At 71.2% G+C, this 55,971-nt stretch carries 50 protein-coding genes and 3 pseudogenes (2 of these 53 cut by a window edge); 29 read left to right on the top strand and 24 right to left on the bottom strand.

Annotated features, from left to right (window positions below):
* The 4 genes in view from AC3ETA_RS16110 to AC3ETA_RS16095 are tightly spaced (at most 6 nt apart) and all read right to left on the bottom strand, a layout consistent with a single transcriptional unit that may run on beyond the window.
* Positions 1–23 carry the 5' end (the start) of an AMP-binding protein gene (locus tag AC3ETA_RS16110; RefSeq protein WP_432193564.1) on the bottom strand. It extends 2,026 nt beyond the left edge of the window, so only the first 23 of its 2,049 coding nucleotides appear in the window; it begins with the start codon at positions 21–23; the stop codon falls past the left edge of the window.
* Positions 20–1,195, bottom strand: a complete 1,176-nt coding sequence (locus AC3ETA_RS16105; protein ID WP_432193563.1) for a thiolase family protein — start codon at positions 1,193–1,195, stop codon at positions 20–22. Before AC3ETA_RS16105 ends, AC3ETA_RS16110 begins: the two co-directional genes overlap by 4 nt.
* Positions 1,196–1,201: 6 nt before the next feature.
* Positions 1,202–2,614, bottom strand: a complete 1,413-nt coding sequence (locus tag AC3ETA_RS16100) for an MFS transporter (protein ID WP_432193562.1) — start codon at positions 2,612–2,614, stop codon at positions 1,202–1,204.
* Positions 2,611–3,813, bottom strand: a complete 1,203-nt coding sequence (locus AC3ETA_RS16095; protein WP_432193561.1) for an alpha/beta hydrolase family protein — start codon at positions 3,811–3,813, stop codon at positions 2,611–2,613. Before AC3ETA_RS16095 ends, AC3ETA_RS16100 begins: the two co-directional genes overlap by 4 nt.
* A gap of 108 nt (positions 3,814–3,921) precedes the next feature.
* Here AC3ETA_RS16095 and AC3ETA_RS16090 point away from each other — a divergent pair, with 108 nt between their 5' ends.
* On the top strand, positions 3,922–4,539 hold the full coding sequence (locus AC3ETA_RS16090; RefSeq protein ID WP_432193560.1) for a TetR/AcrR family transcriptional regulator: 618 nt from the start codon (positions 3,922–3,924) through the stop codon (positions 4,537–4,539).
* Between the two features lie 36 nt (positions 4,540–4,575).
* Here AC3ETA_RS16090 and AC3ETA_RS16085 read toward each other — a convergent pair whose 3' ends face one another.
* Positions 4,576–4,848 (bottom strand): DUF2690 domain-containing protein, encoded by a 273-nt coding sequence (locus AC3ETA_RS16085; RefSeq protein WP_432193559.1) that lies wholly within the window; start codon positions 4,846–4,848, stop codon positions 4,576–4,578.
* Positions 4,849–5,065: 217 nt separating this feature from the next.
* Between AC3ETA_RS16085 and AC3ETA_RS16080 the strand changes: the two are divergent.
* Positions 5,066–5,875, top strand: a pseudogene (locus AC3ETA_RS16080) (N-acetylmuramoyl-L-alanine amidase); the annotation flags it as partial.
* Here the strand turns inward: AC3ETA_RS16080 and AC3ETA_RS16075 are convergent.
* The gene (locus AC3ETA_RS16075) at positions 5,874–6,296 is read right to left on the bottom strand and encodes a secondary thiamine-phosphate synthase enzyme YjbQ (protein WP_432193558.1); all 423 of its coding nucleotides are present in this window, start codon (positions 6,294–6,296) and stop codon (positions 5,874–5,876) included. The pseudogene AC3ETA_RS16080 and the gene AC3ETA_RS16075 overlap by 2 nt on opposite strands.
* Before the next feature lie 123 nt (positions 6,297–6,419).
* Here AC3ETA_RS16075 and AC3ETA_RS16070 point away from each other — a divergent pair, with 123 nt between their 5' ends.
* Both AC3ETA_RS16070 and AC3ETA_RS16065 read left to right on the top strand, forming a co-directional pair.
* A complete protein-coding gene (locus AC3ETA_RS16070; RefSeq protein WP_349817350.1) occupies positions 6,420–6,503 on the top strand; it encodes a putative leader peptide in 84 nt (27 codons plus the stop codon).
* 253 nt (positions 6,504–6,756) lie between these two features.
* Positions 6,757–7,851, top strand: a complete 1,095-nt coding sequence (locus AC3ETA_RS16065; protein WP_432193557.1) for an NAD(P)-binding domain-containing protein — start codon at positions 6,757–6,759, stop codon at positions 7,849–7,851.
* A 35-nt stretch (positions 7,852–7,886) separates the two neighbouring features.
* Here the strand turns inward: AC3ETA_RS16065 and mltG are convergent, their stop codons facing one another.
* Both mltG and AC3ETA_RS16055 read right to left on the bottom strand, forming a co-directional pair.
* Positions 7,887–8,741: an endolytic transglycosylase MltG gene (mltG, locus tag AC3ETA_RS16060; protein ID WP_432193556.1), complete on the bottom strand. Its 855-nt coding sequence runs from the start codon at positions 8,739–8,741 to the stop codon at positions 7,887–7,889.
* 43 nt (positions 8,742–8,784) lie between these two features.
* A complete protein-coding gene (locus AC3ETA_RS16055) occupies positions 8,785–10,587 on the bottom strand; it encodes an ABC transporter ATP-binding protein (protein ID WP_432193555.1) in 1,803 nt (600 codons plus the stop codon).
* A gap of 112 nt (positions 10,588–10,699) precedes the next feature.
* On the opposite strand from AC3ETA_RS16055, the gene AC3ETA_RS16050 reads away from it, so the two are divergent.
* Positions 10,700–11,149: a MarR family winged helix-turn-helix transcriptional regulator gene (locus AC3ETA_RS16050; protein ID WP_432193554.1), complete on the top strand. Its 450-nt coding sequence runs from the start codon at positions 10,700–10,702 to the stop codon at positions 11,147–11,149.
* A gap of 98 nt (positions 11,150–11,247) precedes the next feature.
* Here AC3ETA_RS16050 and AC3ETA_RS16045 read toward each other — a convergent pair whose 3' ends face one another.
* From AC3ETA_RS16045 to AC3ETA_RS16035, 3 genes and pseudogenes are all read right to left on the bottom strand, one after another.
* The gene (locus AC3ETA_RS16045; protein WP_432193553.1) at positions 11,248–12,615 is read right to left on the bottom strand and encodes a cation:dicarboxylate symporter family transporter; all 1,368 of its coding nucleotides are present in this window, start codon (positions 12,613–12,615) and stop codon (positions 11,248–11,250) included.
* Between the two features lie 175 nt (positions 12,616–12,790).
* Positions 12,791–13,351 (bottom strand): annotated as a pseudogene (locus AC3ETA_RS16040) (peptide-N4-asparagine amidase); the annotation flags it as partial.
* Position 13,352: 1 nt separating this feature from the next.
* Positions 13,353–14,108 carry a hypothetical protein gene (locus tag AC3ETA_RS16035; protein ID WP_432193552.1) on the bottom strand — a complete coding sequence of 252 codons (756 nt, stop codon included), beginning with the start codon at positions 14,106–14,108 and terminating at the stop codon, positions 13,353–13,355.
* 189 nt (positions 14,109–14,297) lie between these two features.
* On the opposite strand from AC3ETA_RS16035, the gene AC3ETA_RS16030 reads away from it, so the two are divergent.
* The 4 genes from AC3ETA_RS16030 to AC3ETA_RS16015 all read left to right on the top strand — a co-directional run bounded on the left by AC3ETA_RS16030 (position 14,298) and on the right by AC3ETA_RS16015 (position 19,420).
* Entirely contained in the window at positions 14,298–16,148 is a 1,851-nt protein-coding gene (locus AC3ETA_RS16030) for an ABC transporter ATP-binding protein (protein WP_432193551.1), read from the top strand.
* Positions 16,145–17,932, top strand: coding sequence for an ABC transporter ATP-binding protein (locus AC3ETA_RS16025; protein WP_432193550.1), 1,788 nt, complete (start codon positions 16,145–16,147; stop codon positions 17,930–17,932). Before AC3ETA_RS16030 ends, AC3ETA_RS16025 begins: the two co-directional genes overlap by 4 nt.
* Positions 17,933–18,544: 612 nt before the next feature.
* Positions 18,545–19,015, top strand: a complete 471-nt coding sequence (locus AC3ETA_RS16020) for a DUF5709 domain-containing protein (RefSeq protein WP_359052533.1) — start codon at positions 18,545–18,547, stop codon at positions 19,013–19,015.
* Positions 19,016–19,159: 144 nt separating this feature from the next.
* Positions 19,160–19,420 carry a type B 50S ribosomal protein L31 gene (locus AC3ETA_RS16015; RefSeq protein ID WP_030962614.1) on the top strand — a complete coding sequence of 87 codons (261 nt, stop codon included), beginning with the start codon at positions 19,160–19,162 and terminating at the stop codon, positions 19,418–19,420.
* A 101-nt stretch (positions 19,421–19,521) separates the two neighbouring features.
* Here AC3ETA_RS16015 and AC3ETA_RS16010 read toward each other — a convergent pair whose 3' ends face one another.
* Entirely contained in the window at positions 19,522–20,316 is a 795-nt protein-coding gene (locus AC3ETA_RS16010; RefSeq protein WP_432193549.1) for a metal-dependent hydrolase, read from the bottom strand.
* Positions 20,317–20,461: 145 nt separating this feature from the next.
* Between AC3ETA_RS16010 and AC3ETA_RS16005 the strand changes: the two genes are divergently transcribed.
* Both AC3ETA_RS16005 and AC3ETA_RS16000 read left to right on the top strand, forming a co-directional pair.
* Positions 20,462–22,975, top strand: coding sequence for a DEAD/DEAH box helicase (locus tag AC3ETA_RS16005; RefSeq protein ID WP_432193548.1), 2,514 nt, complete (start codon positions 20,462–20,464; stop codon positions 22,973–22,975).
* Between the two features lie 19 nt (positions 22,976–22,994).
* Entirely contained in the window at positions 22,995–23,864 is an 870-nt protein-coding gene (locus tag AC3ETA_RS16000) for an acyl-CoA thioesterase (RefSeq protein WP_432193547.1), read from the top strand.
* On the opposite strand, the gene AC3ETA_RS15995 is transcribed toward AC3ETA_RS16000, so the two are convergent.
* Both AC3ETA_RS15995 and AC3ETA_RS15990 read right to left on the bottom strand, forming a co-directional pair.
* The gene (locus AC3ETA_RS15995; protein ID WP_432193546.1) at positions 23,851–24,774 is read right to left on the bottom strand and encodes a DUF6397 family protein; all 924 of its coding nucleotides are present in this window, start codon (positions 24,772–24,774) and stop codon (positions 23,851–23,853) included. The two genes, AC3ETA_RS16000 and AC3ETA_RS15995, sit on opposite strands and share 14 nt — an antisense overlap.
* A 126-nt stretch (positions 24,775–24,900) precedes the next feature.
* Positions 24,901–25,314 (bottom strand): roadblock/LC7 domain-containing protein, encoded by a 414-nt coding sequence (locus AC3ETA_RS15990; RefSeq protein ID WP_432193545.1) that lies wholly within the window; start codon positions 25,312–25,314, stop codon positions 24,901–24,903.
* A gap of 96 nt (positions 25,315–25,410) precedes the next feature.
* Here AC3ETA_RS15990 and AC3ETA_RS15985 point away from each other — a divergent pair, with 96 nt between their 5' ends.
* The gene (locus tag AC3ETA_RS15985) at positions 25,411–25,839 is read left to right on the top strand and encodes a PPOX class F420-dependent oxidoreductase (RefSeq protein WP_432193544.1); all 429 of its coding nucleotides are present in this window, start codon (positions 25,411–25,413) and stop codon (positions 25,837–25,839) included.
* 49 nt (positions 25,840–25,888) lie between these two features.
* Here the strand turns inward: AC3ETA_RS15985 and AC3ETA_RS15980 are convergent, their stop codons facing one another.
* The 5 genes from AC3ETA_RS15980 to AC3ETA_RS15960 all read right to left on the bottom strand — a co-directional run bounded on the left by AC3ETA_RS15980 (position 25,889) and on the right by AC3ETA_RS15960 (position 31,020).
* On the bottom strand, positions 25,889–26,512 hold the full coding sequence (locus tag AC3ETA_RS15980; RefSeq protein WP_107911923.1) for a GTP-binding protein: 624 nt from the start codon (positions 26,510–26,512) through the stop codon (positions 25,889–25,891).
* Positions 26,513–26,742: 230 nt separating this feature from the next.
* Positions 26,743–27,141: a DUF742 domain-containing protein gene (locus AC3ETA_RS15975; RefSeq protein ID WP_432193543.1), complete on the bottom strand. Its 399-nt coding sequence runs from the start codon at positions 27,139–27,141 to the stop codon at positions 26,743–26,745.
* 23 nt (positions 27,142–27,164) lie between these two features.
* Positions 27,165–27,602 carry a roadblock/LC7 domain-containing protein gene (locus AC3ETA_RS15970; RefSeq protein WP_432193542.1) on the bottom strand — a complete coding sequence of 146 codons (438 nt, stop codon included), beginning with the start codon at positions 27,600–27,602 and terminating at the stop codon, positions 27,165–27,167.
* Complete coding sequence (locus tag AC3ETA_RS15965) at positions 27,599–30,181, bottom strand: sensor histidine kinase (protein WP_432193541.1); 2,583 nt, start codon at positions 30,179–30,181, stop codon at positions 27,599–27,601. The genes AC3ETA_RS15970 and AC3ETA_RS15965 overlap by 4 nt, the downstream gene beginning before the upstream one ends.
* Before the next feature lie 65 nt (positions 30,182–30,246).
* The gene (locus AC3ETA_RS15960) at positions 30,247–31,020 is read right to left on the bottom strand and encodes an MHYT domain-containing protein (protein ID WP_432193540.1); all 774 of its coding nucleotides are present in this window, start codon (positions 31,018–31,020) and stop codon (positions 30,247–30,249) included.
* A gap of 152 nt (positions 31,021–31,172) precedes the next feature.
* Here AC3ETA_RS15960 and AC3ETA_RS15955 point away from each other — a divergent pair, with 152 nt between their 5' ends.
* On the top strand, positions 31,173–31,772 hold the full coding sequence (locus AC3ETA_RS15955; protein WP_432193539.1) for a class I SAM-dependent methyltransferase: 600 nt from the start codon (positions 31,173–31,175) through the stop codon (positions 31,770–31,772).
* A gap of 49 nt (positions 31,773–31,821) precedes the next feature.
* Here AC3ETA_RS15955 and AC3ETA_RS15950 read toward each other — a convergent pair.
* A pseudogene (locus AC3ETA_RS15950) lies at positions 31,822–32,084 on the bottom strand (alpha/beta fold hydrolase); the annotation flags it as partial.
* A 266-nt stretch (positions 32,085–32,350) separates the two neighbouring features.
* Between AC3ETA_RS15950 and AC3ETA_RS15945 the strand changes: the two are divergent.
* The 3 genes from AC3ETA_RS15945 to AC3ETA_RS15935 all read left to right on the top strand — a co-directional run bounded on the left by AC3ETA_RS15945 (position 32,351) and on the right by AC3ETA_RS15935 (position 35,373).
* Entirely contained in the window at positions 32,351–32,647 is a 297-nt protein-coding gene (locus tag AC3ETA_RS15945; protein WP_432193538.1) for a hypothetical protein, read from the top strand.
* Positions 32,648–32,784: 137 nt separating this feature from the next.
* Positions 32,785–33,774 carry a hypothetical protein gene (locus AC3ETA_RS15940; RefSeq protein ID WP_432193537.1) on the top strand — a complete coding sequence of 330 codons (990 nt, stop codon included), beginning with the start codon at positions 32,785–32,787 and terminating at the stop codon, positions 33,772–33,774.
* Between the two features lie 204 nt (positions 33,775–33,978).
* Entirely contained in the window at positions 33,979–35,373 is a 1,395-nt protein-coding gene (locus tag AC3ETA_RS15935; protein WP_432193536.1) for a tannase/feruloyl esterase family alpha/beta hydrolase, read from the top strand.
* Between the two features lie 3 nt (positions 35,374–35,376).
* On the opposite strand, the gene AC3ETA_RS15930 is transcribed toward AC3ETA_RS15935, so the two are convergent.
* Positions 35,377–35,559, bottom strand: a complete 183-nt coding sequence (locus tag AC3ETA_RS15930; protein ID WP_030047209.1) for a hypothetical protein — start codon at positions 35,557–35,559, stop codon at positions 35,377–35,379.
* Positions 35,560–35,905: 346 nt separating this feature from the next.
* Here AC3ETA_RS15930 and AC3ETA_RS15925 point away from each other — a divergent pair, with 346 nt between their 5' ends.
* The 3 genes from AC3ETA_RS15925 (at position 35,906) to AC3ETA_RS15915 (ending at position 41,630) form a co-directional block, all read left to right on the top strand.
* Positions 35,906–38,767, top strand: coding sequence for a DEAD/DEAH box helicase (locus AC3ETA_RS15925; RefSeq protein WP_432193535.1), 2,862 nt, complete (start codon positions 35,906–35,908; stop codon positions 38,765–38,767).
* Positions 38,764–40,056 (top strand): SWIM zinc finger family protein, encoded by a 1,293-nt coding sequence (locus AC3ETA_RS15920; protein WP_432193534.1) that lies wholly within the window; start codon positions 38,764–38,766, stop codon positions 40,054–40,056. Before AC3ETA_RS15925 ends, AC3ETA_RS15920 begins: the two co-directional genes overlap by 4 nt.
* A 221-nt stretch (positions 40,057–40,277) precedes the next feature.
* Positions 40,278–41,630: an esterase-like activity of phytase family protein gene (locus AC3ETA_RS15915; protein WP_432193533.1), complete on the top strand. Its 1,353-nt coding sequence runs from the start codon at positions 40,278–40,280 to the stop codon at positions 41,628–41,630.
* A 119-nt stretch (positions 41,631–41,749) separates the two neighbouring features.
* On the opposite strand, the gene AC3ETA_RS15910 is transcribed toward AC3ETA_RS15915, so the two are convergent.
* Complete coding sequence (locus tag AC3ETA_RS15910) at positions 41,750–42,022, bottom strand: hypothetical protein (RefSeq protein WP_432193532.1); 273 nt, start codon at positions 42,020–42,022, stop codon at positions 41,750–41,752.
* Between the two features lie 493 nt (positions 42,023–42,515).
* Positions 42,516–43,682 carry a xylose isomerase gene (gene xylA / locus AC3ETA_RS15905; protein WP_432193531.1) on the bottom strand — a complete coding sequence of 389 codons (1,167 nt, stop codon included), beginning with the start codon at positions 43,680–43,682 and terminating at the stop codon, positions 42,516–42,518.
* Positions 43,683–43,851: 169 nt separating this feature from the next.
* Between xylA and xylB the strand changes: the two genes are divergently transcribed.
* The 7 genes from xylB (at position 43,852) to adh (ending at position 52,287) form a co-directional block, all read left to right on the top strand.
* Positions 43,852–45,297, top strand: coding sequence for a xylulokinase (gene xylB / locus AC3ETA_RS15900; protein WP_432193530.1), 1,446 nt, complete (start codon positions 43,852–43,854; stop codon positions 45,295–45,297).
* Between the two features lie 14 nt (positions 45,298–45,311).
* Positions 45,312–46,526 carry an ROK family protein gene (locus tag AC3ETA_RS15895; RefSeq protein WP_432193529.1) on the top strand — a complete coding sequence of 405 codons (1,215 nt, stop codon included), beginning with the start codon at positions 45,312–45,314 and terminating at the stop codon, positions 46,524–46,526.
* Positions 46,527–47,318: 792 nt separating this feature from the next.
* Positions 47,319–47,450, top strand: coding sequence for a hypothetical protein (locus tag AC3ETA_RS15890; RefSeq protein ID WP_432193528.1), 132 nt, complete (start codon positions 47,319–47,321; stop codon positions 47,448–47,450).
* Entirely contained in the window at positions 47,447–48,457 is a 1,011-nt protein-coding gene (locus AC3ETA_RS15885; protein WP_432193527.1) for an acetamidase/formamidase family protein, read from the top strand. The genes AC3ETA_RS15890 and AC3ETA_RS15885 overlap by 4 nt, the downstream gene beginning before the upstream one ends.
* A 39-nt stretch (positions 48,458–48,496) precedes the next feature.
* Entirely contained in the window at positions 48,497–49,096 is a 600-nt protein-coding gene (locus AC3ETA_RS15880) for an N-acetylmuramoyl-L-alanine amidase (protein WP_432193526.1), read from the top strand.
* Between the two features lie 279 nt (positions 49,097–49,375).
* Complete coding sequence (locus AC3ETA_RS15875) at positions 49,376–50,707, top strand: GAF domain-containing protein (protein ID WP_432193525.1); 1,332 nt, start codon at positions 49,376–49,378, stop codon at positions 50,705–50,707.
* A 56-nt stretch (positions 50,708–50,763) separates the two neighbouring features.
* The gene (gene adh / locus AC3ETA_RS15870) at positions 50,764–52,287 is read left to right on the top strand and encodes an aldehyde dehydrogenase (protein WP_432193524.1); all 1,524 of its coding nucleotides are present in this window, start codon (positions 50,764–50,766) and stop codon (positions 52,285–52,287) included.
* A 544-nt stretch (positions 52,288–52,831) separates the two neighbouring features.
* Here the strand turns inward: adh and AC3ETA_RS15865 are convergent.
* Positions 52,832–52,954, bottom strand: a complete 123-nt coding sequence (locus AC3ETA_RS15865; RefSeq protein ID WP_432193523.1) for a hypothetical protein — start codon at positions 52,952–52,954, stop codon at positions 52,832–52,834.
* A gap of 897 nt (positions 52,955–53,851) precedes the next feature.
* Here AC3ETA_RS15865 and AC3ETA_RS15860 point away from each other — a divergent pair.
* From AC3ETA_RS15860 to AC3ETA_RS15850, 3 genes are all read left to right on the top strand, one after another.
* Complete coding sequence (locus tag AC3ETA_RS15860; RefSeq protein WP_432193522.1) at positions 53,852–54,178, top strand: polyprenyl synthetase family protein; 327 nt, start codon at positions 53,852–53,854, stop codon at positions 54,176–54,178.
* Positions 54,154–54,552, top strand: a complete 399-nt coding sequence (locus tag AC3ETA_RS15855; protein ID WP_432193521.1) for a hypothetical protein — start codon at positions 54,154–54,156, stop codon at positions 54,550–54,552. Before AC3ETA_RS15860 ends, AC3ETA_RS15855 begins: the two co-directional genes overlap by 25 nt.
* Before the next feature lie 433 nt (positions 54,553–54,985).
* On the top strand, positions 54,986–55,971 hold the 5' portion of the coding sequence (locus AC3ETA_RS15850; RefSeq protein WP_432193520.1) for an alpha/beta hydrolase. Its footprint extends 223 nt past the window's final position; the window shows 986 of its 1,209 coding nt (coding positions 1–986); the start codon lies at positions 54,986–54,988; the stop codon falls past the right edge of the window.

The raw sequence follows: 55,971 nt of genomic DNA, 5'->3' as shown, positions 1-55,971 counted from the left end.
GGATGCCAGACGTACTCGCTCATCGGGTGCCGTCCGGGTTCTCGATCAGTGCGGCGATTCCTTGGCCGCCGCCGATGCACAGGGCGATCACGGCCAACCGGCCGCCCGTGCGGCGCAGTTCGTGAGCCGCCTTGAGCAACAGGACGGTTCCCGTGGCGCCGATGGGATGGCCGAGTGCGATCGCCCCGCCGTTCGGATTGACGCGGTCCGGATCGAGCTTGAGTCCGTCCATGACGGCCAGGACCTGGGCGGCGAACGCCTCGTTGAGTTCGATCACGTCGATCGCTTCCAGGGTGAGGCCGTTGCGATGCAGTAGGCCGCGGATCGCCTCGGCCGGGGCGACGCCCATGATCTCCGGCTCCAGCGCGGTGACGACCGCGTCGCGCAGCCGGCACAGCGGTGCGGCGCCGGGGGTGAGATCGGCCGAGCGCATCAGCAGCACGGCGGCAGCGCCGTCGTTGATGCCGGCGGAGTTCCCGGCGGTGATCGTGCCGTTCTGCGCGAACACGGGAGCCAGGCCGGCGAGCTTGTCCACCGTCGTGCCGGGCCGGGGATGTTCGTCCCGCTCCACGACGCCGCCCTGGGTGGCCACGGGCACGATCTGCTCGTCGAAACGTCCCTCGCGGACGGCGACGGCGGCCCGGCGCTGACTCTCGGCGGCCCACCCGTCCTGGCGCTGCCGCGAGATGTCGTACCGGTCCGCCACCACCTCGCCCGTCATGCCCATCGGGTAACGCCCGAAGGGGTCGGTGACCAGGGAGACGGTGCCGTCCACGGTCGGCTCTCCGGGAACCTCGTCGGGGGCCCGTTCGCTGTAGTCGAGCAGCGGCTGACGGGTCATCGACTCGTTGCCGCCCGCCACGACGACGTCCGCCTCGCCGACGGTGAGGCTCTGCGCGGCCGACCAGACGGCCTGCAGTCCGGACCCGCACAGCCTGTTGACGTTGTACGCGGGGGTCGTCACGGGTAGCCCCGCGGCCAGGGACGCACGCCGAGCGTTGAACGCGTCGGGGCCCACCTGGCCCACGCAGCCCAGGACGACCTCGCTCACGGCGCCGAGGTCCAGCCCACCGCCGACGACCGCCTCGCGGATCACGAGGGCGCCCAGCCGGTGCGCGGGAGTCGAGCTCAGTGCGCCCTTGTATCGGCCGATCGGGGTACGCGCCCCGTGGACGACGGCGATGTCTACGGGCATCGGGGGTCACTCCTTCGCTGTGGGCTCCGCGTCCGCACTGGACTCGGCGGACACGCTGGAGGCGGCGGACGCGCTGGACGTCGCCGGGTGTGCGGCGAGCAGGGTGAGGGCGTCCCGGTCGGGTCGGATCAGGAGCGCCGAGACCACGGCACCGGCGATCAGCAGACAGGCGGCCAGGTCGAAGGCCCGACCGTAGCCGGCGGCCTCGGTGGGCGCCGCGTCGATGATCCGCCCGGTCACATAGGGGGCGAGCAGGCTCGAGAGCGCGGCGAGGGCGTACGACAGGCCCAGGGCGGCGCTGCGCCGGCCGACCGGGCAGATGTCCGCGATCGCCGCGTTGGTCAGGGGGGTCTGTCCGTTGCCCGCGGAGAACGCCAGGACCAGCAACGGCAGCAGGAGGACGGCGGGACCGGCCCGAGTCGCGAATAACAGACAGATGCCGGCGAGAAGCGGCAGCAGCGCGCCGACCAGTCCCTGCGCGACCCGGGCGGTCACCCCTCTCCGCAGCAGCCGGTGCGCGACGGCACCCGCGGTGAGGACCAGGACGGCCATGGACAGGGCCGGCAGACCGACGATCCCGCTGATCTCCGCGTCACTGAAGCCCACCTGGTCCTCCAGGAAGAGCGGCAGCCAGGCGAACCCCAGGGAGAGCGTCCACATGACCGCGAAGGTGGAGAAGGTCGCCCCGAGCCAGGTGCCCGTTGTGACGATGCGCCGGAAGGGGACCGTGGGACGCGCCCCGTCGGCGGAGACCGCCGGGACGTCCCCTGCCGCCGGTTCGTCGTCTGCCGGTCCGGGGCCCAGGTGTGCGGCGTACGGCCCGCCACCGCCGACCCGCAGCCAGACCAGGGTCCACACCACCCCGGCGGCCCCGAGCAGGCCGAACGCGGCCCGCCAGCCGAGGGTGTTGGTGACCAGGACGACCAGCGGGGCGGCCAGGACGGTGCCCCCCGCGCCGCCCGCGACCACGACGGCCGAGGGCAGCGCGCGCCGCTTCTCCGGAAACCAGGTGAACGCCGTGTAGTTGGCCAGCGGGAAGCCCGGCCCCTCACCCGCACCGAGCACGACCCGGGTGGCGACGAGGGCTCCGAATCCTGTGGCGGGGAGGAGGATCGGCAGTTGCGCCGCCGCCCAGACGAGGGCGAGCACGGCGAGCAGGGGCCGGGGGCGGATGCGGTCGCCCAGGAAGCCGACCGAGACGGCCGAGAGGCTGAACAGGAGGTAGAAGCTGCTGGCGATGGTGCCGAACTCGGTGGCGGAGAGCCCGAGGTCGTCCTTGATGGGGCCCGCGGTCAGGCCGAGGACGGCCTTGTCAGCGGCGTTGACGACGATGAAGAGCGCCAGCAGGACCAGGACGGTGCGGGCCCGGCGGCGGGTGCCGTCCGCCGTGGCCGACCGGGTGTCCGCCCCAACGGTCATGCGCGGGCCAGACGTTCGTCGAGCCAGTCGAAGACCCGCTGGTGAAAGCGGAGTGCCGCGCCCTCCTGACAGTGTTCGCCGGCCCCTTCGGCGACGGTGAACAGCATCAGCTCCTTCGCGCAGCGCAGCGCCTCGTACACCCGCCGGGCCTCGCCGTGAAAGGGCAGGTCGTTCTCCGCGTCGAGGACGAGCGTGGGGCAGGTGATGTGCGCGGCCGCGGTGTCGAGGTTGTACGGAGCGCAGGCGCGCAGCGCCTCGGGGGGCGTCTTGGCCCCGAAGACCCACATGCCGTGCCGCAGGAACCAGCGCGCCTGGGTGCTCTGGGCCATGGTGACGGCCAGCGCGGGCCCGGCCACGTCGTCCCGGCCGTCCGTCACCCACTCGCCGAGGTAGGGCGGAAGGCCGCGAAGGGGGACCTCGTAGAAGTCGTAGACCCCGTTGTGCAGGACGCACGCGGCGAAGCGGTTCTCGAAGGCCGTGGCGCGGGCGGCCAGCAGTCCGCCGAAGCTGGTGCCGAACAGCACAAGCCTCTCAGGGTCCACCTCCGGGCGGGTCAGGGCGTGGTCCACCACGGGCGTGACCACGTGTTCCCAGTCCGGCCGGAAGACCAGTCCCTGCTCCCGGCGGACGGACTGCTGGCCGGGGCCTTCGAAGGCGAGGACGTGGTAGCCGCGGCGCAGTGCCCCGCCGGCCGCCATGAAGTACAGCTCCTCCAGGGTGGAGTCGTATCCGCCGTGGTGGATGACGGTGGGCCGGCTGCGGCCCGTGTCGTCCACGAGGAACAGGTATCCCGGGAGGGTGGTGTCCTCGTAGGGGATCCGCAGGGGCACGACCGGGGTGTCGAACAGCTGTGCCGCCTGCGCGAACGTCTGCCGTGAGCACCGGGCGAGGCGGGCCGACTCGAGGTCGGAGTCCCGGTCCTCGACGCGGAAGAAGTCGGCGGTGCGGTAGTAGTTCGAGGCCCGCAGGAGGGACTCGCGGGCGCTGACCCGGTGGCCGGCGGCGAGTGCCTCGGCACCGACACGGTGGAGGCGTTCGGCGACGGCGGTCCACCCCCGGCACCAGGCCTCCTCGTCGCCGTCGGGGATGTTGCGGGAGGCGGCCAGGACCTCGCCGAGATCGGCGCCCGCGTAAGCGGCGTGCCCGGCCGTGCGCAGCGCCTGGAACGAGAACGCCGCGTCGTCGAAGAGGAACTTCATCGGGACCCCTTTCGAGATGGAACGGAACAGAGCCGTTCCGTCTCGCGCCGGAACGTACACCCGGCCCGGACGGAACGCAACCGTTCCGTTCGGTGTTAATCTCCCGCAGTGGAATCGACCAGCCGTGACGACGTCGACCGCAGGCCCACGGGCTCCGCGGTCCTGCGGGAGTCCGTGACCGAGACGATCAGGCGGGCGGTGTTCGAGGAGCTCGCCCAGACCGGGTTCGCGCGGATGTCGATGGAGGCCGTCACCCGCCGGGCCCGCGTCGGCAAGGCGGCCCTCTACCGCCGCTGGCCCTCCAAGGAGGCGATGGTCGTGGAGCTGGTCTCCGAGGCCGCCGCCGAACACCTCCCCGCGACGGCTGGCTCCGGGTCACTGCGCGACGACGTCGAACGGTTCGTCCGGGACACCATGGCCGACCTCCACCATCCACTCGTCGGCCGGATCGTCCCCGACCTGGTTGCCGAGTCGGCCCGCAACCCCTCGCTCAGCGCCGCGCTCCACGAGGCGGTCCTCGCCCCCCGGCGCGCCGCGGTGGCGACGGTGCTGCACCAAGCGATCGACCGCGGAGAGCTGCCGGCCGACATCGACATGGGCCTGGCCGTCGACCTGTTCGGCGCCCCGTTGTACTTCAGAATGCTCGCGGTCGGCGGACCCACCGACGACGCCTACGTCGCCCGCCTCACCCGCGCCGTCCTCTCGGCGCTCGCCGCCAGCCGCTGAGCAAGGCGGCCCTGAGGCGCGACGCACTCGCGCGCGTCACCGAATGCGGGCATGAGGCAGGCGTGCAGCGCCGAGAGCTGTCGCGCCGGGACCATCCGCGTGAAGAGGTGCCCCTGGCGTCGAACTTGTCAGCGACGGCGGCCCGTTGGGGCGGCTTCCGGGTGCGGTGATCTCGACGCGATAGCCGACCCGGGTCTGCCAGATCCGCGTCCAGGCCGCATCGCATCGCGCGCCGAACCTGATCTCGAGCCCGGCTCCCGCGCGGGTGCGCCAGTCGGCCAGCGTGCGCGCGTCCCGCCCGCAGGCCATGCCTCCAGGACAGCCATCCTGGAGATCTAGCTGGCCCCGATGAAGGTCGGTTCCGGGCTGTCGGGCCGTGCGAAGGGCGGCCGCCTCGCGCACAGCATCCCGGCCGCGACGAGGCGGCGCCGGCCGCCGAGGCCCTTGCGGCGGAGGCCATCGACGCGCCCAACCCCCGGTCCCAGACCACGGCAGAGGCCGAAGCCGCAGTGGAAGGAGACAAGTGATGACCAAGCCACTGAGCGCGTCCCGGCTGGTGGAGATCCTCCGCGCGGAGGGTGTCACGGTCCACGAGGTACGCAACTGGCGTACGCACAACCGTAATGCGAAAGGCCCCTGGGGCCCGATGAACGGCGTGATGATCCACCACACCGTGGCTTCGGGCACCGACTCGTCCGTGGTCCTGTGCTACGACGGCTACGCACCCCCGCCCGGCCCCCTGTGCCACGGCGTGATCGACAAGAAGGGGCACGTCCACATGGTCGGCAAAGGCCGCGCCAGCCACGCGGGGCTCGGCGACGGCGACATCCTGCCCGCCGCCGTCAACGAAACGAAGCTGCCGCCCGGCAAAGAGGCCGACACCGACGGCAACCGCCACTTCTACGCTTCGAGTGCATCAGCCTCGGCGACGGCAGGGACCCCTGGCCCGAGGCGCAGAAGGAGGCCATCGAGACGGTCTCGGCCGCGATCTGCCGCCACCACGACTGGAGCGAACGCTCCGTCATCGGCCACGAGGAGTGGGAGCCGGGCAAGCAGGACCCGCGCGGCTCACGATGGACGGCATGCGCTCCCGCATCGCGAACCACCTGCGGGGCAAGCCGGGCGGCGGCGGAGGCTCTGCCCCCGGCCCCAGCCCCGGCCCGAGTACGCGGCGCTCCCGGGCGCCGGTTCCTTCCAGATCGGCCGCCGCGACGCGGTGATCACCGCCATGGGCAAGCGCCTGGTCGCGGAGGGCTGCGGCCGTTACGAGGAGGGCCCGAGCCCCGACCGCCGACAAGCGGACAGACGGTCGCCCGGACAGCCCCGCTCGGGGTTCACCCCATGAAGCTCAAGCGCACCTGACGGCTCGGATTATCCCTGTTCGTGTCCACGAGGCACACCGACTGCCAGGTGCCGAGTTCCAGCCGTCCGTCCACGACGGGCAGCGTCGCGTGTGGCGGGACGAGGGCCGGGAGGACGTGGTCGCGGCCGTGGCCGGGGCTGCCGTGGCGGTGCTGCCAGCGGTCGTCGGCGGGCAGGAGGGCGTGCAGGGCGGCCAGGAGGTCGTCGTCGCTGCCGGCGCCCGTCTCGATGATGGCGACACCGGCCGTCGCATGCGGCACGAAGACGTTCAGCAGCCCGTTGCGGCCCGCCGCCGCCTCCCGCAGGAAGGCCTCGCAGTCGCGGGTGAGGTCCACGACCCGCTCCGAGGAGCCGGAAGCGACGTTCAGAACTCGGGTGGTGAAGGCGTCTGACATGCCCTCCATCCTCGCCCATGCGGCGGAGTCCACACGTCAGGAGACGGCCGGGGGTCGATACGCAAGGTCCACTTCGCGGGACACCGTTGACCACGACCACGCCATCTTGCTTCCTTCGGCGGCATGTTGCGTTCAGCCCTGCTCACCACTCGCGGTCACATCGACCTGCTGCGGGTGGCCTCCGCCGCGTGTCGCCGCGGCTGCTGACGCCCCACTTCTCCCTCACCTCCTCCGCATCCGCGGCACCGCCCTGCGCTCACCCGTGACTCGTCAAGGCCGACACCGACGCCCCCTCCCGAACGTGGGCAAAGGTGGGGGCGAAGGACACGGGATGCCCTACGAGGTGGGCTTCGGCGACTTCGTGGACCCGCGCTACAACGGCGACCCGCCGCCGTCGATCACGCGGGCCCGCAGGTAGACCCCGGGGAAGATCCGCGCCCCCAAGGCCGTTGGTAGAAGCGTGAACAACACTGAGGCGGTCGAAGCGGTCGAAGCGGTCGACGTAGTCGTCACAGGCGCTGGTCAGGCAGGTCTGTCCAGCGCCTACCACCTGCGGCGCACCGGTTTCGAGCCGGGCCGCGACTTCGTCGTCCTCGACCACTCCCCCGGTCCGGGCGGCGCCTGGCAGTTCCGGTGGCCGTCCCTGACGTACGGCAAGGTGCACGGGATGCACTCGCTGCCCGGTATGGAGCTGACCGACGCCGATCCCGCGCGGCCGTCCACCGAGGTCATCGCGGAGTACTTCGACACCTACGAGCGGACCTTCGACCTGCGGGTGCGGCGGCCCGTCGACGTGCGTGCCGTGCGCGAGGGCCCGGGCGGGCGGCTGCTCGTCGAGACCTCGGCGGGAACGTGGGCGACGCGGGCCCTGATCAACGCGACCGGCACCTGGGACCGGCCGTTCGTGCCGCGCTACCCCGGACAGGAGACCTTCCGGGGGCGGCAGCTGCACACCGCGCAGTACCCGGGGCCGCAGGCGTTCGCCGGTCGGCGGGTCGTGGTCGTGGGCGGCGGCGCCTCCGGCACCCAGCATCTGCTGGAGATCGCGCCCTACGCGGCGGCCACGACCTGGGTCACACGGCGCCCGCCGGTGTTCCGCGAGGGTCCCTTCACCGAGGACGTGGGCCGGGCGGCGGTCGCGCTCGTCGAGGAGCGGGTCCGGCGGGGACTGCCGCCGAAGAGCGTGGTCTCGGTCACGGGACTGCCGCTGAACGACGCCGTCCGGCAGGGGCTGGCGGACGGGGTCCTGGACCGCCGTCCCATGTTCGAGCGGATCACACCGGACGGGGTGGAGTGGAGCGACGGGCAGCGCGTGGAGGCCGACGTCATCCTGTGGGCGACCGGCTTCCGCGCCGTCGTCGACCATCTCGCCCCGCTGCACCTGCGCGAGCCGGGCGGCGGCATCCGGGTGGAGGGGACGCGCGCGGTCGCCGACCCGCGTGTCCACCTGGTCGGCTACGGCCCCTCCGCCAGCACCATCGGCGCCAACCGGGCAGGCCGTGCGGCCGTACGGGACATCAGGCGGCTGCTGGCCGAGGAGCCGGTGGCCGCGTGAGGCACCGGCCAGTATCCGCGTGACGTCCCGCCGGCTCACCCGGTCGGCTTCGGGCTCGCCTTCTTCTGCCGGGCGTTGAACTCGGCGACGCTGCGCTGGTGTTCCGTGTAGTCGGCCGTGAAGCGGGTGTCGCCCGCCTTGACCGTGACGAAGTACAGCCAGTCGCCGGCGGCCGGACTGATCGCGGCACGCATCGCCTCGTCGCCCGGACTGCCGATCGGCGTGGGCGGCAGGCCCATGCGCTGGTACGAGTTGTAGGGGCTCTCGATCCGGGTGTCGGCCTCGGTCGTCCGGCGCGTGGAGCGCTTCAGGGCGTAGTTGACGGTGGAGTCCATCTGGAGCGGCATCCCGCGTTCGAGCCGGTTGAAGATGACCCGGGCCACCTTGGCCATGTCCGCCTTGGTGGCGGCCTCGGCCTGGACGATGCTCGCGATCGTGACCGCCTGATAGACGTTCATCGCGTTGCGCTGCGCCCCGGCGGCGATGGGCGCGCCGCTGAACTTCTGGTTGGCGGTGTCGACCATGGCCGACAGCAGCGAGTCCGGCGTCGCCTTCTTCCCGTTCTTCTCCAGCGGGTACGTCGCCGGGAAGAAGTAGCCCTCGGGGTTGCCGTCGGCGTCGTTCGGCAGCTTCAGGTCGAGCTTGTCGAGGGACTTCTTCGTGGTGCCGGACGGCAGGGCGAGGGCCTTGTCGACGGCCGTGTAGACCTGGCCGGCGCGCCAGCCCTCGGGGATCACCAGCGAGGTGGGCCGGGCCGCCTCCTCCTCGCCCATGACCAACTGCGGCACCGCCACGGCGGTGCCGGCCACGACGGCGCCGGCGGCGATGAGAGCCATACGTCCCCGGCGCGTCAGTCGAATCGTGCTCCGTGGCGGAGTGTTCAAGTACATGCGGGCACGGTATCCCGCACATGCTTACAAACCTGGCATAACGTCACCCCGTGGGCTCCAGTTGGGCGTCCCGCCTGACCAGCGCCGCATAGCGCCCGTCCCGCTCCAGCAGTTCCTCGTGCGTGCCCCGCTCCGCGACCTGCCCCGCGTCGAGGACCACGATCTGGTCGGCGCCCCGGATGGTGGACAGCCGGTGCGCGATGGTGACCGTGGTGCGGTTGGCGGACAGGGCGTCGATGGCGTCCTGAACGGCGTGCTCGGTACGGGTGTCCAGGGCACTGGTCGCCTCGTCGAGGATGAGCACCGGCGGGTCGCGCAGGATGGTGCGGGCGATGGCCAGGCGCTGCTTCTCCCCGCCGGAGAAGCGGTGGCCGCGCTCGCCGACGACGGTGTCGTAGCCGTCGGGCAGGGACGCGATGTGGTCGTGGATCTGGGCCGCCTTCGCCGCCGCGTGCAGTTCCTCGTCGGTGGCGTCGGGCTTGGCGAAGCGCAGGTTGTCGGCGACCGTGGCGTGGAAGAGGTACGTCTCCTGCGAGACGACGCCGACCGCGCGGGCCAGGGTGTCGAAGTCGAGGTCGCGCACGTCCACGCCGTCGAGGGTGACCCGGCCGCCCGTCACGTCGTACAGCCGCGGCACGAGGTGGCCGAGGGTCGACTTCCCGGCGCCGGTCGGGCCGACGACCGCGAGGCTGCCGCCCGCCGGGACGGTGACGTCGATGCCGTCGAGGATCGGGCCGCTCTTGCCGTCGTAGCCGAACTCGACGCTCTCGAAGCGGACCTCGCCCTTCACGCGGTCGAGGTGGACGGGCTCCGCGCGCTCGGTGATGTCGATGGGCAGGTCGAGGTACTCGAAGATGCGCTGGAAGAGCGCGAGCGAGGTCTGGATCTGGACGCCGGTGGACAGCAGGCTGACCGCCGGGCGGAACAGGCCCTGCTGGAGCGAGACGAAGGCGACGATCGTGCCGATGGAGACCTGCGGGCCGCCGACCTGGAGGACCACGCCGGCGGTCCAGTAGATGAAGGCGGGCATGGCGGCCATGACCATGGTGATGACGGCCATGCGCCAGCGGCCGGCCATGTTCGACCGCACCTCGAGGTCGACGAGTTGCTCGGACTCGTCGGCGAAGGCCTTGGTCAGCGAGTCGGAGCGGCCCATGGTGCGGCCGAGCAGGATGCCGCTGACGGAGAGCGACTCGGTGACGGTGGCGGCCATCGCGGCCATCTGCTTCTGGCGCTGGGTGGTGATCTTCTTGCGTTCGTTGCCGACGCGGCGGCTGATCCAGACGAAGACCGGCAGCAGGAGCAGCGAGACGACGGTCAGCCGCCAGTCCAGGGCGATCATCGCGACGATCGTGGCGACCACGCTGGTCAGGTTGGAGACCAGGGACGTCGCCGTGGAGGTGACTGTCGCCTGCATGCCGCCGATGTCGTTGGCGATGCGGGACTGGACCTCGCCGGTGCGGGTGCGGGTGAAGAAGGCGAGCGACATGCGCTGCAGGCGGCCGTAGACCGCGGTGCGCAGGTCGTGCATGACGCGCTGGCCGACGGTCGTCGAGATCAGGGTCTGGAGCACGCCGAAGACGCTGGTCAGGACGGCACTGAGGATCATGCCGAGCGCGAGCAGACTGAGCAGGCCGGTGCGGCCCTCGGGGATGGCGACGTCGAGGATCGCCTTGAGCAGGAACGGCGTGGCGACGCCGACCAGCGACGAGGCGCCGACGAGCAGACCGACGACCGCGAGGCGGCCACGGTAGGGACGGAAGAGTCTGAGGATGCGACGCACCTGCCGCGGCTGTTCCTGCTGCGCGGCGGATGACGTCCAGGCGGTTTCGTGGTCGGGATGCATGGGCTCCTACGGAGGTGTGGCGATGCGGACGGACGGCCCCCTGGGCCGCTGACGGAGCTTAGCTCATTGTTACCTATACTCACAATGAACATTGTCCTGATATTGTTCCCCCATGACCACCTCCGATCCCGACGGCCCGCTCGCCGAGCAGCTGCTGCGCTTCACCCGCCGGGTGCACCGGATCCAGAAACGGCACCTCCATGAGTGCGGCCTGGGTGTCACCCCGGCCCAGTCCCGCCTGCTGCGCACGCTCGCGCACTACGACTCGCCACCCCGGATGGCCGACCTCGCCGAACGTCTGGAAGTGGTCCCGCGTGCGGTGACGACGCTGGTCGACGGCCTGGAGGCGAGCGGAAAGGTGCGCCGCGCGCCGGACCCGACGAACCGCCGGGTGATCCGCATCGAACTCACCGGGGACGGCCACAAGGCCCTGCGGGAGCTGCATGGCGCGCGCCGGTCGGCCGCGGAGGAGATCCTGGCGCCGCTGACGGACGACCAGCGGTCGGTGCTGGGTGAGCTGCTGGATACGTTGATCGACGGAGGTGGGGGACGGGGGTGCTGAGCGCCGCCGCGTGAGCAGGAAGGGGCCGTGGCCGCCCCTCCCGTACTGCGGAGCGGCGGCCACGGCCCTTCGAGAAGGCTGTGCCTGCGTACTCGGCCTCAGCCGGTCTCGGCGGCCGTTTCCTTCTTGAGCTCCGGTGGCCGCCCGGCCGGCTCCTCGTCCTCCAGGTCGACCCCGATCTCCCCGTCGAGGATCTTCTTGGCCCGCTCCCTGTCCAGCGCACCCTCCCAGCGGGCGACCGCGAAGACGGCGACGCAGTTGCCGAGGAGGTTGGTGACGACGCGCATCGAGTCCATGATGCGGTCCACGCCGAGCAACAGGGCCACGGCGCCGGCCGGGATCGCGCCCAGCGAGGAGGCGGTGGCCGACAGGGCCAGGAATGCCGAGCCGGGGATGCCCGCCATGCCCTTGCTGGTCAGCATCAGCACCAGGACGACGGTGATCTGCTGACCGAGGCTCAGGTCCACGCCCACGGCCTGGGCGATGAACAGCGTGCCGATGGACAGGTAGAGCGAGGCGCCGTCGAGGTTGAAGGAGTAGCCCGTCGGCAGCGCCAGGCCCACGGCGTCGTCGCGGGCGCCGGCCTTGCGCAGCTTCTGCATCACCCGGGGCAGGACCGACTCGGTGGAGGCGGTGCCCAGGGCGAGCAGCATCTCCTCGCGGATGTAGCGCAGGAACTTCCACAGGCTGAGGCCGGTGACCGCCTTGAGGGCGAGGGCGAGCAGGCCGATGAACAGGGCGGCGGCCAGGTAGCACAGGACGATCAGCTTGCCGTAGGTCTCGATGACGCCGAGCCCGTAGTTGCCGATCAGGACGGCCATCGCGCCGAACACCGCGATCGGGGCCAGCCGCATCACGAAACCGACGATCGCGAAGATGATCTCCTGGGCCTGTTCGATGGCGGGCAGCACCTGCGGCACCTTGGTGCGGCCGAGATGCAGCAGCGCCGCGCCCACCAGGCAGGCCAGGACGAGGACTTGGAGGAGGGAGTTCTCGGCGAAGGCGCCGACGAACGAGGTGGGGACGGCCTCCAGCACGAACTCGGTCGTCGACGGCAGATGACCGCCGCCCGTCTTCGCGTCGACCGCCGAGGCGTCGAGCGTGGCGGGGTCCACGTTCATCCCCGAGCCCGGCTGAACCACGTTGGCGGCGAGGAGGCCGATGACCAGCGCGAGCGTGCTGGCGACCTCGAACCAGATCAGGGCCTTCAGTCCGATCCGGCCGAACGCCTTCAGGTCACCGGCCTTGGCGATGCCGACGACGACCACGCAGAACACCAGCGGCGAGATGACCGTCTTGATGAGCCGGATGAAACCGTCGCCGAGCGGCTGAAGATCGGCGCCGAACCCGGGCCACAGCTTCCCGACGACGATTCCGAGTACGAGGGCGCAGGCGACCTGCGCGAAGAGGGAGGTACGCAGTATGCGTGCGACGCGTCGCGGCAGGGACGGTACGGGCGGCGGCACGGGAACTCCTTGGGGACGGCGGCACGCAGAAGTCCCCCGGAACGGTGGGGACTTCTGCCATACGGAAAGCGCATTCCGTTCGGATCACTGTGCGGGTGATGTTGGTCCCGCACGAGACCGCCGTGTTGCATCCGCGTAAATCACGCCCCGCGTGACGCGTCGCACGCACCCCGCCTCAGCAGCGGATTCGGTCCTCCGTGAGCACCCCCTGAGCGCTCGTCAGAGAACGGTCGTGGCAGCCGTCCGAGCCGTACGCCCGATACCACTCGCTCGTCGCAGCGACCGCGTGCCGTTGGTCGCGCGGCACGTTCAACGTCCAGGCGGCGTCGCCCGTGTAGGTGTCGTCGACCCGCGACCAGTGCGTCCGTCGCCCGTCCTGCGTGGTCACGACGGAGGCACGGTCACCGAGGGTCAGTACGGTGCGCAACCGGTCGCCGGCACCGATGCCGATCGAGCCGTCCATCGTGTACGTCCGCCGAGTGCGGGTCGTGCGGGCCTGCCCGCGCCCCTCCACGGTGACCGACAGGTCGTCCGTCCAGGTCGCGTCGAGGGCGTCCAGGTTCTCGCCGTCGGTCCAGCGGTGCGCGGAGTCGTTGGTGAGCGAATGGCTCACGGTGGTCGTCACCCGGCCGTGCGAGGTGTCGACGTGCCCGGCCACGGTCAGCCGGTGACCACCCTTCGTGTCCACCCGGGGTTCCGAACCGGGCGTGTATGCAGAGGAGTTGACGCCTTCCCCGTCAGCGTGCGGCTTTCAGGTGCGCCTTGTCCCCCATCACGACCACGGGATGCAGGTCCGGATCGAGCGTGCGCAGCAGATACCGCATCCCCGATTCGGACAGACTCACGCAGGCCGACGTGCCACTGCCGTGGTCCATGTGCAGCCAGATGCTCCCGCCGCGGTCGTCGCCCTCAGGGCGGGTCGGGTCGTTGGGTGGGGTGCCCTTGACGCGGTTGTAGTCGACGGCGATGACGTAGTCGAAGTCGTGCCAGTGCGACTTGGCCCACCAGCGCGGCGCCGCGAAGGCCGCCGACCTGGTGTACGGCAGCCTGGCCCCGGGGTCCTGCAGTACGCCGCCCGCGTCGCTGAGCGTGAACACGCCCACGGGGCTGCGCTTGTCCCCCTCGCGGTGGTCGGTGGTCCAGCCCTTCTTCCCGTTGTGCGCGGGCCAGGCGCGGACGCGTTCCCAGTCGGTGCCGTGCTTGGTGTACAGCACGACGGTGGAGTCCGCGGAGTCCTTGCCGTCGCCGTAGACCGCCACGACCTGGCGGGAGTCGGCGGGGATGCGTCGCTGCCAGCGGTCGCCGACACCCGGGATGCGCGTCGGATCGGTGGTCTCGGCCGATCGTCTGGGCGCCGAATCGCCGACGTCCGTGCCGGCCCCGTCCCGCGCTCCGTCCCGCGCGCCGCCGCACGCCGTCAGGGTCGCGGTCGCCAGCAGGGTTCCGAGTACCGCCGTCGCGACCGTCGCGCGCCATGTTCCGCCGTTCCGCATCGGTCCATGGTCGCACGGCGTCCGGCATGGGGCCGGAACTGACCGGCCCGTTGGAAAACCGTTTGCGTCCGGCGACGCTACGACGCGAACCTGTCACGGTTTGCTGCCGCCGTGCGCTGCCCGTTCCGCGCAACGGCCGTCACTCAACCCCATCCCTCCTCCCTCACTGACACGAGCCACTGGGACGTCATGCAGATTCAAGACCTTCCGTACCCCGACCCAGGTGTGCCGGACGCCCGCTCAGGTCCCCGATTCCTGTGGTGGCTCTTCAGGAACCAGTTGGACGGCCAGCTCAAGGCCCTGGCCTGGGGACTGCTGCACTTCCTCTCCGTCTCCGCGCTGCCGTTCTGCGTCGGCGTCGCCGTGCAGGCCGTCGTCGACCGTTCCGGCGGCCGGCTCGCCCTCGCGGGCGGGCTCCTCGCCCTGTGCTGCGCCGGCAACGCGATCGGCGAGACCTTCCTGCACCGCGCCGCCGTCACCAACTGGATCACGGCCGCCGCCCGCGTCCAGCAGGTCCTGGCCCGCAAGACCGCGCAACTGGGCTCGGCCCTGACCCGGCGCGTCGCGGCCGGTGAGGTCGTGGCCGTCTCCACGGGGGACGTCGAGAAGATCGGCTGGTTCGTCGAGGCCTGGTCCCGGTTCACCGCGGCGGCCGTCACCATCGTGGTGGTCTGCGTCGGCCTGGTCCTCTACCAGCCCGAACTCGGCACGGTCGTCGCCGTGGGCCTGCCCGTACTGGCGATCGCCGTACTGCCCCTGCTGCCGCGCGCGACCCGACGGGCCGACCTCCAGCGCGAGAAGGCGGGCCGCGCCACCGAGCTCGCCTCCGACACCGTCGCCGGCCTGCGCGTCCTGCGCGGCATCGGCGGTGAGGAACTCTTCCTCGACCGCTACCGCAGCGCCTCCCAAGAAGTACGCCACGCGGCCGTGCGCAGCGCCCGGATGTGGTCCCTGATCTCCGCGATCCAGGTGCTCATGCCGGGCCTGCTGCTCATCGCGGTGGTCTGGTACGGCGTCCGTCTCGCCCGGCAGGGCCAGGTGAGCATCGGCGAACTGGTCACCGTCTACAGCTCGATCATGATCCTCACCTACCCGCTGCGGCACTTCGAGGAGATCGCCATGGCGTACTCCTTCTCCCGGCCCTCGGCCCGGCGCGCCGCCCGCGTGCTGTCGCTGGAGCGGGCCACCGACACCGGCGGGTCGCGCGACGGAGCGGAGGTGCCGTCCGGCGATCTGTACGACCCGGCCACGGGACTGCTCGCGCCCTCGGGCCGGTTCACCGCCGTGGTGTGCGGCGACCCCGACGCGGCGGGGCGGCTGGCCGAACGGCTGGGCGGGCACCCCTCCGAGGAGGGCACCTCGGTGCTGCTCGGCGGCGTCCCGCTCGACGAGTTGCCGCTCGACAGCGCCCGTACGGCCGTCCTCGTGCAGGACAAGGACCCGGTACTGCTCTCCGGCACCCTGCGCGAACTGCTCGACGTGCCCGGATCGGGCGACGTCCGCCCCGAGGACGCCCTCGCGGCCGCGCAGTGCGAGGACGTCCTGGCCGCACTGGTCCAGGGTTCGCTCGACACCGAGGACCCGATGGACGCCCGGATCACCGAGCGCGGCCGGTCCCTGTCCGGCGGCCAGCGCCAGCGCCTCGCGCTCGCCCGGTCGCTGATCACCGACCCGTCTGTGCTCGTCCTGGACGAGCCCACCTCGGCCGTCGACTCCCATACGGAGGCCCGCATCGCGCTCGGCGTGCGGAAGCTGCGGGCCGGGCGCACGACCGTGGTGTTCACCTCCTCTCCCCTGCTCCTGGACCGCGCCGACCGGGTCGTCCTGATCCACGAGGGCGAGGTCGCGGCGGTCGGCGTGCACCGCGAACTGGTGCACGCCGAGCCCCGGTACCGGGCCGTGGTGACACGGGAGACGGAGGAGGAGGCTGCGGAGACGAAGACCGTTCGTGGCGACCGGCCGGCCGGCGACCGACCGGTCAAGGCGTCCTCGCTCGACGAAGTACTCAAGGAACTGGAAGAGATCGAGGAGTCGGCATGATCGGCGTTGCGCCACCGGAGTACGACCCGGCGGCCCCGACAACGGCGAACACCCTGCCGGTCGGCGCCCCCACAACCGTTCGCGCCTACGTGGTGGAGCTGTTCCAACGGCACCGCCGTGCCTTCCTGCTGCTCGTCACCGTCAACACGGTGGCCGTGCTGGCATCGATGGCGGGCCCCTGGCTGCTCGGCGGTCTGGTCGAGCGGGTCTCGGACGGAGCCCCCGAGCGTGAACTCCATCTGGAGCTCACCGTCGGCCTGTTCGTGGCCGCGCTCGTCGTGCAGGCCGTGTTCGTACGGCAGGTGCGGCTGCGCGGGGCGATGCTCGGCGAACGGATGCTGGCCGATCTGCGCGAGGACTTCCTCGTACGGTCGGTCGGACTGCCGCCCGGAGTCCTGGAGCGCGCCGGGACGGGCGACCTGCTGTCCCGGATCACGACGGACATCGACCGCCTGGCCAACGCCATGCGCGAGGCCGTGCCACAGCTCGCGATCGGCGTGGTGTGGGCTGCCCTGCTGCTGGGCGGGCTGATCATCACCGCGCCGCCACTCGCCGCCGCAGTGCTGCTCGCCGTGCCGCTGCTGGTGATCGGCTGCCGCTGGTACTTCAAGCGGGCGCCCGCCGCCTACCGCTCGGAGGCCGCCGGGTACGCCTCGGTGGCCGCGGCGCTCGCCGAGACCGTGGACGCCGGGCACACCGTCGAGGCCCACCGCCTCGGCGCCCGCCGGGTCGAACTGTCGGACCTGCGGGTCAAGCAGTGGACCGCGTGGGAGCGGTACACGCTCTGGCTGCGTTCGGTGCTCTTCCCGATCATCAACGTCACCCACGTGACCGTCCTCGCCTCCGTCCTCATGATCGGCGGCGTCTTCGTCCTCCAGGGCTGGATCGGGGTCGGCCAGCTGACGACGGGCGCGCTGATCGCGCAGATGCTGGTCGACCCGGTGGGCCTGATCCTGCGCTGGTACGACGAGCTCCAGGTCGCCCAGGTGTCGCTGGCCCGGCTGGTCGGGGTCCGGGACATCGAGCCGGACACCGGGGACACCGAGCTGGCCCCCGCCGGCCGTGACGTGCACGCCGACCGGGTGCACTTCGGCTACCTGGAGGGCGTGGACGTGCTGCGCAAGGTCTCCCTGGAGGTCGCGCCCGGCACCCGGCTGGCCCTGGTCGGTCCCTCGGGCGCCGGCAAGTCCACGCTGGGCAGGCTGCTCGCCGGTATCTACGCGCCCCGCGACGGACGGATCACCCTCGGCGGGGCCGAACTGTCCCGGATGACCGCTGAGCGCGTCCGCTCCCATGTCGCCCTGGTCAACCAGGAGCACCATGTGTTCGTGGGCTCCCTGCGCGACAACCTGCTCCTGGCCCGCACCGACGCGGCCGACGTCGAGCTGTGGGCGGCGCTGGGCGCGGTCGACGCCGACGCGTGGGCGCGTGCGCTCGACGACGGCCTCGACACCGAGGTCGGCTCGGGCGGCTTCGCGCTCACCCCTGCCCAGGCCCAGCAGATCGCCCTGGCCCGCCTGGTGCTGGCCGACCCGCACACGCTGGTCCTGGACGAGGCGACGTCCCTTCTCGACCCGCGCGCGGCCCGCCACCTGGAACGCTCCCTGGCCCGCGTCCTCGACGGCCGCACGGTCGTCGCCATCGCCCACCGCCTCCACACCGCCCATGACGCGGACGTCATCGCCGTCGTGGAGAACGGCCGGATCAGCGAGCTGGGCAGCCACGAGGAACTGGTCGGGGCAAACGGTGCCTACGCGGCGCTGTGGCGGTCCTGGCACGGGTGAGCGGGGGTGAGGGCCGGGGGCGCCGGAGCCGGCAGCCGTCGGCACGGGGTTCCGACGAGTGGTGACGGGCTGTGGCCCGGCTGGTTCGAAGGGGTGGGGCCGGCCGAGTCCGACTGCGGCCATAGCCAGGCCGGCGCCCGCCATGACCTGGGCGGCGTCGACGCTCGCCAAACAGGCGTCCGCCATCGAGTGGTCAGCGTCCGCGACCGCCAAGCCGGGGTCCGCCATCACGTGGTCAGCGTCCGCGACCGCCAAGCCGGGGTCCACCATCACGTGGTCAGCGTCCGCGACCGCCAGGCCGGGGTCCGCCATGACCCGGCCGGCGTCCGCGACCGCCAAGCCGAGGCATCCGTGTCCGGCGCACCGAACTCGGCCCCGCCGCCTTCGCCCGGCGTGACCGCACGGAACCGGCCCGGGTGCATCCGGAGTGGTCGCCCTTGCCCGTGCCGTTGCGCCGGGGTGAAAAGGGGTGGAAGGCTGGATAGCGGCACCGGTTCGGGGAGCACCCGGGAACCTCGCGGTTCGCGCCGGGTGCGGCCTGTGCCCCGCGCCGCGACGGCCCGTCGCTCGCCGCGGTGGGTTCAGGCCCGTCCGCACCACCTGGAGGTACCCGTGAACAGCGCCGAGGGATGGGGTGACGACGTCTACCAGCCCGACGCTTCCGATCAGCGTGAGGACACGGGGCTGCTGGACGCGGAGGACACCCTGGAGAACGACGGCGTCGACGACCCCCTGGACCGTGGCTGGTCCCCACCGGACCGACCATGGGCCGTGGAGCACTCCGGTGTCACGGCCGCCGAGCGCCACGAGGGCGAGACCCTCGACCAACGTCTGGCCGAGGAGATGCCGGACCTTGCCACGCCGGACGGCGACGGCATGGGCGATGCCGAGGGCACCGACGGGGAACTCCTCGACAACGAGGTCGGCGCCCTGCGCTCCGGCCGTCTCGTGGCACCCGACGAGGGCGCCCACGAGGACGAGGAGAGCGCGCTCGTCGCGACGGACGTGGGCATCGACGGCGCGGCGGCGTCCGCCGAGGAGGCCGCCATGCACATCGTCGACGAGGACTCCCTGTCCGGCTGACGAAGGCGGCACCCGAGGCGCCCGTGCCTTGGACGCCCGCCCGCTTCGTCCCGCGGTCCCCGCGATCGCGGTGGCCGCCCCACCCGCTTCATCCGCCGCCCCCAGGCCATCGGCCCCGCCGATGCCGCCACCCGAGGAGCTCGTATGCAGCAGGACAAGCACCCCGACTACCACGCGGTCGTCTTCCGTGACCGCGCCGCAGGCTACGCCTTCCTGACCCGGTCCACCGCGACCAGCGACCAGACCATCGAGTGGGACGACGGCGCGACCTACCCGGTCGTGGACGTCGAGATCTCCTCGGAGAGTCACCCCTTCTACACCGGCAAGGCCAGAACGGTGGACTCCGAGGGCCGCGTCGCCGCCTTCGAGCGGCGCTACGGCGGTGGTACGGGAGAAGCGGGCTGATCCCACCGGTAGACGGTTGAGCACCCCGGAGGTCGCCGGCCTGCGGCTGTCCGGCTGCGCGGGCGGGTCACCGCGACGGTGCCGCCCACGCCGCCGCCCGCTCAGATCACGTTGAGCGCCGCCGCGCAGCCCACCCCGCCGAGCAGCATGAACACCGGCATCAGCACCTTGAGCTCGACCCAGCTGCCGGCCCGGAACCGCATGGCCTTCGGCGGTCCCAGCGGGTACCAGCGCTTGCGGCCCACCGGGATCGGCCACAGGATCGGGCAGCCGGACACCGTCAGCGCGTCCCCGATGTCGTGCACCAGCGCGCCCAGCACGATGGGCAGCCCCAGCCACAGATACTCCTGGCCGGGCGCCGTGAACAGCCAGTCCGAACCGTTGCCCGGCTTGTCCAGCACGCCCGCGAGGATCCACGCGCTGGTCGCCGCCAGCAGCCAGACCAGGACGTCGCTGCTGGAGCCCCGGGCCGCCCGCCACAGCAGACCCTCGATGGCCAGCACCATGTGCACGAAAAGGATCGCCAGCACCGCCCAGCGGCCACCGGTGATCGCCAGCGCCGAGGTGCCGCCGCCGATCATGACCGCCCACAGCCAGGTGTGCGTGAGCGTGCGATGCCCACCGGAGCGACGCGGATCGCCCTGCTTCCTCGTCGCCTTGTAGACGGCGTACGACAGCTTGTCGACGATCTCGCACAGCCACCGCGACACCGGGCCGAAGGACCGCGAGATCGTGGCCGCCTTGTGGTCGAGATCCGGGGCGAGTGCGGCTCCGGCGCAGATCAGCGCGCCGGAGAGCAGCACGGGCCAGGGCATTCCGTGCCCGGCCGCGGTGGCGGCCGCTCCGACCCCGAGCCAGGCGGCGGCGCCCGACAGTGAGTGTGCTGGTCCCATCATGGCCGTTGCCCGCCCCATTCCTCGTGTGCCGCTGTCCAGTTGACCGGTATCGCTGACTTGTCGTCGGCGACACAGCGTAGCGTTCGCGATCTTCGACCTCGCAGCCGATTCCCCGATGAGGCAGGAGGGCAGGCAAGATGGGTGGGTGACCCTCATCGATCAGCTGCCGCCGACCGCCGACCCCGACGCCCTCTACGAAGCCTTCGAGTCGTGGGCCGAGGAGCGTGGGCTCACCCTCTATCCCCACCAGGAGGAGGCGCTGATCGAGGTGGTCTCCGGCGCGAACGTGATCGTGTCGACACCCACCGGCTCCGGCAAGAGCATGATCGCGGCAGGCGCCCACTTCGCCGCGCTGGCCCGGGACGAGGTCACCTTCTACACCGCGCCGATCAAGGCGCTCGTGTCGGAGAAGTTCTTCGAGCTGTGCAAGATCTTCGGCACCGAGAACGTCGGCATGCTCACCGGAGACGCGTCGGTCAACGCCGATGCCCCCGTCATCTGCTGCACCGCCGAGGTGCTCGCGTCGATCGCACTGCGCGACGGCAAGCAGGCGGACGTCGGCCAGGTCGTCATGGACGAATTCCACTTCTACGCCGAGGGCGACCGGGGCTGGGCCTGGCAGATCCCGATCCTGGAGTTGCCGCAGGCGCAGTTCATCCTGATGTCGGCCACGCTCGGCGACGTCTCGATGTTCGAGAAGGACCTCACCCGCCGCACCGGCCGCCCGACATCGGTGGTCCGCTCGGCGACCCGCCCGGTCCCGCTCTCCTACGAGTACCGGTTCACCCCGCTCACCGAGACGCTGACGGAACTGCTGGGCACCAAGCAGGCGCCCGTCTACATCGTGCACTTCACGCAGGCACAGGCCGTGGAGCGGGCGCAGGCGCTGATGAGCATCAACATGTGCTCGCGCGAGGAGAAGGAGCAGATCGCCGAGCTGATCGGAAACTTCCGCTTCACCACCAAGTTCGGCCGCAATCTGTCCCGTTACGTCCGGCACGGCATCGGTGTCCATCACGCCGGCATGCTGCCGAAGTACCGACGCCTGGTGGAGAAGCTCGCGCAGGCCGGCCTGCTGAAGGTCATCTGTGGCACGGACACGCTCGGTGTGGGCGTCAACGTCCCCATTCGCACAGTGCTGTTCACGGCTCTCACCAAGTACGACGGCAACCGTGTCCGCACGCTGCGCGCCCGTGAGTTCCACCAGATCGCCGGCCGCGCCGGGCGAGCGGGCTTCGACACGGCGGGCTTCGTCGTGGCGCAGGCGCCCGAGCACGTCATCGAGAACGAGAAGGCGCTCGCCAAAGCCGGAGACGACCCGAAGAAGCGCCGCAAGGTCGTCCGCAAGAAGGCACCCGAGGGCTTCGTCGCCTGGACCGAGAACACCTTCGAGAAGCTCATCGCATCCGAGCCGGAACCGCTGACGTCCCGTTTCCGGGTGACGCACACCATGCTGCTGTCGGTGATCGCCCGGCCGGGCAACGCCTTCGAGGCGATGCGGCACCTGCTGGAGGACAACCACGAGCCCCGCAAACAGCAGCTGCGGCACATCCGGCGCGCGATCGCGATCTACCGCTCGCTGCTGGACGGCGGCATCGTCGAGAAGCTCGACGAGCCGGACGCCACCGGCCGCATCGCCCGCCTCACCGTCGACCTCCAGCAGGACTTCGCGCTCAACCAGCCGCTGTCGACCTTCGCGCTGGCCGCGTTCGAGCTGCTCGACCCGGAGTCGCCGTCGTACGCCCTCGACATGGTGTCCGTCGTCGAGTCCACGCTGGACGACCCGCGGCAGATCCTCGTCGCCCAGCTGAACAAGGCGAAGGGCGAGGCCGTCGCCGCGATGAAGGCGGACGGAGTCGAGTACGAGGAGCGTATGGAGCGCCTCCAGGACATCAGCTACCCGAAGCCCCTGGAGGAGCTGCTCTTCCATGCCTACAACACGTACCGCAAGAGCCACCCCTGGGTCGGCGACCACCCGCTGTCGCCGAAGTCGGTGATCCGGGACATGTACGAACGGGCGCTGTCCTTCACGGAGTTGGTGTCCGTCTACGAGCTGGCCCGCACCGAGGGCATCGTGCTGCGCTACCTCGCCAGCGCCTACAAGGCCCTCGACCACAACATCCCCGACGACCTCAAGTCCGAGGACCTCCAGGACCTGATCGAGTGGCTCGGCGAGATGGTGCGCCAGGTCGACTCCAGCCTGCTGGACGAGTGGGAACAGCTCGCCAACCCGGAGGAGATGACCGCCGAGGAGGCCCAGGAGAAAGCCGACGAGGTCAAGCCGGTCACGACCAACGCGCGTGCCTTCCGTGTCCTCGTCCGCAACGCCTTGTTCCGTCGCGTCGAGCTCGCCGCCCTCGACCAGGTCGAGGAACTGGGCGAGATGGACGCCGACGCCGGCTGGGACGCCGACGCCTGGGGCGAGGCGATGGACAAGTACTGGGACGAGTACGAGGACCTCGGCACCGGTCCCGACGCCCGCGGTCCGAAGCTCCTGGTGATCGAGGAGGAGCCGGCGAACCGTCTGTGGCGGGTCCGCCAGATCTTCGACGACCCGAACGACGACCACGACTGGGGCATCAGCGCCGAGATCGACCTCGCCGCTTCCGACGCGGAGGGCCGTGCCGTGGTCCGCGTCACCGACGTAGGCCAGCTGTGAGCACAGGAGATTCCCACGCATGACGACCAACCCGGCCGAGAGGCTCGTCGACCTGCTCGACCTGGAGCAGATCGAGGTCAACATCTTCCGCGGCCGCAGCCCGCACGAGTCCCTGCAACGGGTCTTCGGCGGCCAGGTGGCCGGCCAGGCGCTGGTCGCCGCCGCGCGCACCACGGAGGGCGACCGGCCCGTGCACTCGCTGCACGCGTACTTCCTGCGGCCGGGGCGGCCTGGCGTGCCGATCGTGTACCAGGTCGAACGGGTGCGGGACGGCAGGTCGTTCACGACCCGCAGGGTCACCGCCGTGCAGCAGGGGCGCACGATCTTCAATCTCACCGCCTCCTTTCACAAGCCTGAACAGGGCAGCTTCGAGCACCAGCTGCCGCCGGCCCGGAAGGTCCCGGCCCCGGAGTCGCTGCCGACGGTCAGTGACGAGATCCGGCAGCATCTGGGCACACTGCCGGAGCAGTTGGAGCGGATGGCCCGGCGGCAGCCCTTCGACATCCGCTACGTCGACCGGCTGCGCTGGACCGTGGAGGACGTCAAGGACGCCGAGCCGCGCAGTGCGGTGTGGATGCGCGCGGTCGGGCCGCTGGGAGACGACCCGGTCGTGCACACCTGCGCGCTGACCTACGCCAGCGACATGACTCTTCTGGACGCCGTCCGGATCCCTGTCGAACCCCTGTGGGGCCCGCGGAGTTTCGACATCGCGTCGCTGGACCACGCCATGTGGTTCCACAGGCCGTTCCGCGCGGACGAGTGGTTCCTGTACGACCAGGAGTCTCCGATCGCCACCGGCGGGCGAGGGCTCGCCCGTGGGCGGATCTACGACCTGGAGGGACGCCTGTTGGTGTCCGTCGTCCAGGAGGGGCTGTTCAGGGCGCTGTAGTCCGAGGAGTTCTGCGGCGGAGCCAGCTCAGCAGGCCACGGGACGGTTCCGGTTCCTCGTGCCGGCGCTGCGACCCGATGTGGTCGGGATGCGTCGGCGCGGACGCCCGCTCGGCCGTGGGACGGGGTGCGGGCCGCAGTGCCCGGGCGTGCGCCAGAACCTCCGTCAGGTCGGCCCGCAGCAGGCCGATCTCGTCCGGGTCGTCGGCCGTCATGATCCGCTCGGCGATGAGGGAGGACGGCGAACCCGGGGTGCCGGACGCCGGTGGGCCCGGGCGGAAGCGATGCACATGGGAGCGTTCATAGGGATCGGGGACGATCTCCGCGACCTGGACGGGATCGAGGAAGGCAGCCAGTGCGCCGGCGCTCCCCCATGGGTCCTCGGCCTGGCGCAGCAGGAAGCCGCGGTGGCGTCCTCGCCAGTTGCGCGGACGCAGGTCCACGCCCGCGTCCAGCAGGCCGCGCAATCCTTCGGGCATCCGGCGGTCGTTCAGCAGTGAGGTGTTCTTCTCGTCCGCGGCGAACCGCTTCAACTCCTCGGCCAGGTACAGCCAGACCACGGCACGGTACCGATTGAGGTACCACCTGACCGGCACCACCAGGCCCAGGCGGGCGAGGCGCGTGAACCTGCCGGCGGACACATCCATGACGTCCGCGCCCTCCGTCGTACCGACGACCTTCACTCGCTCCAGCAGGGAGTCGGGAAAACCGTCGCCCGAGCTCATCCGGTCGATCTCGGACCGTGGGACGCGTCGGCCTCCGCCTCCCTCGTCGGGCACGGTCCGGATGATCCCGAGCTGAACGGCGAGCTCCAGCTCCCCTCGCTTCAGACCCAGTTCCCGGGACGCGCGGCTCAGCGTGCAGGCGGCCAGGGTGTGCGGGTGCGTGGCCGTGACAGTGTTACCCGACATGGTCGATCTCCCCCGTGGAGTCAGTGGCTCACGCTCCGTGCGCTCGCCGTGACAAAACCGTAGCCCGTCCGCCAGATCGCGTGGCGGGCCTGTGGATAACTCCGCGGGGGACGACGGATCAGCAGTTCAGAGGTCTGTCAGCGGTGACCGCTCAGGCTGTCGGGAATCGACGTCGAGGTGCTCGCCGACGCGGTTGACGAGGAGGGTCATCTCGTAGGCGATCTGGCCGATGTCGGCCTCCGCACCGCTGAGCACGCACAGACAGCTGCCGGTGCCGGCTGCGGTCACGAACAGCACGGCGTCGTCGAACTCGACCATCGTCTGACGCACTCTTCCCGCGCCGAAGTGCCGCCCCGATCCCTTGGCGAGGCTGTGCAGCCCGGACGAGACGGCGGCGAGATGCTCGGCGTCCTCGCGCCGCAGACCCGTGCTCGCGCCGGTCACCAGACCGTCGTTCGACAGCACCAGCGCGTGTCGCACATGGTCGACACGTTTCGTAAGGTCGTCCAGCAGCCAATCGAGGCCCTGGTTCTGCGCCATGATCCGGTCTCCCCGTGTAGATGTCTCCCCCTGCACCGGAGGATCTCTTCGCCACCCTTCCCGACGATCCGGCCCTCGGGCAAGGAGGATGGGGGCATGGCGAAGAAGATGACCGATGAGGAATGGCGCGCGTTCGTCTCGCACGGCACGCGCACCGCGAAGCTGTCGACCGTGCGGGCCGACGGCAGTCCGCATGTGACGCCGATCTGGTTCGTGCTCGACGGCGACGAACTGGTGTTCAACACCGGCAGCTCGAGCGTGAAGGGCCGCAATCTGGTCCGGGACGGCCGGGTGGCGCTGTGCGTGGACGACGACCGGCCGCCTTACTCCTTCGTGGTGGTCCAGGGCCGCGCCCGGGTCTCCGAGGACCTCGACGAGCTGAAGCACTGGGCGAGTCGCATCGGGGCGCGCTACATGGGTGAGGAGCGCGCCGAGGAGTTCGGGGCCCGCAACGGCGTCCCGGGGGAACTCCTCGTCCGCGTCACGATCGACAAGGTGCTGGCGGAGCGGGACGTCGCCGACTGACTGCGGTGCGGGGCCCGGCCGGCCCCCGCCACAGGCATGGCCGAAGCGGTCAGCTGACGGAGTTGAGCAGCCGGGCGGTGTGCATCCGCCCGGCGTACTCGACGAGTCGGATGAGCACCTCTTTCCCCGAGTCGCGGTCCCGGGCGTCACAGAGCACGACCGGTGTCCCACGGTCCAGGTCGAGGGCGCGTGAGACGTCGTGGGCGCCGTACGTCCGGGCGCCCGAGAAGCAGTTGACGGCCACGACGAACGGGATGTGCCGGTGCTCGAAGAAGTCCACGGCGGGGAAGCAGTCCTCCAGGCGGCGGGTGTCCGCGAGGACGACCGCGCCCAGGGCTCCTTGCGCCAGTTCGTCCCACAGGAACCAGAAGCGGTCCTGCCCCGGAGTGCCGAAGAGGTACAGCGACAGACCTGAGCGGATGGTGATGCGCCCGAAGTCCATGGCGACGGTCGTGGTGACCTTCCGGTCCACGCCGCCGGTGTCGTCCACCAGCTGACCGGCCTGGCTGAGCATCTCCTCGGTGCGCAGCGGCCTGATCTCACTGACCGCGCCCACCAGGGTGGTCTTGCCCACACCGAATCCGCCGGCCACAAGTATCTTGAGCGCCAGGGCGGTCGTGTCGTCGTCGGAGGCGTCGGATTGCACGTAGTCCTCGGAGTGCTCGGAGACCATCGATCACTTCTCTCGGGAGTACTGGCATCGGTCGACGTGGCTGTGCGAAGCCGGTCCGTCGCTGTGCGAAGTCAGCATCATGACAACTGCGCCTGCCTCTCGCAGGGTTGGACCGCTTTTTCCCCGATGTGACCGCCTCGTTCCCGTTCGATGCCCGTACGGGTGCACGAGTGGCGTCGCACGGGAACGGCTCGTTCCGAAATCTCTGTCGCCGGGCCCTGCCTTCGCGTCTACAGCGCTCGCAATCCTTCGATCACCTCGCGCAGGATCCGTTCGTCGGGAAGCTGCGCGGGCGGTACCGGGCGGCTGACGGTGACACGGCCCCGCTCCATGAGGTCGCCGAGGAGCACCCTGACGACGCCCACGGGGAGGTCGGCGCCAGCGGCGAGTTCGGCGACCGACTGCGTCTCGGGTCGGCACAGTTCGATGAGAGCCCGGTGTTCCGGCCCGAGCATGGTGTCGTCGTCGGTTCCACGCGCGGTGCCGGCGAGCGTGACGAGGGCGATCAGGTCGAAACGCACCCCGGTGGGGCCGGGCCTGGTGCGTCCGCCCGTCATGGCGTACGGGCGGACCAGGGGCCCGGCCTCTCCGTCGTACCACTGGCTGCCCTGCTCGGGGTCGTCGCTCATCTGCGCCGGACCGCCCTTCCGGCTCATCGCGCGGCGGGCGGTCGCGCGGCGGCTCGTGGAGGCGAGTAGAGGTGCTCACCGACCCGCTTGACCAGGCGTGCCATCTCGTATGCCACCAGTCCGATGTCGGCGGTCACAGCGCTGAGCACGGCGATGCAGGACCCGTCGCCCGCGGCTGCGACGAACAGGAAGGCGTCGTCCATCTCCACCATGGTCTGGCGGACTCCGCCGGCACCGAAGTGCCGGCCCGCGCCCTTGGCCAGGCTGTGGAAGCCGGAGGCGACCGCGGCGAGATGCTCGGCGTCCTCACGGCGCAGGTCGGTGGACGCGCCGACGGCGAGTCCGTCGTTGGACAGCACCACGGCGTGCCGCACCTCGTTCACGCGTAGCACCAAGTCGTCCAGCAGCCAGTCGAGTTCACCGGACCGCTGCGCGGCTCTCATGCTCGGATCCTGGATCATGCGGGGTCTCCTTCACTGCTGCTGTCGCCGCGCGGGGCGCTTTCGGGTTCGCCGCCGCGACCGGGCTGCCTGCCACCACCGCGCGCCCAGCCGTCGCGGTAGGCCACCATGCGGTCCCTGGCGAGTTCGGGGGTGCGCCGGTCGTCGTCGAGGACGGTCGCGCCCGACTCTTCCGTGGAACGTCCCCCGCGCAGCTGAGGGGCGAGGTTGGCCTGGCGTACGCGGCGCGGGAGGTTGTCGGAGGTTTCGGAGTCCTGGGGTGGCCGGTGCAGTCTCAAGGTGGTGACTCCGGGGGGTGCGGTGTGGTTCCCGGTCTCCGCCTCAGACGACGGGGCCGGCGAGGCTGTCCCTGCCTTCGCGCCTGTACGCGACGTCGCAGCCGTCCCCGCCGTCGCGGATGCCGCCAGCGCCGGCCGGTCGGCGACCGCGTGGACGGGTTCCTGGTGCCGGTCAGGGGCGGGCACACGCGCGTGCTCGGGTTCCACCGGCCGCTGTGCCTCCACCGCCGCGTTGGGGGAACGTTCCGCCGAACCGCTGTGCAGCAGGGCGGTGGGCAGCAGAACGACGGCAGTGGTGCCGCCGTAGGGCGAGGTGCGCAGGTGCACCTTGATGCCGTGCCGGGCTGCGAGCCTGCTGACCACGAAGAGGCCGAGGCGGTCGCTGTCGAACAGGTCGAGTGCCTCGGACTGTTCGATGCGCCGGTTGGCCTCCGCGAGGGTCTCCTTGCCCATACCGAGCCCGCGGTCCTCGACCTCGACGGCGTATCCGTTGCCGACGGGCTCGCCGATGATGCGCACGCGCGTGTGGGGAGGGGAGAACTGGGCGGCGTTCTCGACGAGCTCTGCCAGCAGGTGGGTGACGTCGGCGACGGCCGCGCCGACGACGGACGTCTCGGGGAGCTGACGTACCTCCACGCGTGCGTAGTCCTCGACTTCGGAGACGGCCGCGCGCACCACGTCGGTCAGGGAGACCGGCATCCGCCAGGCCCGGCCGGGTGCCGCCCCGGAGAGGATGATCAGGCTCTCGGCGTGCCGTCGCATACGGGTGGTCAGGTGATCGAGCCGGAACAGGTCGCTGAGTTCGTTCGGGTCGTCGGAGCGCCGCTCCATGCTGTCCAGCAGGCTGAGTTGGCGGTGCACGAGCACCTGGCTGCGGCGAGCGAGGTTGACGAAGACCCCGGAGATGCCGCTGGCGAGCTCGGCGCGCTCCACGGCGGCTCGCAGGGCGGCCCGGTGGACAGTGCCGAGAGCCTCGCCGACCTGCCCGGCCTCGTCCTCGGCGGGCGGTCCGGGCGGCGCCTCGGCCCGGATGTCGATCTCCTCGCCGGCGCGCAGCTTCCGCATGGCTTCGGGAAGTTTGCGCCGGGCGATCTCCAGGGCGCTGTTGCGCAGGCTCACCAGCTCGATGACGAGGCCGCGGCCGATGCGCACGGAGATCACGAGCGAGGCTGCCACGGCGACAAGGCCCAGGAGTACGGCGGCGCCGGCCGGGGTGAGCAGACCGCGGGCGAACGGATCGGCGCGCTCGGCGACATCGTGTCCGGCGTCCTGCGCGATGTCCCTCATCGCGCCCTGCACGCGTGCGTGCGCCTTGTTCCAGGCGGCGTCCGTCGCCGCGTCGACCGCTCCCGCACCGAGGACACCGTCCTCGACGGCCGCCAGGGTCGCGTGGTCGCGGCCGGCGGCGATGCTCTGCCAGGCCGCGCGCTGCGGGCCGCGCAGGTCCGCGACGGCGGACTCGGTGAGCGTACGGCGGGTGTCGACGGCTCCGGTGAACATCCGCAGCCTCTGTCCGTCGAGGCGTCCGGCGAGGTGCGCGCTGTCCAGCAGGACGTCCTCGCGAGCCAACGCCTCACCCGCGCGGGCGAATTCGAGCAGCACGCGCGCGTCCGAGCCGAGTTCGGCGTCCTGGATGCCGGTGAGCGCGCCGTCGACCGCGAACGCGGTGGCGATGGTCGCGGTGTACCGGCCGTAGACCTCGTCCCAACCCGAACGACGGTCGAGCGCGCCCTTCCGTACGGCATTCAGCTGCTCCGCGCCGCTGACGAAGACCTCAAGTCGCCCGGCCACTCCTGCGGGGAACTCCCCGCTGTCGGCGACGGTGTCGCGATCGCCGAGCCTCAGTCGCGCGACTGCTTTGTCAGTGTCCTGCGCGCGTTTCCTCAGCTCGTCCCCACGTCCGGTGGACGGGTCGGTCGCGTAGCGCACGGCGGCTGCGCGTTCGGCCTGCAGGGCGGTCACGGCGTCGGCGACGGGGGCTCTGATCCCGGAGTCGACCAGTTGCAACTGGCGCAGCCCGGCGACGTCCTGCGCGGTGGTGACGGTGGCGTAGCCCCACAGGGCCAGCAGCGACACGACGGGCACCATCAGCAGACAAATGATCTTGGCGCGGACGGTGCGCGGGCGTATTCGCCAGCCCTGCGCGCGCGTGGAGGTCTCGGACGGCTCGTCCTGGGGTCCTGCCTGGGCCTGTTCCGGCCCTTCGTCGGCCGGCGGTCCGGCATGGGCCCGGCGGCCGCGCACCGGCGGTGTGGACGGCGTCTCGGCGCCGGCTGCGGTGGTCCTGCGGGGTGTGCGCATGGCCTCCTCGCTCTGAAGTGGTTCGGGGGCGTGCTTCCCGGGCCTTTGCCGGTCCGGAACCGGCGCTATCCGACGGCGCTCTGGGCCGACCGTTGGGCCGACGCCGACGCCTCGCGCTCTCCCGTCGTGGGTGACAGCGCGACGAAGGCGGACGTCAGGAAGAGGTAGGACCCGAGGCCGACGGCGAGGGGGAAGATGAACTGCATCGCCGTGGCCCCGGGCAGGACCTCGTCGGACGGTGTGACGTCGACGCCGACTGCGAACATGCCGGTGTAGTGCATGCTGCTGACCGCGGCACCCATGATCAACGAGGCGATGGTGACGGCGACGGGCGACTTAATGTTGAGCGCAGCCCACAGGGCCGCTGTCGCCGCGACCACGGCGATCAGTACGGAGAGCCCGACGAGCAGCGGGTCGTAGGTGACATCACCGTGGAGTCGTACGGCCGCCATGCCGAGGTAATGCATGCTCGCGACGCCGAGCCCCGTGGTGAGCCCGCCCAGGATGAGCGCGCGGGTTCGGTCCCGGCTGTAGCCGACGGCGAAGACGCCGGCACAGACGACGAGCATGGCGACGAGCAGGCTCAGGATGGTGAGCGGCACGTCGTAGCGGATGTCGGTGCCGCTGACGCTGAAGCCCAGCATGGCCACGAAATGCATGGTCCAGATGCCGGTGCCGATGGCCGAGGCGGCGGTGACGAGCCAGTTGCGGCGCGAGCGGCCGGTGGCGCCGAGCGCTCGGACGGTGCAGCGCAGGCCGAGCGCGGCGCCGGTGCAGGCCATCGCGTACGACAGCACGGGGGTGAGCCAGCCGAGGGCTGCATGGTCCAGGTGTCCCATGGCCCCGGGACGCTAGCCCCAGCAAGGGCGCACGAAGGGGGCGCATTTCGAAAGCTGTTGGAATATGGCACGGAGATGCAACGGAACGACCGCGTCACGCTCGAACGTGTGCACAGCGATGCCATTGGCGCCGGTGAGGGATCATGCGGAGCATGAGCGACGACCACACGCATGTGCAGGAGTTCTTCGGCGCCCGCGCCGCCGACTGGGACAGCCGGTTCCCCGACGACGGGCCCGCCTACGCGGCCGCGGTCAGCGAGCTCGGGCTGCGCGAGGGCGCTCGCGTGCTCGACGCGGGCTGTGGCACGGGACGCGCGCTGCCACCGTTGCGTGACGCCGTGGGGCCCTCCGGAACGGTCCTGGGTGCCGATCTGACCCCCGCCATGTTGGAAGCCGCAGTACAGGCCGGACGCGACGCGGACGGGCATTTGCTGCTCGCCGACGTGGCCGCCCTGCCGGTGCGGTCGGAGTCCCTCGACGCGGTGTTCGCGGCCGGCCTCATCGCGCATCTGCCCAACCCCGCCGAGAACTTGCGGGAACTGGCCCGCGTGGTGCGCCCCGGCGGCACGCTCGCGCTGTTCCACCCGATCGGCAGGGCCGCGCTCGCGGCACGCCAAGGCCGGCAGATCACGCCGGAGGACTTGCGCGCCGAGCCCAACCTCCGGCCGCTGCTGGCCGGTTCGGGGTGGCGCATGACGTCGTACGTCGACGAGGACGACCGGTTCCTGACACTGGCCGTACGGGAGGTGTGACGGCTCGGACCGCGCCCGGCGACGGTCGCGACGGAGGCCGCGCAACGGCTCACACTGGGCCGGCGACCGCCGCCGTGAAGACGTCGGGGTGGTCGAGCATGACGTTGTGGCCGACGCCGGGCACCGTCACCACACGTACGCCTGACATCCCCAGGGCTTCCCTGCCGGCGAGGTCACCACTGAGCTCACCATCAAGGCAGACGCACTCGATCGACAGCCCTTCGAGGATGTCGCGCATGTTCGGCAGGAGTCACGCCTCAGTCCGACGGCGCTGCGGTGCAGGGTGCGCGGGTAGGCCAGCCGCATGGTCGACTTCGACGCGTCCCAGGCCGAGATCACCTGGCTGGGCGAGACGATCGCCTCGCTCGACGGCTGAGCGCGAGTCGAGCAGCAGAGGCGCGAGGGGACGCACGAGCACGGTGGGACCGGCAGGGCTACCACCCACGTGCGACTTTCGGGCCGCGGCGAGCTCTTCACCGTGCCGTCCCCCCTTCTGCCGCCGGGGCTCCAACTCTACGTTGAATAGCATGAGATGAACGATCTACGTTGGCACCACAATGAGGGGGAAGGTGGTCAATATGTGGGGCACGGTGCGTAAGTCGTGGGTGGGATTCCTGCATGCCCTTCGCGCGAAGCCGGAGACGGGCCAGGACAGGCACCCGCACAATCTGTTCGAGGCCGCTGCCGTCTATGTGTCGGCCTGTGCGGAGGACGACCAGGATCAGATCGACGAGGCGGCCGGCTGGGTGTCCCCGGAAGCTCTGTCGTTCGGGGTGAACGAGCTGGCATGCCGAGCCGTCATCGCCCTCGCTCGGGAGCGCGACGAGTCACCGCAGACCGTGGCCCGGTCCCTTCTCGGGCTCCCGGCGGCCTGACGGCGTTGGCAAAATCACGGTCGTTTCGCCCTGTCCGGCCGGAAAACTGCAGCTCCGGGTGTGCATGGGAGTCGTGACAAGCGGCTTCCGGGCGGAATAGGGTGCGCGCCGATGGACGAACCGATGGGGAGGCTGGGATGGCCGGGACGGACGAGGAGGCCGTCGCCGCCGCGGACGATGCGCTGTACGTGCTCACGGCGGTGCTGCTGACGCCGGCGAAGTTCCCGAGCGTGCTGGGCGACGACTATCCGGAGGCCTGCGCGGCGCTCGGCATGGCGCCGCTCGCCGACGGCTATGGCCTGGTCCTCGGCCAGGACGGCGACGGCGCCCGATGGACCGTCGTCATCGACGACGTCTCCCTGGTCGCCGTCGCCATCGCGTCGTGGGACTGCGGCATGGAGTACGACCTGTCGCCCGACGAACGTACGGTCGTCGCCGCCCTGCCCGGCTGGCCGCTGGCCGTGGCCGTCGCCGCGCCGAATGTGCCGCCGCCGCACGATCCCGACCCCGAGATCGCGGACGGTCCGCCGCTGACCCCGCCGGACACCAGCGTGTGGGGCCCTGCGCAGCGACGCCTCGGCGCCGATGAGATCGCGCTGCAATGGGCGACCTGGCGGGAGCAGATCGACGACACCGAGTTCGCCACGTCGGGCGGCGCGTCGGCGGGCGATTCGTCGGCGTCGACGGGGGATGCATCGACGACGGACGGCGCGGCAGACGCCGCCGTGGACGCGGGCTCGGGCTCGGGCTCGGGCTCGGGTTCGGGCGAAAGCGTCGATGCCGATGAGCAGCCCAGGAACGCCGAGGAGGGCGAGACAGGCGAGCCGAGCGAGAGGGGGCAGGTCCAGAAGCAGGGCGGCCACAGCGGCATCCTGCGAGTCCTCGCGGAGGCACGCGCATACGTCGAGTCGCCACCGCCCCTCGGCCGTGTCCGGTCGTCCTTCGCACCTGGCGACGCACGGACCCTGCGCGCGGACGGCCCCGGCTGGTCGCTCGTCGCCAGGACGGACGACATCGCGTTCGTGCTCCTGGACGACGAACCCGGCGAGGTCCTGCCCGTGGGCCGCGGACCGGAGCTGCCCGGGCTCCTGGAAGCGCTCGACAAGATGGCTGTACGCCCGCTCTGAGCCCGTGCACGGGGCGACGCACCGGCATGCTCGCCCCGCCAACACCGTCACCCCTCCAGCACCCCTGTCCCGAGACCCCACCTGACAGCCGCGTTCCATGTGGGCCCAACCCATGGCTGGCGCGGAGCCGGGCACGCACGATGAGGCAGCTTTCGCGGTTCCGCTGTTTCCGATGCCCCGTCTCCCTTCTGCCAGGAGGCCCTCATGCGCCTGTCCCGGGCTGTTCCGTTCGTCGCCGCCACGCTGCTGGCCGCCACCGTGAGCGGGCCGAATCCCGCAACGGCCACGACAGTCGGCGAGCGACACTGCGCCGATCAGGACCGGGTGCGGGTGCCGGGCGCGGCCCTCCAGCAAAACGCCTGTCTCGCGGATCTGACGACGACCGCACTGGCCGGCACCCCCTACACCGACATGGCCGACCAGGCCGGACTGACGGCACGCGGCACCCGGAACCCGACGGGGGTTCCCGGGATCCAGATCGACGGCTACTTCCCGGACTCCTCTCGGTTCAACGCCACACACGGCTGGCAGCACGACGCACAGTTCGTGATCCGGCTGCCGGACCGCTGGAACGGCGGACTCGTCGTCACCGGCGCCCCGGGCACCCGCAAGCAGTACGCCACGGACACAGCGATCTCCGACCAGGTGCTCGCCCTGGGCTACGCCTATGCCGCCACCGACAAGGGCAACAGCAGCGCCGACTTCTACCTGGACGGCAAGCGCCCCGGTGACGCGATCGCCGAGTGGAACGCGAGAACCACTCAGCTCACCCGGGCCGCCCGCAAGGCGGTGGCCCAGCGCTACGGACACGCTCCCCGTCGCACCTACATGACCGGTATCTCCAACGGCGGGTACCTGACGCGCTGGCAGCTCGAGAACCATCCCGAGCTGTACGACGGCGGAGTGGACTGGGAAGGCGCCCTGTGGACCGCCGACGGCCCCAACCTGCTCACCTCCCTGCCCACGGCGGTGGCGCGGATGCTCGGCTCAGCCCGGGACGAGGACCTGTACACGGTCGGCTTCGCACGCGGCTCGGAGTTCCTGTGGCCGTACCACGAGCAGGCCTACTGGGGAGTCACCCAGAAGATCTACCGCGCGGAGTTCGACCCGGCCCATGACCCCGGCTGCCCCGGCCCGACCGCCGGAACCACCCCGGCCCAGATCCTGTCCCCGTGCGCGTCCGACGCCGTGTACGACTACGCGTCGCGCCCCGCGTCCGTCCACCGTGCCGTGGCCCGAGTCGCTCTGACCGGGCGCATCGGCCGACCGTTGATCACGCTGCACGGCGATCTGGACGCCCTGCTGCCGAAGGCGGCGGACTCGGACGTGTACGCGCGCATGATCGACGCGAAGGGGCGAGGCCCGCTGCACCGCTACTACACGATCGCGGGCGGCACGCATGTCGACGGGCTGTACGACACCTACCCGGACCGTCTCAGGCCGATCTTGCCCTGCTACCGGTCGGCGTTCGACGCGCTGGCCTCATGGGTGGTGCGAGGCACGCGTCCGCCCGCGGACCACACCGTAGGCAGGCCCGCGAGCGGGGATGTCGTCAACTCGTGCACGCTGTCCGCCCCTGTCACGTCGACAGCCAGGTGATCGTCAGCGGCCGAGCTCCTTGCGCGAGACACGGCGCAGCCTGCGCCGCTGTGACGGGTCGAGCGTGAGGTAGGCGGCGGCCGGGACTCCCAGGACTATCAGGAGCGCGGCCCACCACGGCAGCCAGATCAGCAGGATCAGACCGGCCGCCACACCCCCCGCGGCGATCTTCGCGTTCTTCGACATGTCGTCGCCTCCTTCGCGGCCACTGCCGCTCTCTGTCCTGAAAACGGGTCCGCGCCCCCGGCAGTTCCGAGCCGCGACCCTGAGACGACCCTGAGGTACGGCCCCTACGGGTTGCGGATTCCTGAGACGGCCGAGACACGGTCGGCTCGCGGCCGACCGCCAGTCCTCCGGACGGCCGACGCCCAGGACTGCGCGCGGTCGGCACTCCGGGATCCGCACAGGGGGAATACCCACCCGGAACAAGCATGACCCAGGTCACATGATCACGGCGCCGGGTGGGCCGCCGAGTGCTGTACCCTCGACCACTCCAATCCGAGTAGTCAAATTTGAGGAGTACAGCAGAGCTGTGCCCAGGCTTCCCGAGGCGACATTGTCCGATCTCTCCGAACTGGCCTGTTGCAGTGCAGTTTTCGTACCCGGCGATCCGGCCCGCACCGGCCGGGTCGCCTTCTGGCGGGCCGACGGCGGCGCCGTTCCGCTCGTCGCCCCCGGATCCGTCGAGGAGCTGGACGTCGTCCTGCCCCGTGAGGACGGCGAGGACGGTGTGGAAGGGGTGACCGTGCCGGCCCTTCTGCTTCCGGTGCGTGCCGCCCTGCCCGTCCTCACGCGTGCGCGTACCGCCGCGCAGGCACCCCGATCGGGCGTCTTCTGGGGCTCCGCCACCGTACTGGCCCTGCAATTCGTGGCGCGTGGACTGATGTTGCCGGGCCTCTCGCCGGACGACCACGACGCCTGGCGGGTCGGCCCCCTGCGCCCTGAGGACGTGGAACGCATCCGCGCTCTCGCCGCCGCCATGCCGCCCGAAGCTCACGCGGTGCCGCTGGAGGGCGCGCCGCCCGTGAGGCTGCCGGATCCGGAGCGGCTGCTGCGGGCCTTCCTGGACGCGGTCGCCGACGCGCTCCCCCGCTCCCCCGCCGCCGAGCTGGTGACGGGTGGGCCTGCGTACGCGGCACAGGAGCCGCAGCACGCGCCGGCGCTGCGCGCGTGGGCCGCCGACGTCGCCGCCGGCCACGACGCGGGCGTACGGCTCTCCCTGCGTCTCGAGGTCCCCGGGCTCACCGAGGCGACGCCGGAGGACGCCGCACTGTCGTTCCGGGCGGTGCTCCAGGTGCACAGCGTGAGTGACCCGACGCTGGTCGCGGACGCCGCCGACGTGTGGGCGGGGTCCGACACCTTCGGCCCGCGCGCGCGGATGGACGCCCTGCTGTTGCTGCGCCGCGCGGCCCGCGCCTGGGCTTCGCTCACGCCTCTGCTGTCGGCGGCCGTACCGGACGCCGTGGAGCTCGCCGACGAGGACGTGACCGACCTCCTGGGAGAAGGCGCGCGGGCCCTCGCCGGAGCGGGCGTCGACGTGCACTGGCCGAAGCAGCTGGCACGCGAACTGACCGCCCGCGCGGTGATCGGTCCGCCGGACGACGAGTCGACGCCGGGCAGGCTCGCCCCGGACACGCCGTCCTTCCTGTCCGCCGACGCGCTGCTCGCCTTCAACTGGTGGTTCGCCCTCGGCGACCAGCGGCTCACGCGGGAGGACCTGGACCGGCTGGCAGAGGCCAACCGGCCAGTGGTGCGGCTGCGCGATCAGTGGGTCCTGGTCCACCCGCAGGAGGCGCGCCGCGCACGCGCGCAGCAGGACCACAAGGTGACGCCCATCGACGCGCTCGGCGCCGCGCTGACCGGCTCCACCGAGGTGGACGGCCGCCAGGTCGAGGTCCGGCCCACGGGCTGGCTGGCGGCGCTGCGTGCACGCCTCGCGGACCCCGAGGGGCAGGAGCCGGTGGGCCAGCCCGCCGCGCTCGCTGCCACGCTGCGCGACTACCAGCGGCGCGGGCTGAGCTGGCTGGCCCGGATGACGTCCCTGGGCCTGGGCTGCTGTCTGGCCGACGACATGGGCCTCGGCAAGACGATCACGCTGATCGCGCTGCACCTCCATCGGCAGTCGGACGCCTCGTCCGCCGGCCCGACGCTGGTGGTGTGCCCGACGTCCCTGATGGGCAACTGGCAGCGCGAGATCGAGAAGTTCGCGCCGGGCGCGCGCGTGCGCCACTTCCACGGTGCGCGGCGCGACCTGGACTCGGTGGCGGACGGGGAGTTCGTGCTCACGACGTACGGCACGATGCGCCTGGACGCGCGGCGGCTGGCGGAGGTGCCGTGGGGCATGGTCGTGGCGGACGAGGCCCAGCATGTGAAGAACCCCTACTCGACGACCGCGCGGAAGCTGCGTTCGATCGGCGCACGCGCACGCGTGGCGCTCACCGGCACCCCGGTGGAGAACAACCTGTCCGAGCTGTGGGCCATCCTCGACTGGACGACCCCCGGTCTGCTGGGCCGTCTCGGCACGTTCCGTGCGCGTTACGCCCGGGCCGTCGAAAGCGGGCAGGACCCTGCTGCCGCGGAGCGGCTCTCCCGGCTCGTACGGCCATTCCTGCTGCGACGGCGCAAGTCGGACCCGGGCATCGCGCCGGAGCTGCCGCCGAAGACGGAGACCGACCGTGCCGTGTCCCTCACCGCGGAACAGGCGGGCCTGTACGAGGCCGTGGTCCGCGAGACGCTCGCCGAGATCTCCGAAGCGGACGGCATGGCCCGGCGCGGCCTGATCGTGAAGCTCCTGACGGGCTTGAAGCAGATCTGCAACCACCCTGCGCAGTACCTCAAGGAGGAACGACCGGGACTCGCCGACCGTTCGGGGAAGCTGGAACTGCTGGACGAACTGCTCGACACCATCCTCGCCGAGGAGGCGAGCGTGTTGATCTTCACGCAGTACGTGCAGATGGGCCGCCTCATCGAACAGCACCTGGCGGCTCGCGGTATCAACTCGCAGTTCCTGCACGGCGGCACGCCGGTAACCCACCGCGAGACCCTGGTGAGGCGCTTCCAGGACGGTGAAGTGCCCGTCTTCCTGCTGTCGTTGAAGGCGGCGGGCACCGGCCTGAACCTCACCCGCGCGGAACACGTCGTGCACTACGACCGCTGGTGGAACCCCGCCGTCGAGGCGCAGGCCACCGACCGCGCCTACCGCATCGGCCAGACCCGGCCCGTGCAGGTGCACCGGCTGATCGCCGAGGGAACGATCGAGGACCGCATCGCCGACATGCTGAGCCGCAAGCGGGAGCTCGCCGACGCGGTGCTCGGGGTCGGCGAGTCGGCGCTCACAGAACTGACGGACGCGGAACTGGCCGATCTGGTGGAACTGCGAGGGGGTACACGATGACTCGGTACGACGGTGACCTGGAGCGGACGTTCGCCGCACTGCCTCCCGCGCACGGGAGGGGATTCGCGCAGACTTGGTGGGGCCAGGCCTGGCTCAGAGCACTGGAGGAGACGGCCCTGGACTTGGGCCAGCTCAAAACGGGCCGCAGGCTGGCGCGCGCCGGAGGGGTCGGTGCCGTGTCGGTACGCCCGGGACGCATCACGGCCGTGGTGCAGGGGCGTGACAGTACGGCGCACCGGGCCGACGTGCTGCTGGAGGAGCTGACCGTTGACCAGTGGGACCGCTTCCTCGACATGGCCGTGGAACGGGCCGGGCACGTCGCGGCGCTGCTGGACCGCGAGATGCCGCCGCACCTGGTGGAGGACGCGGCGGCCACGGGCATCGAACTGCTGCCCGGCATGGGCGATCTGGAGCCGGAGTGCGGGTGCGAGGCCTGGGACCACTGCGGGCACACGGCAGCGCTCTGCTACCAGGTGGCGCGGCTGCTGGACCAGGACCCCTTCGTGCTGCTGCTGATGCGCGGACGGGGTGAGCGCGACCTCTTGCATGACCTCCAGGCACGCAGCACCGCGACCGCCGCCGACCGACCTGAGCCCTCCGATGCGTCCGCGCGATCCGATGCGGAGGGCGTGGATGCCGCAGAGGCCTACGCGACGGGCGACATGCTGCCTCCGTTGCCCGTGCCCCCCGAGCTGCCTGCCGAGCCGGGGACGCCGCCGTCCTTGGACACCGAGACACCTGCCGGCCCCGGTGTCGACCCGGGCGCCCTGGAGTTCCTGGCCGCCTGCAGTGCCGTGGAAGCACACCGTCTGCTCGCACAAGCGCTGCGGGCCGATCCGGAGCAGCACCTCATCGGAACCGAGTTGAGGCTCGACCACGACGCGGTCCGTCTTGCCGCCGGCTCCCCCGCCGCGGGCGTGGCCGAGCGGCTGGTGGACGGTTCGGGGCGCGGCCGGGAGGGGCTGGCGACGGCCGTTCGAGCCTGGCAGGTAGGAGGTGTGGCCGCTCTGTCCGTGCTCGACGAGGAGTGGACCGTGGAGGGCGAAACGCTCGCACGCGCGCGTGCCGCGCTGGAGTCGGCCTGGGACGAGGACGACCGGCCGGCGCTGCGGGCGAAGGGCAACCGGTGGACGGTCGTCGGTGCGCCCGGACAACTGCGTCTCGGCCGGGACGGGCGATGGTGGCCGTACCGCAAGGAAAGGGGCCGCTGGGCGCCTGCGGGTGGTCCGGCGCAGGATCCGGGCACGGCACTGGCAGCGGTGCGTCTCGCGGACGAGGAACGGGCGTAGGGGCTGCCTGTGGCGGTTGGGGGCGGTCGCGACCATCGGCTGCCCCCTACCGGCCCGCCGCCCGTGCGAACGGGTGTGCCTGAGAGGCCAGTTCCTCACCCGGACGGCGACCTCGGCTCGACGAGTGTCCGTCGTTCCGCGTTCACCTGTCGGACGTACGGCGTTCCGCGCGGACTCCAAATCTGGCCGCTGTCAGTGAACTTGGTCCTCAGGAGGCCCGAATGTCCCCGCACGCCACAGACCGGCGCCGCGCTCATCGTTTCGTCGCCGGAGGCGTTCCTCTCGCCGTGATCGCGGCGCTCGTGGCCGCCGGGCCCGCCGCCGGCGCCGGCGCCGGGGACAGGCACGGTGAGGCGCACGTCGTGGGTACGGCAACGCTCGGCGACATCCCGCTCGGCGCGTTCAGCAACGCGCTGCTGCCCGGCAGCGTGGACAACGACCGGGGCGTGGACCTGGGCGGCGTAGGCAGCGACATCTACCCCACAGGCCGTAAGGGCGAGTTCTGGACGGTCACCGACCGCGGCCCGAACGGCCAGATCAAGGTGGACGGCACGAAGCGCCGCACGTTCCCCGTTCCGGGTTTCGACCCGGCGATCGTGAAGATCCGGGTGACGGGCGGCACCGTGCAGGTGCTCGACGCGATCCCGATCACGACGGCTTCCGGGAAGCCCGTCACCGGGCTGTCGAACCAGGAGGGGCGCGACGAGGCGCCGTACACCTATGACGCGCGGACTCCTGTGACGTACAACCCGAACGGGCTGGACACCGAGGGCATCGTGCGGGCCGCCGACGGAAGTTTCTGGCTCGTCGACGAGTACGGGCCTTCCCTCGTGCACGTGTCGGCGCGCGGGAAGGTCCTCACGCGCTACGTGCCCAAGGGGCTGGGCCTCACCGGCGCGGGCTACCGGGTCGTGGAGGCGCTGCCCTCCGTCCTGCTGCATCGCAAGATCAACCGTGGCTTCGAGGGACTCGCCCAGCTGCCGGGCGGTGACCTGGTGATCGCCGTGCAGAGCCCGCTGTCGCTGCCGGACAAGGATGCCGGTGAGGCGTCGCGCACCACACGGCTGCTGCGTTTCTCGCCGAAGAAGCGGGCGGTCACCGCCGAGTACGCTTACCGCTTCGACCCGGTGAACGTGGTGGACCCGAGCGAGGACGACACCTCCGAGCTGAAGATCTCGTCGGTCGTGGCGGTGGGCGGAAACCGGCTGCTGGTCGAGGAGCGCACCGACAAGGCCGCGCGGCTCCACCTGGTGCGGCTGGACCGTGAGGCGAACATCCTCGGCAGTGACTGGGACGACGACACGACGTCCCCGTCCCTCGAGCAGCTCGACGACCCGGCGGCCTCGGGCGTGCCGGTGCTGTCCAAGCGGCTGGTGGTCGACCTGGGCAAGGTCGCCGGTGTGCCCGGGAAGATCGAGGGCGTCGCGCGTGTGGGCCGCCACACGCTGGCCCTGATCAACGACAATGACTTCGGGATGACGGACGGCACAGGCGCGTTCGACGCCCAGGGCCGGCTCGTCGACAGCGACATCGAGACGTCCGTCGTCTACGTGCGGCTGCCGCACGGCATCTGACCGGCCGACCCTTGAAGGCCGGGATCCGACGGCCGGCTCAAGGCTCCTGGCTGGAAGCGGCACGCGTGCGTGGCCGTCGGGGAACGGTACGCGCGCGTGTCACTCCCCTTCTTCATGCCCTACGGCAGGTCGTCCGCCAGCGATGGCAGAAGCGACTCCAGTTCGCTGGCAAGGTCACTCGGGAAATCGCTCGGGAGGTCGGTGGGGAAGCCCGACGGCAGTGACGTCGGCAGTTCGCTCGGCAGCTTGCTGGGCAGTTCGGTCGGGATGCTGAAGGACGGCTTGGGCGAGCCGCTCGTGCTGCTCCCGGCAGGGGGGTTGCCGTCGGGCGAGTCGTCGGTGTTCGAGACCACCAGGACGACGGCGACGAGGGCGCCGACGGCCACGATCACGGCGAGCAGGATGACGAGCGGATTGCGCCGCCGCCCCGGTCCGCCGCCCCCGTCCGGCTGTTGGGGATGCGGCCAATCGCCGTACGACGGCGGGCCGCCGCCTCCCGGAGGAGGGCCGTAGCCGCCGGGAGGCGGTGATCCGTAGCCGCCGGAAGGCGGTGATCCGTAGCCGCCGGAAGGCGGTGATCCGTAGCCGCCGGAAGGCGGTGGTCCGAAGCCGCCGCCATAGGGCGGCGTGTCACCCGGCGGTCCTGGCGGCTGAGGGGGTACGGGCGGCATGGCCATACCGACCAGCGTCCCGTCGTACGGGACATGACGCGACCCCCACGCGAGAGTTAATACCGGTCCTTGCCCGGACCGCATGATTCCGAAGCATCCGTGCCCGGAACCGATCATCGAGCCGCACCGTGTGTGACCGGGTCCGTCGACCTGCGGTCACACACGGTCGGGCACGCGCCTGGTCCCTACCGCGGACGGCCACGCGTGCGTGGGCTCAGCCGCGGGCACCCAGCAGGTGGTCCATCGCCAGCTGGTCGAGGCGCTCGAAGGCCATCCCGCGCGCGGCGACGGCCTCGACGTCGAACTCCTCGAAGGCGGTGCGGTCGTCGAGGAGCGCCTTGAGTCCGTCGGCCGCCGTCGGCTGCACCAGCTCGTTCAGCCGCGAGGCGGTCAGGGCCTCCTGGACCTCCGGGTCCGCGCGGAAGGCGGCCGCACGCTCCTTCAGGATGAGGTAGTTGCGCATGCAGCCCGCGGCCGAGGCCCACACGCCGTCCAGGTCCTCGGTGCGCGGCGGCTTGAAGTCGAAGTGGCGCGGGCCCGCGTAGCCGGCGCTCTCCAGGAGGTCGACCAGCCAGAAGGCGGCACGCAGGTCGCCGGCGCCGAAGCGCAGGTCCTGGTCGTACTTGATGCCGGACTGACCGTTGAGGTCGATGTGGAAGAGCTTGCCCGCCCACAGCGCCTGCGCGATGCCGTGCGGGAAGTTGAGCCCGGCCATCTGCTCGTGGCCGACCTCGGGGTTGACGCCGTACAGCTCGGGGCGCTCCAGGCGCTCGATGAACGCCAGCGCGTGACCGACCGTGGGCAGCAGGATGTCGCCGCGCGGCTCGTTCGGCTTGGGCTCGATGGCGAAGCGCAGGTCGTAGCCCTGGGAGGTGACGTACTCGCCGAGGAGGTCGAAGGCCTCCTTCATGCGGTCGAGAGCCGCGCGGACGTCCTTGGCGCCGCCGGACTCGGCGCCCTCACGGCCGCCCCAGGCGACGTAGGTCTTGGCACCCAGCTCGGCCGCGAGGTCGATATTGCGGATGGTCTTGCGCAGGGCGTAACGGCGCACGTCGCGGTCGTTGGCGGTGAACCCGCCGTCCTTGAAGACGGGGTGCGTGAAGAGGTTGGTGGTGGCCATCGGCACGGTCATGCCGGTCGCGTCGAGTGCCTCACGGAAGCGCTTGATGTGCGCCTCGCGCTCGGTGTCGGAGGACCCGAAGGGGATCAGGTCGTCGTCGTGGAACGTGACGCCATGGGCGCCGAGCTCCGCCAGGCGCTGCACCGTCTCGACCGGGTCGAGGGCGCGGCGGGTGGCGTCGCCGAAGGGGTCCCGTCCCTGCCAGCCGACGGTCCACAGGCCGAAGGTGAACCTGTCCTCGGGGGTGGGCTGGTAGCTCATGCCGCGGCTCCTTGCTGCATACGACTATTTCGTCATGGCCGTTTACAAATTAGTATGCGGTCGCATCTCTGGGAAGAGACAAGATGTCTTTGTCACTCGATGTCTTCGTCACCACGCCCTGTCGCCCGATCGCTACGTCCCGCAGAGCCGCGGAAAGAGGGAGAGCACGATGTCAGCAGCCGAGGGTCCGCTCGTCGTCGGCGTGGACACGTCCACCCAGTCCACCAAGGCGCTGGTCGTCGACGCGTCGACCGGGCAGGTCGTCGCGAGCGGCCAGGCAGCGCACACCGTGTCCTCCGGGGCCGGCCGGGAGAGCGACCCCCGTCAGTGGTGGGAGGCTTTGTGCGAGGCGCTGCACCAGTGCGGCGACGCCGCACGCGAGGCCGCAGCGGTGTCGATCGGCGGCCAGCAGCACGGTCTGGTCACACTGGACGACCGGGGCGAGCCGGTGCGCCCCGCGCTGCTCTGGAACGACGTGCGCTCGGCGCCGCAGGCGCGCCGGCTGACGCAGGAGATGGGCGGCGCGAAGTTCTGGGCCGAGCGCACGGGCTCGGTTCCGGCCGCCTCCTTCACGGTCACGAAGTGGGCCTGGCTCGCCGAGAACGAGCCGGACGCCCTCCGCGCCACCAAGGCCGTACGCCTCCCCCACGACTACCTCACCGAACGCCTCACCGGGCAGGGCACCACCGACCGCGGCGATGCCTCCGGTACGGGCTGGTGGGCGTCCGGGACCGAGTCGTACGACGAGGAGATTCTCGCGCACGTAGGGCTCGCCCCGGCGATGCTGCCCCGTGTGGTCCGGCCCGGCGAGGTCGCGGGCACCGTGCGCGACAGCCACGACCTGCCGTTCTCCAAGGGCACCCTCGTCGCGCCCGGCACCGGGGACAACGCCGCCGCGGCGCTCGGCCTCGGCCTGCGGCCCGGCACGCCCGTGCTGAGCCTGGGCACGTCGGGCACGGTGTACGCCGTGTCGAAGCGGCGCCCTGCCGATCCGACCGGAACCGTGGCGGGCTTCGCCGACGCGCACGGCGACTGGCTGCCGCTGGCCTGCACCCTCAACTGCACGCTGGCCGTGGACCGGCTCGCGGCCCTGCTGGGCCTGGACCGCGAGGCCGTGGAACCCGCCATCGGCCTCACACTCCTGCCCTACCTGGACGGCGAGCGCACACCGAACCTGCCGAACGCCTCCGGCATCCTGCACGGCCTGCGCCACGACACGACCGCCGGTCAGCTCCTCCAGGCCGCCTACGACGGTGCCGTGCACGCCCTGCTCGGCGCGCTCGACCTGGTCCTGGACGAGGACGCGGACCGCTCGGCCCCGCTGCTGCTGATCGGCGGCGGCGCCCGGGGCACCGCCTGGCAGCAGACGGTACGACGGCTGTCGGGGCGCCCGGTGCAGGTCCCCGAGGCGAAGGAACTGGTCGCGCTCGGTGCCGCCGCGCAGGCGGCCGGCCTGCTGACCGGCGAGGATCCGGCGTCGGTGGCCCGGCGCTGGAACACCACGCGGGGGCCGGTGCTCGACGCCGTGGAGCGGGACGAGGCCGCGCTGGCCAGAATCAGCGGGGTACTCTCCGACGCGGCCCCGCTGCTGGAGCGGGGCACCGAGGCTCATTGAGGACTGACGGAGGCATGACCACACCGCTGCACGAGGCCCGTCCGACCGGCGCCGGGCGCGCGCTGCCCAACACGCAGCAGGGCATGCGACGCCGCAATCTCGCCCGGGTGATGCACACCGTCAGTGCCGAGGGTCCGCTCTCCCGTGCCGCCGTCGCCTCCCGTATCGGACTGACGCGTGCGGCGGTCTCCACCCTCGTCGACGAACTGATCCGCTCGGGGCTGCTGGAGGAACTCGGTCCCGAGCGGCCCGGCCGGGTGGGCCGTCCCGGCTCGGCGCTCGCCGTCAGCGGGCACGGTCCGGCCGGCATCGGCGCGGAGATCGGCGTCGACCATCTCGCCGTGTGCGCGGTCGATCTGCGTGGCGAGGTGCGTGCCCGTGCCGTGCGGCACGGCGCCAATCGGGGTCGGGCGCCCGGACCCGTGATCGAGGAACTCGACGCGCTCGTGCGCAAGGTAGTCGCCGAGGCCGACCACGAAGGGCTGTGGCCCGCCGGGCTGGCGGTCGCCGTGCCGGGTCTGGTGGCGCGCGACACCCGCACGGTCGTCCGCGCCCCCAACCTCGACTGGCGCGACACGGACCTGGCCGAGCTGCTCTCCACGGACGTTCCGCTGACCGTGGGCAACGAGGCCGACTTCGGCGCGCTCGCCGAACTCTGGCTCGGCGACGGCGCCCCGCGTGACTTCCTGCACGTGTCGGCGGAGATCGGCATCGGTGCGGCGGTCGTGGTGGACGGGGGGCTGCTGCGTGGAACGCGTGGTTTCGCCGGCGAGTTGGGCCATGTGCCCGTCGAGCCGTACGGGCCCGAGTGCCCGTGCGGGGGACGCGGATGTCTGGAGCAGTACGCCGGTGAGGAGGCGGTGCTGCGTGCCGCCGGGCTGGAGCCCGGCGTGGACCGCGTCGGGCTGCTGGCCACGCGTGCCGCGGAGGGCGACGAGGACGTACGGCGGGCGTTGCGGGACGCGGGAACGGCGCTCGGCATCGCCTTGACCGGCGCGGTCAATCTGCTGGACCCCGAGAGCGTGGTGCTCGGCGGTGCACTGGCCGGGCTCGCGCCCTGGTTGCTGCCGTCACTTGAGGCCGAGTTGGACCGGCGCACGGCGGGCCCGGCGTGTCCGGTGTCCGTGTCTCGACTGGGCCCCGAGGGTCCGTTGCTGGGAGCCGCTCATTCTGTGGTGCGAGCGGTGCTGGACGATCCGGTGGCGGTGGCGGTGGCGGAGCGGGCCTGATTGTGGGGCGCCGACGGGGTCGGTTCTGGAGGGCTTGCGATCCTGACCCGAAAGGGCCGACGAGCTCACCCGAAAGGGCTGGCGCTTCTGCCGCGACAGGGCCGGCGATCCCGGACGGCCGGGCTTCCGAGCCAGAGCCGCCGGGGCTTGTGCGCCTGGGCCGCCGGGGCTTGCGAGCCTAGGCGCCGGGCCTGCGAGCCTAGGCGCCGGGGCTTGAGCGCGGGGCCCGCCCGGGCTTCCCGGACCAGGCCAGCCCAGTGCGGTCGAACAGGCCCCGTTCCAGGACAGGTTCACTCGTGTGAGTGAGCGAGTTATCCACAATTCCCCGCTTGTCCACGGAAACCCAGCGCCGTCTTCTGCCCAACCCGCCAGCGCCGTACCGTGATTCACGCGAGGCGCAGCCGTCGTGTCACGGCGACGCGGGGCGCAACGGGGTGAACGAGGGGGATGCACATGTCGGGGGAAAAGGCGGAACTCGGAACCACGGGACTGCGGCGCGACGCGATCGGGTTGCGCGAGGTCCTGTTCCAGAGCATCACGGCGATGGCACCGGCCGCGGCGGTCGCGGCGTCGGTTCCGTCGGGCGCGGCGTCGGTTCCGTCGGGCGCGGCGTTCGCGGGCGGGAGCCTGCCTCTGTCGGTGCTGATCGCGCTGGTGGCATGTCTGTTCACGGCGTCGTGCGTCGCTCGCGTTCGTGCCGGCGCTGCTTACCGCGGCGGGCCTGCCCGCCTTCGACTTCGTCTCCGAGCTGAGCGCGCCCGTGTCGCATGCGGGACCGGTGGTCGGGTGGGGATGGCGACCGGGGTCGTGGTGCTCGTGCTGGTGCGGCGGCACCCCGGGCGCATGGCCGACACCGCCCGTGTCCATCTCGACGACGACCCCTCCCTCACCGCCCTTCGGCAGAACGGAGCTGTGCAGCGATGAGCGACCCGCGAATCCTGACCGTACGACCCGAGCCCGGCGAGTACGCCTGGACGTTCGGCGGCGCACCGCCCGTGGCGCGCATCGCGCCCGGTACGGTCCTGGACCTGTACACCGAGGACTGCTTCGGCGGGCGGGTGCGTTCGGAGAAGGACCTGGTGTCGGAGGTGTGCGAATTCCCTTACCTCAACCCGCAGACGGGGCCCTTCCACATCGAGGGCGCGGAGCCGGGCGACACGGTCGCCGTGCACTTCGTCTCGATCGAACCGGCCCGCGACTGGGCCGCGTCGACCACGGTCCCGCTGTTCGGCGCCCTCACCTCGACGCACACCACGGCCACGCTCCAGCCTCCGCTGCCGGAGACCGTCTGGATCTGGCAGCTCGACCGGACCCGGCGTACGGCGTTGTTCCGGGCCCACGACAGCGACATCGAGGCCGAGCTGCCCATGGACCCGATGCACGGCACCGTCGGGGTGGCTCCCGCCAATCTGGAGGTGCGCTCGGCGCTGGTGCCCGACGCGCACGGCGGGAACATGGACACCCCGGAGATGCGGGCGGGTGTCACCTGCTATCTCGGAGTGAACGTCGAGGGCGCGCTGCTCAGCCTCGGCGACGGACATGCCCGCCAGGGAGAGGGCGAGACCTGCGGGGTCGCGGTCGAGTGCGCGATGAACACAGTGGTGATCGTCGAGCTGCTCAAAGGGCTCGCCACACCATGGCCGCGCATCGAGTCGGACACACACATCGTCTCGACGGGGTCGGCGCGGCCGCTGGAGGACGCGTTCCGGATATCCCAGCTCGACCTGGTGCAGTGGCTGGCGCGCGACTACGGGTTCAGTGAGCTGGACGCGTACCAGTTCGCGACGCAGGCCGTCGAGTCACCGTTGGCCAACGTGTGCGACACCAACTACACGTGCGTGGCCAAGATCCGCAAGCAGTGGCTGCCCGGTCGTGAGACGCACCGCGGGGTGCACGCGCGACTGCGGGAGACGGCGGCGACCCTGCCCTGACCTCCCGGCCGACCTCACCCCTGAAAGGCAACCCCCTCCTTGGAACTCGCACGACCACGCCCCAGCCGGCGTCGCTTCCTCCAGGGCACCGCCCTCGCCGCCGTCCCGTACGCCCTGCTCCCCGGCCCACGATCCGGTACGCGGGTCCCGGCACCCGACCACCACGATGCGGAGTGGCAGCCCGCGAACACAGCCAACTACACGACGGCGAACCGCCCCACGACCCACCCCGTCGAGCAAGTGATCATCCACGTGACCCAGACCGCCTTCACCAAGACCCTGTCCGTCTTCCAGAACCCGGCCAAGCAGGTGTCCGCCCACTATGTGGTGCGGTCGGCCGACGGGCACATCGCGCAGTGCGTCCGTGAGAGCGACATCGCCTGGCACGCAGGCGACTGGGAGCACAACACGCGCAGCATCGGCATAGAGCACGAGGGCTGGGTGGACCGGCCCTACTACTTCACCGACGCCTTGTACGAGGAGTCGGCCCGGCTCACGGCAGCGATCTGCGCCAGGTACGGAATCCCGAAGGACCGCCGGCACATCATCGGCCACTACGAGGTGCCGGGCACGGACCACACGGACCCCGGGCCGCACTGGGACTGGTCGCGCTACATACGCCTGGTCAACTCCGGATGAGCCCGCGTCCGTGGCCCTGCCGCGCCGTGCCCACGCCGCTCCCGGGCCTCCCGCGACCTTCAAGAAGGCCTCACGACGACCGCAGCACACCCTCGCCACGACCACAGCCTCGCTTCGCCACGGCCACAGTCTCGCCCCGACGTCGGCACAGCCTCGGGGAAGCCTCGTCGTCACGGAAGGATGCGCTCATCGTTCGAGTGACCCCGGTCGAAACGGTTGTCCGTTCGCGTACTCGGAGTGACGATGTCCCCAGCCGCATTGCTTTCCGGGGAGGCCGATTTGACCGATCCGTGGGTCGCTCTCGAACCGGGGGCCGACCCCGCCGAGCGCGTACGGACGCTGCGCCGTGCGCATGACACGTTCACCGAGGTGGGCACCGTGCCGACGCCGGTGCGTTCCGTGGTGGCCGACTCGTGGCGGCGCTCCGCGCGGGCCGGTGTCGGTCCGGACGGGACGGCGTTCGTGGAGCTGGCGGACGGCGACCTCGGCTCGTACCGGGCGGAGCATCCGCTGGCACGGGTGATGCCGCTGTTCCGGGAGCTGATGGGCACGTTCGCCGCCGACGGGGAGCATCTGCTCGCGGTGTGCGACGAGCACGGCAGGCTGCTCTGGGTCGAGGGCCATCCGACGACCCGGCGCAGGGCGGGGCGGATGAACTTCGTGCCGGGCGCCAGGTGGGCGGAGAGCGCCGTCGGGACGAACGCGCCGGGTACGGCGGTCGCCGTGGACCGGCCGGTGCAGGTGTTCGCGGCCGAGCACTTCATCCGCAGGGTGCAGCCCTGGACCTGTGCGGCGGCACCGGTGCACGATCCCCGGACCGGGCGGGTGCTCGGGGCGGTGGACATCACCGGTGGTGACGGGCTCGCGCATCCGCACAGCCTGGGGTTCGTGCAGGCGGTGGCGCGTGCCGCGGAGTCCCATCTGGCGCTGCTCGCCCCGCAGCTGCCCGCTGCGGACACACCCGTGCTGTCCGCGCTCGGCCGTGACGAGGCGACGCTGCTCATCGGCGGCCGCAGGGTCAGGCTCAGTCGTCGGCACAGCGAGATCATGGTGCTGCTGGCCCGTCATCCGGAGGGGCTGACCGGCGACGAGCTGCAGTGCGCGTTGTACGAGGACGAGTCGGTGACGCCCGTGACCCCGCGGGCCGAGCTGGCGCGGCTGCGTCGGCTGCTCGGGCCCGGCCTGCTCGGGTCGAGACCGTACCGGCTGACGGTGCCGGTCGAGTCGGACGTGTCGGTCGTGGAGCGCCGTCTGGAGACGGGCGCGATCACCGGCGCGGCCGCCGCGTACGCGGGTCCGCTGCTGCCGGGTTCCCAGGCGCCGGCGGTGGTGCGGCTCAGGCGGTTGCTCGCCGACGGTCTGCGTACGGCGCTGATCGCCCGCCGCGATCCCGATCTGCTGGCGAACTGGGCGCACGCACCTTGGGGCGAGGACGACCTCGACGTATGGCGGGCGCTCGCCGCGGTGCGTCCGACGGCGGCGGTGCGGTCGAGGCTGGCCGCGCTGGAGTCGGAGCTCACAGCACAGCCCGCCCGGCACGGTGACCGCAGAGCGGTCGCCCTGAGGGAAGCCGAGGCCCGCGCAACGTACTTGCAACCTCGCCGTCCCTAGCCTCGCGCCGAGAGCTGCCCAACGGCGGGCAGCGCTTCTTCGGGAGGCAGAGCAGAATGACCCGTTACGCGGCGCCCGGCACCGAGGGCGCGATCGTCTCCTACCAGGCGCGCTACGACCACTTCATCGGCGGCGAGTACGTGCCGCCGATCCGGGGGCAGTACTTCGAGAACCCGACGCCGGTGAACGGGCAGCCGTTCACCGAGATCGCGCGGGGCACGGCGGAGGACGTGGAGCGGGCGTTGGACGCGGCGCACGCGGCCGCCCCCGCCTGGGGCCGCACGTCGGTGACCGAGCGGTCCGACATCCTGCTGAAGATCGCCGACCGTATGGAGGCGAACCTGGAGAAGCTGGCGGTCGCCGAGAGCTGGGAGAACGGCAAGCCGGTACGGGAGACACTGGCGGCGGACATTCCGCTGGCCATCGACCACTTCCGCTACTTCGCGGGCGCGATCAGGGCGCAGGAGGGCTCGCTCGGCGAGGTCGACGACGACACGGTGGCGTATCACTTCCACGAGCCGTTGGGCGTGGTGGCGCAGATCATCCCGTGGAACTTCCCGATCCTGATGGCGACGTGGAAGCTCGCCCCGGCGCTCGCCGCGGGCAACGCGGTCGTGCTGAAGCCGGCCGAGCAGACGCCGGCGTCCATCCACTACTGGCTGAGCCTGGTCTCCGATCTGCTGCCGCCGGGCGTCCTCAACATCGTCAACGGCTTCGGTGTGGAGGCGGGCAAGCCGCTGGCGTCCAGCCCCCGGGTGGCCAAAGTGGCGTTCACCGGGGAGACCACGACCGGCCGGTTGATCATGCAGTACGCCTCGGAGAACATCACCCCGGTCACCCTCGAACTCGGCGGCAAGTCCCCGAACATCTTCTTCGACGACGTCTGGGCGGCGAACGACGATTTCCGGGACAAGGCTCTCGAAGGCTTCACGATGTTCGCGCTCAACCAGGGCGAGGTGTGCACGTGCCCGTCCCGGGCGCTGGTCCAGCGCGGCAACTACGCCGAGTTCATGGAGGCGGCGGTCGCCCGCACCGAGCAGATCAAGACCGGGCACCCACTCGACACGGACACCATGATCGGCGCGCAGGCCTCCAACGACCAGCTGGAGAAGATCCTCTCCTACCTCGACATCGGCCGGCAGGAGGGCGCCCGGGTCCTCACCGGTGGCGAACGCATCGACCACGACGGCGAGTTGAAGGGCGGCTACTACGTCCAGCCGACCGTCTTCGAGGGCGACAACCGTATGCGGATCTTCCAGGAGGAGATCTTCGGCCCGGTCGTCTCGGTGACGTCCTTCGACGACTTCGACGACGCCGTCAAGATCGCCAACGACACGCTGTACGGCCTCGGGGCGGGCGTGTGGACGCGGGACATCAACACCGCGTACCGCGCGGGCCGCGCGATCCAGGCGGGCCGGGTGTGGACGAACTGCTACCACGCGTATCCGGCGCACGCGGCGTTCGGCGGCTACAAGGGATCGGGCATCGGGCGTGAGACACACAAGATGATGCTGGAGCACTACCAGCAGACCAAGAACCTGCTGGTGTCGTACTCGCCGAAGAAGCTGGGCTTCTTCTAGACACAGGAAAGGGCGCCTGGCCGGGGCGGATGCCGACCATGCGCCCTTTTCGGCGGTCTGAGCGGCGATCGGTGCCGCCTTTTGCCGGCGTCGGCTCCAGACCGAACCCGCGCGTGCCGAGCATGACTGCCGGAAGCCCGGATGGGCGGCTGCATCGACTGGGCCAAGGAGGTCGGTCAAGAACGTGACCGCCGACGGGCCTCATGCATGGCTGGCGCCGCCGGACATCGAGGACCTGGCCGACCCGTAGCAGGACCTGGCCCAGGGCTTGGTCTCGGTCGGCTCGGCTGCGGTCGAGGGCTTCAGGCTTGCCCTCGGTCGGCCCGGCTGCGGTCGAGGGCTTCAGGCTTGGTCTCGGTCGACCCGGCTACGGCCCTTGTCGAGAGCTTCAGGCGGCTTGCCCTCGCCGACACCGACCATGGCGAGCTTGTGCCCGTGGTGCGGGTCGGAGCGTCTGTGGATGTGCGCGGCCCTGTGCGCCCTCGCATCGGCGTCGGTAATCTGTGGCGCCGGCGTTCTCATCGCTGACGCCGCGGTCTACGGGCTACGCCGCACGCGAGCGGACCGCCTCGCGCTCCTCCGCCAGCTCGGCGACGGAGGCGTCGATGCGGGTACGGGAGAACTCGGCATCCCACCCGGCGCAGGTCACATCTCGTCGTGGGCGCACACAGTGCACGGCGCCCCGGCCTGCCATCGGGCAGCACGACGTCGTCGGCGACTTTCCGGAGCGGTGGCGGTGGACCGCAAGACGGAGCGCCACCGCACGGGGATCGAGTGGCGGAGCCAACGAAGAATCTGCACCGCCTCGACCGGTCGCTGCGGCTGAAGCCGCGCGCGACGTCGGCGGGGCGCCCCGGACACCGGCACCCTTCACTCGGGTACAGGTCGCATCACCGGCACGACAGCCCGTGGCCGGTATCGCGGCCACACCGCGCGCCAGGTTGCCAAGGAGCGCGGCGCCCGGAATCCGGCGGCCTGCTCCTCGACGCACGGCGTGTTCGGGGACGGCGCGGATCCGGCGCTCGGCTCGCCGTTGCTCTGGCGTCGCCCGCAACTTCCGGAGTGTGGTCCGGTGAAGGCGCGCCGCCCGCACGTCACGATGGCCGCAACACCACCCTCAGAAGTCCCTCAGAAGATCCTCATGATCTCACCAAGCGGTGGCCCGGCGGCTCACGCCATGATGGAACGGCACCGGGCCCGGGAGCAGGCGTGTGGCCATCCACCCGAGTTCGGTGCTCACTTCGGCGACGGACCGCACGCAGGCTCTGCAGCAGGGCCGACCCAAAGCGGTCTGGCGACTGCCGATCGAGCGGCTTGGGCGGCAATGCCGGATTCAGCCCTGATATACGCAAGAGAGCATGATTCAGTGGATGCACCGAAGACCGTTGTGAGCCCGCTTCGTCGGCTGCCTGTCTGCGGGACCTCGACCCACCGAGGTTCGCACGGACCGCAGCGCACTGCGAAGTGCGGGCGGTGCCGACCGCCCATGACGGTTCGTGAACACAACGGGGCAGGCCCGCTGACGACCAGCGCCCCCGCTCCTGACACACCGGACCTTTCCGCGGTGCGACCCGACGTCGAGGACAGCCCCCTGGGCGGAGGCGAGCGGCTGCGGCCACAGCTGTGCGTCGCGGGGTGGTCTGCCGGCGGCGGGCAGGGGGACAAGAGTGCCGTCCTCAATGCGGCCGCCGCGCTGGAACTGTTCCAGGCGCTCGCCCTGATCCACGACGACGTCATGGACACCGTCGCACAGCCCCAGGACGACATCGGCCGACGCGTCCGGGCCGGATCCACGGGGCGTTCCCTGCAGTCGGCCGAGCCCGGGGTACCGAGGTCCTCATCGTCGATCCCGGCACCCGTGAACCAGTGGCCGACGACCGGAGGGACGTGATCCGGGTGAACATTCCGAGCATAGTCCGGACGAACCCCTCCCCTCAGGACATCGAGTACACCGCTGAGCGCTCTCATCTGGCGATCCGCGGCGGTTGCACGGCGGCCTTCGGTATCTCGGTGCACGGCCAGGAACGAGCGGTCGTCGTCGCTGAACTGCGCGACGCGTTCAGAGGTGACCCCGACTCGGTGGCGTACGCGCTTCGCACTGCGATCGCCGAGGAGCACCAGATCATCCTGTACGACGTCGTACTCGTCCCCGCGCGGACCATCCCGAGGACGACCGATGGCAAGATCCGCCGGAGTGAGACACGCGATCGCTACCTCACCGGCTGGCTCGTTCCGTGGTATGCACCGGCGCCGCGAACCCGGTGACCTCGCCCCCGTCCACACGGACCGGCACACCGTAGTCCGTGGAGTCCTGGCTGGTCGCACAGGTGCTACTGACGCGTGGGGATCGACTCGCGCCGGCTCCCTGCCGCTCAGTCCTCGAACCACTCCCGCCCGCTCGCGCTCGACGTGGTCGACCAGTTCGGCGAACTCTCGGACCGGCTGAGGCGGCCCGTCGAGCCGGGCCCTCATGTACGCCCACTTCACCTTGAGGGGCGCGAAGGCCTGTCTTCGACGCCGACTCCGGACACCCTGCCCTCGCCGACCGCGACATGCTGCCGCTCTTTCCCGACGGGCGCGACCTCACGGCCCCGTCAACTGCGTATGAGGCGTTCGAGGTGGGGAGTCGGCCCATCTCCGGCGCTGTAGGCTGCAGAAGGTGATAAAGAAGTACTTTTTTGGGGAATTTGAACTAGACATGGCTAGACACCAGCTCGTCCGGGCTGGTACTCCGGTCCGCATCGAGCCCCGGGCCCTCAATCTGCTGCACTACCTGGTCGAGCACAGGGACCGGGTGGTGTCCAAGAGCGAACTGCTTGACGAAGTGTGGGGCGACCGCTATGTCAGCGAGGCCGCCATCACCACGGCACTGCGGACGGCGCGCTTGGCCGTGGGTGACACCGGCAGCGCACAGCAACTGATTCGCACCGTGCACCGGCTGGGCTATCAGTTCACGGCTCCCACGACAGCCCTCGACGGTGCCGGGCCCGCTGTCTCCGAACACAGAGCCGGCTCGGAACGAAGCTCCGACGTCGAGCCGGCAACGGCGGACGGACCGAGCGGCGCCGACCGGCAGACCATCCGTTTCTGCCAGGCCGACGACGGCACCCGCATCGCCTATGCCAGCGTCGGCTCGGGGCCGCCCCTGCTCAAGGCGGCCAACTGGATGACGCACCTGGACCTCGAGTGGACGGTCCCGCTGTGGTCGCACTGGTTGCGTGGCCTCGCCCGAAACCATCGGCTGATCCGCTACGACGAAAGGGGCTGCGGTCTTTCGGACTGGGTGGTGCCCTCATGCACGTTCGACGACTGGGTCGACGACCTCGACAGCGTGGTCGAGGCCGCGGGGCTCGACCGTTTCCCGTTGCTCGGCATATCGCAGGGGGCCGCGGTGGCGGTCGCCTACGCGGCCCGCCGTCCCGAGCGGGTCAGCAGGCTGATCCTCGTCGGGGGTTACGCCCGAGGGCGGCAGATCCGGGCCACCAGCGAGGCCGAGCTCGAGAAGGCGGCCCTCGACCTGGCTCTGGCCCGGGTGGGGTGGAGGGATCAGGACCCCGGATTCCTGCGGGTCTTCGCCTCCCAATTCCTGCCCGAGGGCACGGTGGAGGACTGGGATGCGTTCGCCGCCTTCCAGCGCAAGGCGACCTCGCCCGCCAACGGAGTCCGTTTCCTGGAGGAGTTCGC

This window comes from Streptomyces sp. bgisy027 (assembly GCF_057710365.1).
The sequence above is the reverse complement of the archived record's forward strand: the minus strand, read 5'-3'. Positions and strand labels throughout refer to the sequence as shown.

Coding starts and splice junctions, on each gene's coding strand:
- AC3ETA_RS15965 (WP_432193541.1), bottom strand. CDS start 30,181: ATGCGCACACCCCGCAGGACCACCGCAGCCGGCGCCGAGACGCCGTCC.
- AC3ETA_RS15985 (WP_432193544.1), top strand. CDS start 25,411: ATGGCGAAGAAGATGACCGATGAGGAATGGCGCGCGTTCGTCTCGCAC.
- xylB (WP_432193530.1), top strand. CDS start 43,852: ATGTCAGCAGCCGAGGGTCCGCTCGTCGTCGGCGTGGACACGTCCACC.
- AC3ETA_RS15935 (WP_432193536.1), top strand. CDS start 33,979: ATGCGCCTGTCCCGGGCTGTTCCGTTCGTCGCCGCCACGCTGCTGGCC.
- xylA (WP_432193531.1), bottom strand. CDS start 43,682: ATGAGCTACCAGCCCACCCCCGAGGACAGGTTCACCTTCGGCCTGTGG.
- AC3ETA_RS16010 (WP_432193549.1), bottom strand. CDS start 20,316: ATGATGGGACCAGCACACTCACTGTCGGGCGCCGCCGCCTGGCTCGGG.
- AC3ETA_RS15920 (WP_432193534.1), top strand. CDS start 38,764: ATGACTCGGTACGACGGTGACCTGGAGCGGACGTTCGCCGCACTGCCT.
- AC3ETA_RS16035 (WP_432193552.1), bottom strand. CDS start 14,108: ATGCGGAACGGCGGAACATGGCGCGCGACGGTCGCGACGGCGGTACTC.
- AC3ETA_RS15885 (WP_432193527.1), top strand. CDS start 47,447: ATGAGCGACCCGCGAATCCTGACCGTACGACCCGAGCCCGGCGAGTAC.
- AC3ETA_RS15995 (WP_432193546.1), bottom strand. CDS start 24,774: ATGTCGGGTAACACTGTCACGGCCACGCACCCGCACACCCTGGCCGCC.
- AC3ETA_RS15895 (WP_432193529.1), top strand. CDS start 45,312: ATGACCACACCGCTGCACGAGGCCCGTCCGACCGGCGCCGGGCGCGCG.
- AC3ETA_RS15970 (WP_432193542.1), bottom strand. CDS start 27,602: ATGATCCAGGATCCGAGCATGAGAGCCGCGCAGCGGTCCGGTGAACTC.
- AC3ETA_RS15940 (WP_432193537.1), top strand. CDS start 32,785: ATGGCCGGGACGGACGAGGAGGCCGTCGCCGCCGCGGACGATGCGCTG.
- AC3ETA_RS15945 (WP_432193538.1), top strand. CDS start 32,351: ATGTGGGGCACGGTGCGTAAGTCGTGGGTGGGATTCCTGCATGCCCTT.
- AC3ETA_RS15975 (WP_432193543.1), bottom strand. CDS start 27,141: ATGAGCGACGACCCCGAGCAGGGCAGCCAGTGGTACGACGGAGAGGCC.
- AC3ETA_RS16025 (WP_432193550.1), top strand. CDS start 16,145: ATGATCGGCGTTGCGCCACCGGAGTACGACCCGGCGGCCCCGACAACG.
- AC3ETA_RS16105 (WP_432193563.1), bottom strand. CDS start 1,195: ATGCCCGTAGACATCGCCGTCGTCCACGGGGCGCGTACCCCGATCGGC.
- adh (WP_432193524.1), top strand. CDS start 50,764: ATGACCCGTTACGCGGCGCCCGGCACCGAGGGCGCGATCGTCTCCTAC.
- AC3ETA_RS16095 (WP_432193561.1), bottom strand. CDS start 3,813: ATGAAGTTCCTCTTCGACGACGCGGCGTTCTCGTTCCAGGCGCTGCGC.
- AC3ETA_RS16055 (WP_432193555.1), bottom strand. CDS start 10,587: ATGCATCCCGACCACGAAACCGCCTGGACGTCATCCGCCGCGCAGCAG.
- AC3ETA_RS15890 (WP_432193528.1), top strand. CDS start 47,319: ATGGCGACCGGGGTCGTGGTGCTCGTGCTGGTGCGGCGGCACCCCGGG.
- AC3ETA_RS16050 (WP_432193554.1), top strand. CDS start 10,700: ATGACCACCTCCGATCCCGACGGCCCGCTCGCCGAGCAGCTGCTGCGC.
- AC3ETA_RS15915 (WP_432193533.1), top strand. CDS start 40,278: ATGTCCCCGCACGCCACAGACCGGCGCCGCGCTCATCGTTTCGTCGCC.
- AC3ETA_RS15930 (WP_030047209.1), bottom strand. CDS start 35,559: ATGTCGAAGAACGCGAAGATCGCCGCGGGGGGTGTGGCGGCCGGTCTG.
- AC3ETA_RS16015 (WP_030962614.1), top strand. CDS start 19,160: ATGCAGCAGGACAAGCACCCCGACTACCACGCGGTCGTCTTCCGTGAC.
- AC3ETA_RS16085 (WP_432193559.1), bottom strand. CDS start 4,848: ATGGCCTGCGGGCGGGACGCGCGCACGCTGGCCGACTGGCGCACCCGC.
- AC3ETA_RS16070 (WP_349817350.1), top strand. CDS start 6,420: ATGTTGCGTTCAGCCCTGCTCACCACTCGCGGTCACATCGACCTGCTG.
- AC3ETA_RS15990 (WP_432193545.1), bottom strand. CDS start 25,314: ATGGCGCAGAACCAGGGCCTCGATTGGCTGCTGGACGACCTTACGAAA.
- AC3ETA_RS16100 (WP_432193562.1), bottom strand. CDS start 2,614: ATGACCGTTGGGGCGGACACCCGGTCGGCCACGGCGGACGGCACCCGC.
- AC3ETA_RS16075 (WP_432193558.1), bottom strand. CDS start 6,296: ATGTCAGACGCCTTCACCACCCGAGTTCTGAACGTCGCTTCCGGCTCC.
- AC3ETA_RS15955 (WP_432193539.1), top strand. CDS start 31,173: ATGAGCGACGACCACACGCATGTGCAGGAGTTCTTCGGCGCCCGCGCC.
- AC3ETA_RS16000 (WP_432193547.1), top strand. CDS start 22,995: ATGACGACCAACCCGGCCGAGAGGCTCGTCGACCTGCTCGACCTGGAG.
- AC3ETA_RS15960 (WP_432193540.1), bottom strand. CDS start 31,020: ATGGGACACCTGGACCATGCAGCCCTCGGCTGGCTCACCCCCGTGCTG.
- AC3ETA_RS15980 (WP_107911923.1), bottom strand. CDS start 26,512: ATGGTCTCCGAGCACTCCGAGGACTACGTGCAATCCGACGCCTCCGAC.
- mltG (WP_432193556.1), bottom strand. CDS start 8,741: ATGTACTTGAACACTCCGCCACGGAGCACGATTCGACTGACGCGCCGG.
- AC3ETA_RS16030 (WP_432193551.1), top strand. CDS start 14,298: ATGCAGATTCAAGACCTTCCGTACCCCGACCCAGGTGTGCCGGACGCC.